The following is a 55,974-nucleotide window of genomic DNA, read 5'->3' on the forward strand; positions in this document are numbered from 1 at the left end:
GCCCGCAGCCGAGCGCGAACAGCGTATCGGCGGTGAACGCCACCTGCGATGCCGGCAGATGATAGGAGACGTGCCCGGCTGTATGGCCGGGGGTGGCGATCACCTCGATGCGCTCATCGCCGAGATGAAGGACGGAGCCTTCTTCAACGGTTTCGTCAATGCCGGGGATCTTGGCCTTTTCCGCCTCCGGGCCGACGATGCGCAGCTTGAAGCGCTCCTTCAGCGCCAGATTCGCCTCGACGTGATCCATATGATGATGCGTGGTCAGGATCATCGTCGGCGTCCAGCCGGTGCGCTTGATCGCGGCCAGGATCGGCGCCTCCTCGGGCGCGTCGATGATCGCGGTCTGCCCGCTCCTGGGGTCATGCACCAGCACGCCGAAATTGTCCGCGCGGCACATGAACTGCTCGATTTCGACCGCCATTCGCATCTCTCCTTTTGTCGCCGCAGACATAGGGCGCCAGAGGACGGATGTCATCCACGGGATGACGAATGTCATTCCCGGGGATGATGAATCTCATCCGAGTATGTCGGGCGCCTCAGGGCCCTTTGTTGAATCCGGCCGATATCACGGCTACATCCCTGACATGCATTCCGACATCGTCGACCTTCGCTCGTTCTACTCGACAACGCTCGGCCGGTTCGCCGAACGCTCGATCACCATGGCGCTGTCCTCGATATGGGCCGCCGTGCCAAACGAACGCCTGGTCGGTCTCGGCTATACATTGCCCTGGCTGGAGCGTTTCGGCTCCGACGCCGAGCGGGTCTTCGCCTTCATGCCGGCGACGCAGGGCGCCGTGGTCTGGCCGGCAACAGGGCCGACGGCGACCGCCCTGGTCTTCGACGAGGAACTGCCGCTGGTCGATTCCTGCATCGACCGCATGTTGCTCGTCCATTCGCTCGAACATGTCGAAAACCCGCGCGAGACGCTGAACGAGATCTGGCGGGTGCTTTCGCCCGCCGGGCGCGTCGTCATCGTCGTGCCGAACCGGCGCGGGGTCTGGGCGCGCTTCGAGCACACGCCGTTCGGCAATGGCCGGCCTTTCTCGCGCGGGCAATTGACGGAACTGTTGCGCGAGGCGAATTTCACGCCGGCGGCGTGGTCGGATGCGCTGTTCTTCCCGCCATCACGGCGACGCTTCATGATGCGCTTCCACAATGTGCTGGAGCGCTTCGGCCGGCGGCTGTGGCCGATCTTTTCCGGTGTCATCGTCGTCGAGGCGCAGAAGCGGCTCTACCAGGGTGTCCCGGTGGTCCAGCGCGCGTCTCGCCGCGTCTTCGTGCCGGTGCTGTCGCCGCATGGCGCGACACGGCTCGGCCGCCGGGCAGAGGCCGGAGGCGCGGCAACGTCGGCTCGCCAGGTGAAACCTTCGTGATCAGCGCGGAAACTTTCCTCGCGCGGCATTTTTCCGACCTATCTGTCGTGCACGGGCGGCGGCCGTCGGCTCTCTTCATCCGGTTTCAGCATCGCACCTGAGCGCAAGGACTTCTGATATGGCTGATCAACTGGACAATCAGGCCACCGTTCAGCCGGTCGCCGTGGCCAGCAGCCTGCGTGATCAGGTCACGACGATAAAGCAAGCGCTGGTGGTATCGCCGGTTCGCAAGTGGTTGCTGTGGACGTCGGTCGGCATCATGGCCGTCATCGTCGCGACATCGATCGGCCAGGTCCTGCTCAATCGCTGGAACCAGCCCTTCTACGATGCGCTGGCGCGCCGCGACATGGCGGCCTTCCTGCACCAGCTCCTTGTCTTTGCCATGATCGCCGGCGGGCTGCTGGTGCTCAATATCGGCCAGACCTGGCTCAACCAGATGATCCGGCTGAAGCTGCGCGAGGCGCTGACGCTGGATCTGATCGACCAGTGGATGCGGCCGGCGCGCGCCTTCCGGCTGGCCAATGCCGGCGCCATCGGCGTCAATCCGGATCAGCGCATGCAGCAGGATGCGGCGCATCTGTCGGACCTGTCGACGGACCTCGGCGTCGGGCTCCTGCAGTCGCTCATCCTGCTTGTGTCCTTCGTCGGCGTGCTGTGGGAACTGTCTTCGGGCTTCGTCTTCCACGTCAACGGCTGGTCGCTGGCCATACCGGGCTACATGGTCTGGGCCGCGTTCCTCTACGCCGGCACCGCCTCCTGGCTGAGCTGGCTGGTCGGGCGCCCGCTCATCAGCCTGAACAGCGACCGCTACACGCGCGAAGCGGAACTGCGCTCCTCGATGGTGCGCGTCAACGAGAACGTCGATGCCATCGCGCTCTACCATGGCGAGGACGATGCCAGGCGGCGGCTCGAACTCGACCTCGGCACGGTGCTGGGCGCCATGCGGCGCATCTATACCGCCCAGATCAACCTGTCCTGGGTGACCGATACCTATGGCTGGATCACCGTCGTGGCGCCGATCCTGGTCGCCTCGCCTGTCTATTTCTCGGGCGATATCAGCTTTGGCGGGCTGATGATGGCGGTCGGCGCCTTCAACCAGGTCCATTCTTCGTTGCGCTGGTTCATCAACAATATCGGCAGCATCGCCGACTGGCGCGCCACGCTCATGCGCGTCGCCGATTTCCGCATCGCGCTCAATGAAACCGATGTGCTGCACGACACCGAAAAGCGCATCACCTTCGACCAAAATGCCAATGGCAGCCTGACCTTCGAGAAGCTCGAAGTGGCCTCGCCGGAGGGCTGCACAAAACTCTCCGACGAACATGTCGAAATCCGCGCCGGCGAGCGCGTCATGATCACCGGCGAGCCGGGCGCCGGCAAGACGCTGTTCTTCCGCGCCATCGCCGGGCTTTGGCCCTGGGGCGGCGGAAAGATCGGCCTGCCGGCGGGAGAAACCCTCATCTTCGTGCCACGTGTCCCGTATTTGCCCGCAGGCACCCTGCGCGAGGTGCTCAATCACGCGAACGGTCATGCGCCCGCGAGCGATGCCGACATTTCGGCGGTGCTGGCCGAGGTTGGCCTTGAACGGCTGTCGTCGTCGCTCGACCGTGTCGGGCGGTGGGACCATGAATTGGGTGATGACGAACAGCGCTTGCTGGGCGTGGCCAGGCTCGCCCTGCGGCGGCCGAAATGGGTGATCATCGACGAAGCGATGGATGCGTTCGATGGACCCGCGCTGCGCCGCGTGCTGGCGATGCTGGAAAAGCACCTGACGGGAGCCACGATCATCAATATCGGGCGCGGCCAGCACAACAATCAGTTCTTTCCGCGTGGTTTGACGATCGTGAAGGATTCCGGTGCGCCGGCGCTGAAGCCCGCCCGTGTCAGGGCCGGGGCCATCGATCCGCCCCCCGCCGTCCGCCGCAAGAAGTAGGCTGTGTCTCCGGCTGCCTGCGCAAAACCTCATTTTGCCGTGATCGCGATGGAAGATTTGCCGGGGAAACGACCCTGGCGCCGCCATGTTTGATGCCTTTCTGATTGCCTGTCTCACCTGCGCGCAGGCTACTCCCATTGCCTCGCCACCGGCGCTGGCCGTCGATGTCGAGCTGGTCCTGGCGGTCGACATCTCGTTGTCGATGGATGAGAAGGAGTTCGCGTTGCAACGCGCCGGCTATGTCGAAGCGCTACGGCATCCCGACTTCATCCGGGCCGTCCGTTCCGGCAATACGGGTCGCATCGCGCTCGCCTATTTCGAATGGGCGGGCACCGTGCGCGATGACGCGATCATCGGCTGGCAGATCATCGACAGCGCGCAAAGCGCCAACAGCTTTGCCGACAAGGTGGCGGCGCGCCCGTTCCGGAGTTTTCGCGGCACCTCGATTTCCACCGCGCTTGCCTTCGGTGCGGGGCTTTTCGACAGGACGAACTTCGCCGGCGAACGCAGCGTCATCGACATATCGGGCGATGGTCCCAACAATATCGGGCCGCCGGTCACCGCGACGCGCGATGCGGCCATCGCCAAAGGCATCGTCATCAACGGCCTGCCGATCCTGATCAACCCGTCGCCGACCTTCAGCCATCTCGACCAGTATTATGCGCAGTGCGTGACCGGCGGGCCTGGCTCCTTCGTGCTGCCGATCCATGCGGCCGCCGAATTTTCCACCGCCATCCGGCGCAAGCTGATCCTTGAAGTGAGCGGCGTTCAGGATAAGGCCAGCATCATCCCCGTCGACGCGGACGCGCCGATCGACTGCCTGAAGGGCGAACGGGACAGGCGGTTCCTGTCGGATCCCTATTTCCCGGAACTCGACCGGTAGGCCTGGCGCCAACTAGGCCGGCCGGGCATCGAACCGGTTGCGAAATTCATTGTAGAGATTGCGGCGCCAACGCCGGCCATAGACGTAACCGTTGACCAACTCCGGCAACGAGTAACCAAGTTCCTTGGAAGACCGGTTGGCCATGTATCCGGCAAACGCCTCGGGCAAACGGCCCCTGAGAATATCGGCTATAAGCTGGCGTGAGATCATGTAAGGAGGAATGTGCGGATAGGCGTGGGCAATATACGGATGCTTGCCCATCAAATTCGCATAGGCTTCGACATAGCCATCGCGCCGTCCCGAAATCGAATTCTCCGAATTGTGTTTCGTCCAGTCGAGATCGCCGGACAGTTGTGCGCCGAAGCGCCGGGCAAGGCGCAGCAGCAATTCCCGATCCTGCATCCGGGTTATATCGCTGTCATAGCCGCCAATGGCCAGCAAGGCCTCGCGACGCGCGGTGATCGCCGAGCCGGCGATAAAGATCGTCTGGGCGACGAGTGTCCGCTCCAGCATCGCCGGATTGATGAAGGCCTCGGGGTTGGTGCAGTTGGTGCTGCGGCCGTTCTTCAAGGACACAAAAGAACTAAGCAGCACCTGAAGGCCAGGGTTGTCTTCGAACCAGGCCAAAGTCCGTTCAAGCCGATGCGGCATGTAGACATCGTCCGAATCGAGAAACGTCACCAGGGGCGTTCGCGCCCGCTCGATGCCGGCATTCCTCGCGGCGTTGGCCCCGCGCCATTTCGCACCGACATAGATCAGACGCGGGTCGTGAACGCGGTCGAGCGCGGCTTCGGTTCCGTCCGTCGAGCCATCGTCGACCACAATGTGCTCAAGCCTCGACATGCTTTGGGACAGCACGCTTTCGACAGCGCGCAACACCTTGTCGCGCCTGTTGTGGGTCGGTGTGATCACCGTGATGAGGGGAGCCGCATCCAAGGCTTTGGCCACTCAGCTATGCCCGACGTAAAAAGGGATGTATTCCGGCTCGTCCCGGACCAGACCAAGCGCCATGGCCATCTGGGCGACGAACACCAGCGTGCAAAAGGCCATGCCGACGATCAGGGCAAACGGAATCTGCCAGATTGGCATGCCGAGTCGTGCCGCATGCGCAAGGATGCGGCCGCCCACCCGGCGCGATGTCGAAAACCAGCGCCTTGCCGCCTTGACCACCCGTGCGGTTCGCGACGGCGATTCCAGCGCCACATATTTGCGGTCCGCATCGCGACCGGTGACGAGCGCGCGCCAGAAGAAAAAACGCCAGCCGCGCGGAGGATAATGGCTGGCCCGGGCATCGACCCTGACGAAGTCATGTCCGCTTTCCTGCAACTGGCTGGTAAGCAACGTGCAGGAAACCTTGAAACCATTGCTGGCCGGATAGGGATGGCTGGCCAACCAACTTCTGCGAAAGGCACAATTGTTGGCGTTCATTGCACGTCTGGAGGCGAAACGCTGATCCCCGTCGCGCAGCGGGAAGAACCACAGCAGTGCAAAGGTGCGCGAGGCGAAATCGTCATGGCCGAGATAGGTGTAGCCGCTCACGGCCATCGTCTTCGGGTCCTGTAGCGGTTCAAGGAGCGCCGACAGCCAGCCGCTCTCCATAACCGTGTCGGAATCGCAGAAAACCACGATGTCGCCCGTGGCCAATCCAACGCCCGCGTTCTTGATCTCATAGTATCGGCTGCCGGTGCTGGCGCTGAAGACCAGATTGGCGACAGCGCCAAGCCGCGGGACAAGCTTGGCGACACGCTGCTGGAGGAGCGGCGTCTCGGTATTCTCTCCGCTGTGAACGACAATAACCTCCGGCTTGGGGTGCTGATCGTCAGTCGTTGCGGCCTCTATTTCCCGCGCCAAGGCGCGGAATGAAGCGCCGATCTCATCTTCATTGATGGATTGGGCATTTTCCATTTCGACTACGATTGAATAGGTCTGGGATTTGCGTTCCATGCCCCGCCCAAGCATTACGTTCGGCGCGACGCTACAAAGACCATCTTCACATGTCATCCAAAGACGCGAAATCCGGCTGGTCTGAGACGCCGATTTTGGGCCTCCGCGCCCCAATAGCAACACCCTGGCAAGTCTGAGGGGATGCGGTTCCGCTCGCGCTCAAGCGCTGATTCGTGCACAGCATCGATGTTGGCCTATTACCTCAGGCGTAATCGAGTCTCGTCACCTCCCTTGGCAATTTGCAGCCATGAGACCGGCAAATCGGCCGCTCGACAAGGGAGTTACGTCATGACCGCTTACGCCGTTGCCCATATGCGCCAAGTCAGGATGGGCCCGCAGATCGTCGAATATCTGCACAGGATCGATGCCACGCTGGAACCTTTCGGCGGCCGCTTCCTGGTCCATGGTGGTGATGTCGAGGTGATCGAGAACGATTGGCCGGGCAACCTCATCATCATCGAATTTCCCGACCGGCGGCAGATGCACCGGTGGTATGATTCGCCCGCCTATCAGGCAATATTGGCCCTGCGCACGGACAATTCCCAATCCGATGTGGTGTTCGCCGACGGTGTCGAGCACCCGCACAAGGCCACGGATGTCCTGGGCTAGACGTTCCGTGCCTTACCGCTTCAGCAAGAACACCGCTTGCTGGCCGAAGAAATTCCAGAACCACCAGGGCATCGACAGGCCGATCTTCTGGCCGGCTGCGTCGAGCGCGGTCGCCTTTTCCACCGTCGCGCCAAGCTCATCGCACAGGTTGACGAAGTCGCGGATGGTGCAGAAATGGATGTTGGGCGTGTCGTACCAGGAATAGGGCAGGTCCTGGGTCACCGGCATGCGGCCCTTGACGAACAACGACAGGCGCACGCGCCAATGGCCGAAATTGGGGAAAGAGACGATCGCCCTGTTGCCGATCCTGAGCAGTTCGTCGAGCACCAGTTTCGGGTTGCGGGTCGCCTGCAAGGTCTGCGACAGGACGACGAAGTCAAAACCCTTGTCGGGATAGAATTCGAGATCCTTGTCGGCATCGCCCTGGATGACAGAGAGGCCGCGCGCCACGCATTCGTTGACGCCGCGCTGCGACAGTTCAAGCCCGCGCCCGTCGACCTGTTTGGTTTCCTGCAGCAATTCAAGCAAGGAGCCGTCGCCCGAACCGACGTCGAGGACGCGCGACTGTGGTGGAATGAGGTTGGCGACGACCTCGAGGTCGACGCGCTGGCTGCCGTTGACGCTCATGACGCCACCTCCTGTGTGGCGCATGATCCCGATCCTGAAAGTCTGCAACTTTGCGGGGTCATGCGCTTAGCCCTCTGGCGCGGGCCGCGGAGCCGATGAAGCCGTTGATGGCGGCGAACAGTTCCGGCTCGTCGAGCAGGAAGGCGTCGTGGCCGCGATCGGTCTCGATCTCGACGAAGGATACCGAGGCGCCGGCGGCGTTGAGCGCGTGCACGATGGAGCGGCTCTCCTCGGTCGGAAACAGCCAGTCCGACGTGAACGACACAAGGCAGAAACGGGTCTTGGTGCCGGCAAAGGCATCCGCCAGCCTGCCGCCATGATCGGCGGCGAGGTCGAAATAGTCCATCGACCGCGTCATGTAGAGATAGGAGTTGGCGTCGAATCGGTCGACGAAGGTCATGCCCTGGTGGCGCAGATAGCTTTCGATCTGGAAGTCGGCGTCGAAGCCGAAAGTCAGGTGGTCGCGATCCTGCAGATTGCGGCCGAATTTACGGTGCAGGGCGGCTTCCGAGAGATAGGTGATGTGGGCCGCCATGCGCGCCACCGCCAGGCCCTTTTCCGGGCGCTTGCCATGCTCGAAATATTTGCCACCATGCCAGTCTGGATCGGCCATGACGGCTTGCCGGCCGACCTCGTGGAAGGCGATGTTCTGCGAGGAATGGCGGGCACCCGTGGCGATCGGCAGCGCCGAAAAGACGCGCTCGGGATAGCTCGACGCCCATTCCAGCACCTGCATGCCGCCCATCGAGCCGCCGAGCACGCAGAACAGTTTATCGATGCCGAAATGGTCGATCAGCATCTTCTGCGCGCGCACCATGTCGCGAATGGTGATGACAGGCAGGTCGAGCCCATAGGGCTTGCCGGTGACGGGATTGGTCGAGGCCGGACCGGTGGAGCCCAGGCAACCGCCGATGACGTTGGAGCAGATGACGAAGAAACGGTTGGTGTCGATGATCCTGCCGGGGCCGATCAGCACTTCCCACCAGCCCGGCTTGCCGGTCACCGGGTTGGTGTTGGCGACATGCTGGTCGCCGGTCAGCGCATGGCAGACGAGAATGGCATTGGAGCGGGCATCGTTCAACGTGCCATAGGTCTGGTAGGCGATCTGGAACGGCGACAAAAGCGTGCCGGCGTCGAGCTTGAGTGGCTGGTCGGGCCCGAAGCGCAACACCGGGCTCGACGGTTGGTCGGCCTCGTTGTTGGTCTTTCCTGCACGCAGAGCGGCCATTCACGTACTCACTTGCTGCATCGTGCCCAACGAAAAATCGCTGCCGATGCGTTTTGTCCGGCCGGCCGCGGACAATAAAAAACCGGCATTGCCATTCGCAAAGCCGGTTACGTCACGCAAACGGCCCTTTAGCGAATTGTTTAACGTGGCTGCAAGCCGACCGGCCAAATCACCACGGAACTGTCACCGTCCTTCTAGAACTCGCCCGCCTCGCCGTCAATGCCGGAAGGCTGGGCCGGAGGCTGGGCCGGCTGCTGGCCCCACCGCCGCCTCTCGACATTGCCGGCCATGGCTTGTATTTCCGCTGCAGCCTCCGGATGGAGGCATTTTCGACGGATTTTGCAAAAAATGAACCAGACACCGGATCAGGCACGTCCAACCCCGCGCGCGGGCATCATGGACATAGACGCCTATGTGCCCGGCAAGAGCACGGCGCCGGCCGGTGTCGCCAAGGTCTACAAGCTGTCGTCGAACGAGAACCCGCTCGGTCCGTCACCGAAGGCCATCGAAGCCGCCCGCGACGTCGCCGCCAAACTCGACATCTATCCCGACGGCACCGCCAGGCGGCTACGCGAGGCGATCGCCGAGGTGCATGGCCTCAACGCGCAGAACATCATCTGTTCCAACGGCTCCGACGAAATCCTCGGCCTGTTGGCGCAGACCTATCTGGCGCCAGGCGATGAGGCCATATTCACCGAACACGCCTTCATGGTCTACAAGATCTACATCCAGTCGGCGGGTGCCGCGCCGATCGCGGTCAAGGAGACCGACGAGCGCGCCGACATCGATGCGATGCTGGCCGCCGTCACGCCGAGAACCAAGATCGTGTTCCTCGCCAATCCCAACAATCCAACCGGCACCTATGTGTCGTTCCAGGAGGTGCGTCGCCTGCATGCCGGCCTGCCCAAACATGTGCTGCTGGTGCTCGACGCGGCCTATGCCGAATATGTCCGCCGCAACGATTACGAAGCCGGCATCGAGCTGGTCGGCAGCGCGGAGAACGTGGTGATGACGCGCACCTTCTCCAAGATCGGCCTTGGCGGAGCGCGGATCGGCTGGATGTACGGGCCGATGCACATCGTCGACGCCATCAATCGCGTGCGTGGTCCCTTCAACGTCAATGCGACGGCGATCGAGGCCGGCATCGCCGCGATCCGCGACCGCGCCCATGTCGAGCGCAGCGTGTCGCATAACGAGACCTGGCTCACCTGGCTGAGCGCGGAGATGACCGGGCTTGGGCTGCGGGTGACGCCCAGCGTCGGCAATTTCCTCCTCATTCATTTTCCAGACGACCAGAAGCATTCGGCGGCGGCGGCGGACGATTACCTGACAGCGCGCGGCTACATATTGCGGCGCGTTTCCGGCTACGGCTTTCCCAACGCGCTGCGCATGACCGTTGGCACCGAAGAGGCCAATCGCGGCGTCGTCGCCGCGCTCACGACATTCCTGAAAAGCTAGAACGCCCGAAAGCTCTAACGCCATGACATCACCGATGTTTGAGAAGATCGCGCTGGTCGGCATCGGCCTGATCGGCTCGTCGCTGGCCCGCGTCATCCGCCGCGAGGGCCTTGCCGGCCACGTTGCCATCTCGACCCGCAGCGCGGCGACGCTGGCGCGGGCGCAGGAGCTTGGGCTGGGTGATTCCTATACGACCGACGCCAAGGAAGCGGTCCGCGACGCCGATCTGATCATCGTCTCGGTGCCGGTCGGTTCGTCCGGCGCGGTGGCGCAGGAGATCGCGCCGGCGCTGAAGAAGGGCGCGATCCTCACCGATGTCGGCTCGACCAAGGCCTCGGTCATCGCGCAGATGCAGCCGCATGTGCCTGACGGCGTGTATTTCATTCCCGGCCATCCGCTGGCGGGTACCGAGAAATCCGGACCGGATGCCGGTTTCGCCGACCTGTTCGACAATCGCTGGTGTATCTTCACGCCGCTGCCAGGCACCGATCCGGGCGCTCTGGAAAGGCTGTCGGAATTCTGGCGCCGCTGCGGCGCCAACATCGACACGATGGACCCGCAGCATCACGACATGACGCTCGCCATCGTTTCGCATTTGCCGCACATCATTGCCTACAACATCGTCGGCACCGCCGACGATCTGGAATCGGTGACCAAGACGGAAGTGATCAAATATTCCGCCTCCGGCTTTCGCGACTTCACGCGCCTGGCCGCCTCCGACCCGACCATGTGGCGGGACGTGTGCCTGCACAACAAGGACGCCATCCTCGAAATGCTGGCGCGGTTCTCGGAAGACCTGGCATTCCTGCAGCGGGCGATCCGCTGGGGCGACGGCGACAAGCTGTTCGACCTATTCACCCGCACCCGCGCGGTGCGCCGCTCGATCATCGAGGCGGGCCAGGACATTGATGTGCCCGATTTCGGCCGTCAGGCGATCGAGCACCCGTCGAAGAATTAGGCTGTTTCAGGCCATGTCGCCGCGACCATGGCCAGTGTCTCGGCCCGGTCCGGCGCACCGAGCCTGCCGCCGAAGCGCAGGCACTTGAGCGCGGCGGCGGCACTCGCAAAACGCATGGCCTGTTCGACCGGCATGGCTTCCGCCAGCCCGACGGCAAAGGCGCCGTGAAAGACATCGCCGGCGGCGAGCGTGTCGACCGCCTTGAACCTAGGCGCCGCGACATGGCGGGATGATCCCGCCGCGCGATCGAACCACCACGTGCCCGCCGCGCCGCCGGTGACCGCGACGAGGGCATCGGTGCGGGAGGCGAGGTCAGTGCAGGCGCGCCCCAGGTCCAGCGCCTGGCCGCATATGATGCGGACTGCCGGCTCCGAGGCAACGATGTGAGAAGCCAGCGGCAACAGCCGCTCCAGCACCGCCAGCGGCGCGGTATCGGCGTCGAGAATCGCAGGCCGGCCGGCGGCGCGTGCCGTCTTCAGGGCAAGGGCCGCCGCACCCGGCCAGCGCACGTCGGCCAGCACGGCATCGAATGCCGCGATGTCGGCGAAAGGCAAAGAATCGGGATCGGTCTGCGCCAAGCTGTCATAGAAAGGCACGATGATGCGTTCGCCATGGGCGTCGACCAGGATCGATGCCAGCGCCGAGCGGGCGCCGCTGACGCGGCGCACGTAGCTGCAGTCGACGCCTTCGGCCTCGATCCCGGCAATCAGTTGATCGCCGACCGGATCATCGCCGGCACTTGCCCACAGCGACACGTCGGCGCCCAGGCGATGCGCGGCGCAGGCAGCGCTGGTGGCCATGCCAGAAGCGATCTGGACGCCGTCGGAGGCGATGAATTTTCCCTGATGCGCGGGCAGTGTCTCGACACGCAGGATCGTATCCAGCGTCAGCGCGCCGACACTCAGGAGCCTGGCTGGTCTTGCCATGGCAGCGCTATTGAACCGGCTTGATCTTGCCGAGCGGGATGAAGCCGAGCGAGGCCTTGCCCTTGACCACCTTCAGCGGCATCGATGGTTCGCTGCCAAGCAGCTCCAAAGCGGCAAAACCCTGTTCGACCGCGTTCTTCTGCTCGGGTATGGCGCCGGCAAGGATAGATGCGACAGCCTTCGGATCCTTGATCCTGATCATCAGGTCGGCGTCGACAAGGCCTTCGGCATCGACCGACAACAGCCCGGAAACGGTAACCCTCGCCGTGCCCGACGACAAATTGAGGTTGCGAATATCGACCCTCTGGCCGCGCAGGCTCTTCACCTGCGTTCCGATCAATGCGACGCCGTTCTTCAGCGTGGCATCGCCGCTGGCATCGAGCGCCGGCAGCACGCGCCCGCCGATCGCATCCGGGTCGATCTCCAGATCGGTGAAGCTGCCGACATAGTCGAGATCCACGCCGTTCGGCTGCAACTGGCCGGCTGCCCTGCCGGCGCTGAACAATTCCACCGGATCGGTGTCGTCGGCCGGATCGGTCTGGCCGGACAGGCCCTCCGCCTGCAGCGCAATGCGCCGCGGCAGCGGCCATGACAGTTTCACGTTGGCCTGCAGATTGTCCCAGTCGATCCACAGCGGCACCATGCCGGGGACTGAGGTCCTGAGCGGGCCGCGCAGATCGGCGACCGGCGACAAAGGCTGGATGATCTGGGCGACGGCATTGAAGGAGCCGGCCGAGGCCGCGATGTTCTTGGCATCGTCCTCATACGCCAGATTGTCGCAAGAAACGGCAAAGCTCAGGGGATAGCCGCTGACCTGGAGATTGGCGCAGCCGGCTTGGATGCCGCTCTTGTTGAGCGTGGCAACCGCCTTGTCGGCTTCAGCCCTGACCCTGCTGGCCAGGTAGAACCAGCCGCCGCTGTAGATGGCAAACAGCACAATGACGAACGTCACAAGCCAGAAGAGGCCGCGACGGGACTTTGGTTGGCGTTCGTCACTTGACGTCATGCTTTGGCTCTCATTAACGCATGGGTATTGGCGGACGGACCTTCGATTCCGACAACAGTGGGCAGACAGAGACGAATAGGTAGCCGGGGACGGTTGGAAAAAACACCGGTTTCCGGTGCGGTGTTGCCATTCTTTTTGCAATCAGGCGCGGCGATATGGGCGATTTTTGGGTGTTTGGCTACGGTTCGCTGATCTGGCGGCCGGGTTTCGCGCATATCGAGACACGCCGCGCCCAGCTGCACGGCTACCGCCGCTCGCTCTGCGTCTATTCCTTCGTGCACCGCGGCACGCGCCAGCGGCCCGGATTGGTGCTCGGCCTCGACCATGGCGGCTCCTGCGTCGGCCTGGCTTTCCGTGTGCCCGGGGAATTGCGCGACGAGGTCATCGCCTATCTGCGCGAGCGTGAACTCGTCACATCAGTCTATCTCGAACGCACCCTCAAGGTCCGGCTCGACGGCGGCGGTACGGTCGAAGCCGTGGCCTACATCGTCGACCGCAAACATGAGCAATATGCCGGCGCGCTGGACACGGCGGACGCGGCGGCGGTGGTGCGCGGCGCGGTCGGCCAATCCGGTAACAATGAGGATTATGTTCTCAGCACACTGAAGCATCTTGAAGCACTTGGCATCCGCGACCATTGGCTGGAGGAGGTGGCGCGGGGGATAGCGCCTTTGTGAAGCGCTGGCTCTGCGGAAAAAGCGACCAGGCCTTTGATCTCGGCGAGGCAAGACCTAGGTTAGGTTCCGAACCCAGCCAGCGGGCGGCGTCCGCCCGGTCTTAATCATCACGGAGATTCGTCTTGCAGAAACGCCGTCTCGGTCGCACCGACCTGTCCATCGCGCCGCTGGTTCTGGGCGGCAACGTCTTCGGCTGGACCGCCGACGAGAAGACCTCGTTCGACCTGCTTGATCGCTTCGTCGGCGGCGGACTCAACGCGATCGATACCGCGGACGCCTATTCGCGCTGGGTGCCGGGCAACCAGGGCGGTGAATCGGAAACCATCATCGGCAAATGGATGAAGGATCGTGGCAACCGCGACAAGGTCGTGGTGATCACCAAGGTCGGCTCGGATATGGGGCAGGGCCACAAGGATCTGTCCGCCGCCTATATCGAGAAGGCTGTCGAAGCCTCGCTGAAGCGGCTGCAAACCGATGTCATCGACCTCTATCTGTCACATTGGCCGGATCCGGCCACGCCCTACGAGGAAACCCTTGGCGCCTACGAGAAGCTGCTTGCCAAGGGCAAGGTCCGCCATGTCGGCTGCTCGAACCTCGACGCCGGCCAGTTGCGCGCCGCACTCGATGTGGCGAGCCTGCGCAGCCTGCCGCGCTACGAAGTGCTGCAGCCGGAATACAATCTCTACGATCGGTCCTCCTTCGACGGGCCGTTGCGCGATCTGTGCGTGGCCGAGGATATCGGCGTCATCACCTATTTCAGCCTGGCCAAGGGATTCCTAAGCGGCAAATACCGCAGCGAAGCCGATCTTGGCCAAAGCGAGCGCGGCGAAGATGTCGGCAGTTATCTAAACCCGAGGGGCATGCGCATTCTTGCCGCCCTGGACGCGGTATCGGCCAGGCATTCCGCGAAGCAGGCGGAAGTCGCCCTTGCCTGGGTTATCGCGCGGCCAGGCGTTACCGCACCGATCGCCAGCGCCACCAAGCCGAGCCAGATGGACAGTTTGATCAAGGCTGCGTCGCTGAAATTGACCGCCGGTGACATGGCCGAGCTCGACAAGGCGAGTGGCTGAAGCTTCCAGCCGCTCTCCACGCACGAACGTCCAAGACCACGCTCCTGTCCTGCCATAGCGTCCTGTGCTCGTGGCAAGACAGAGAGCGCAATGACGGAGCCGCTTCTTTCGCAACCGGAGTTTTGGCGACCGCTGCTCGCTCTGGTGCTTGCAGCGACCGTCGTCATGGGCAGCCCGGGGCCGGCAACGATAAGCGTTACCGCTGTTGGCGCGGCCTTCGGCCTGCGCGATTCGCTGCGCTATGCCTGCGGGATCGTGCTGGGCACGGTCGCCGTGCTGCTGGTCGTGGCGACAGGGGTCACGGCGGCGCTATCCTCGATGCCGAGGCTGGCGCCGGTGCTGGTTGTCGCGTCCGCCGCCTACATCCTCTATCTCGCCTTCAAGATTGCCACCGCACCGCCGCTGGCGGCACGCGCGGCCGAGGCTTCACGCCCGACATGGCTGGCCGGTTTTCTGCTGGCTGTCGCCAACCCCAAAGCCTACGTGGCGATCGCCGCTGTCTTTGCCGGCGCCTCGTCGAAGCAGGGTGCGGCAGAGCTTGGTCCATGGCTGAAGCTGGCGGTTCTGGCAGGGATGATCGTTGTCATCCACGCAGTGTGGCTTCTCGCCGGTGCGGCGTTCGCGCGCTTCCTGCGCAAGCCCGTTACTTCCCGGATCATCAACCTGGTTTTTGCCGCCACGCTGGTGCTGACCACGGTGCTGGCTGTTTACGGCTGATTGCCCGGCCGGACGGCCTTCACGGCTTCGCGCCGAGCTCCCGCAGCCGCTTCACCGCCGTTGGCGGCAGGGCCGGCGGGTTGGGTGCGCGCGATGCCTCGACGAGAAGCTGATCGCAGGCGGCTTCCGTCTCGCCGATCAGCCGCGCCATGAACTCGTCCTTGCCGAGGCCCGGCGGAATCGGCGGCAGGAAACGCGCCTTGATGGTGCCGGGATAGCGCAGGAACTTGCGGCGCGGCCAATAGAGGCCGGCGACATGGGCGACCGGCACCACCGGAACGCCAAGCTGCGCGTAGATTTCGACGATGCCGTATTTGTAGGCCGGCTCGTCGCCCGGCGCCCGGCGCGTGCCCTCGGGATAGATGATCAGCTGGCGCGGATTACGTGCCATCTCTTCCTTGGTCGCCGCGACCACCGCCTTCAGGGCCTTGGAGCGGCTGCCGCGATCGACCGGGATCATGCGCATCTTCATGATGTACCAGCCGAAGAACGGGATCCAGGTCAACTCGCGCTTGAGGATGTAGAGCGGGTCCCGGAGGAAAGGAAAGAAGGCGATGGCGTCCCAGAACGACTGGTGCTTGGGCGCCAGGATGAAGGAGCCCTCGGGCAGGTGTTCCTGCCCGGTGATGTCGTTCTTCGTTCCGGCGATCTTGTCATAGAGCCACATGCAGCTGCGCGACCAGAATTTCGGCACGAACCAGGCGCGGTGGCGGGGCGACAGGAAATAGTATGGGGTCCAGAGGATCATCTGGACGATCAGATTGACGTAGAAGACGAAGTTGAACGCCAGCGATCTGACATAGAGCATGGGGGAGGTCCGGTGAGGAGGTGTGCGTTGGTTACACCAAGCAGCGGCAAAAAGGAAACAGGGCGATGCGGCTCATTACTACCAGGTCGCCTGCGCCAGACGTTCCCTGAGGCGTGGGGCGGCAAAGTCGAGGAAGGCGCGCAGTTTCACCGGCAGCCGGCCCTGGCCGGCATGCACCAGGTTTACCGGCCATGGCTCTGGCTCGAAATCCCTGAGCACAGGCCGCAACGTTCCTGAGCGTACAGCGGCAACGATCTGGTAGGAAAGCACGCGCGTCATCCCGACACCGGCAATAGCGGCATCGATCGCCGCCTCCGCGGTGTTGACCCGGAGCCTTGAGCCGACCGGGACAGGAACGTCAGCTTTTTCCACCGCGAAGGTCCAAGTGGCGAGTGAGCCGAGGCCCTCGAAGGTGATGCAGCTGTGCGTCTCGAGATCGCCTGGGGTCTTCGGCGTGCCATGCTCGGCCAGATAGGCGGGGCTCGCGCAGACAACATGACGGATAGAACCGAGACCGATGGCGACCATGCGCGAGTCCGGCAGCCGGCCTATGCGGATGGCGAGGTCGATATGGTCCTCGGCCAACTGGGCTATCCTGTCGCCAAGCGTCAGGCGGATGTCCACTTGCGGGTAGGCGGCGAGGAACGCGGTGACGATCGGCAGCACGTGATGTCGGCCGAAGACGATCGGCGCGGTGATGATCAGTTCGCCGGTCGGGGCGCTGTATTCGCCGCCGGCGACGCGTTCGGCCTCGCCGACGTCGTCGAGAATGCGGCGGCAGGCGGCAAGGTAGGCGTCGCCCGCGTCGGTCAGTGTCAGCCGGCGTGTCGAGCGGTTCAGCAGACGTGTCTGGAGATGCCGTTCCAGATCCGAGACCTTGCGGCTGACGGTCGCAAGCGGAACGCCCGAACGGCGTGCGGCGGCGGAAAGGCTACCGGCCTCCACCGTCGCGACGAAAAGGGACATGGCCTCGAGGCGATCCATCATTTCTTCCAGAAATTGGAAGGATTGATTGCAAATATGCCATCTACATCCGGCAAGTGGAAGAGTGCAAATAAGCGGTGTGACCAATAGGGAAATCGCAATGCCGCGCATCACCACGCCATCGTCCATCGCCGCTGCGCCCGCAACAACGCAACCCGTGCTGCAGGCCGTCGAGAAGCAGCTCGGCGTCGTGCCGAACCTGTTTCGCATGATCGCCAACAGTCCAGCCGCGCTCGAAGGCTATCTCGGCATGTCGGGGGCGTTGGCCAAGGGCCGGTTGTCCGCGCCGACACGTGAGCGCATTGCGCTGGCGGTCGCCGAGATCAATGGCTGCAGCTACTGCCTGTCCGCACACACCTACCTTGGCAAGAACCTCGCCCGGCTCGACGATGCCGAGATGCTCGCCAACCGCCACGGTGGCTCCACGGACCCCAAGGCGGCCGCGGCGGTGCGTTTTGCCGCCAGGGTTGCGCTTAGTCGCGGCCATGTCGGCGACGAGGATCTCTCCGCCGTCAGGCTGGCAGGCTACGACGATGGAGAGATCATCGAGATCGTCCAGCATGTCGCCCTGAACGTCTGGACCAACTATATCAATGAAGTTGCCCAGACCGAGATCGATTTTCCGGTTGTTTCTGTCCGCGATGCTGCCTGAATCCGGAAAGGGCTGGCGGTGTCCGCCGGTCCCCACCCTTCATGCCGCAGAGGATTCCCATGTCTGAAAGCCGCCCGCCGCTTCCGCCCTTCACCGCCGAAACAGCCGCGCAGAAGGCACGCATGGCCGAGGATGCGTGGAACTCGCGCGATCCGGCAAGGGTCGCGCTTGCCTATACGACCGACAGCCGCTGGCGCAACCGCTCTGAGTTCCTGCAAGGCCGCGATGCCATCCAGGCTTTCCTGACGCGCAAATGGAGCCGCGAGCTCGACTATCGACTGATCAAGGAAGTCTGGGCTTTCCACGGCAACCGCATCGCCGTGCGCTTCGCCTATGAATGGCACGACGACAGCGGTTCATGGTTCCGCAGCTACGGCAACGAGAACTGGGAGTTCGACGAGCACGGGCTGATGCGCCTGCGCATCGCGAGCATCAACGATCTGCCGATCGCGGAAGCCGACCGTAAATATCACTGGCCGCTCGGGCGCCGCCCGGATGACCACCCAACATTGTCGGAGCTCGGGCTTTAGAGCAATTCCGGGAAAAGTGCGAAACGGTTTCCCACCAGGAATTGCGCCAATTGCCGCAAGCCCCGCCATACGCAAGGAGGCTTTCGATGAACGCACATGCTTTTGCCAGCGACGTCGCCTTCACGCCGACCGTCAAGGCGATCCAGACGCGCAAGGGCTCGCGCCAGTCCTATTCCCGCGTCGAGGAGCGCGGTGGCTGGAAATCGGTGATCACGCCGGACCTGGCCGCCTTCATCGAGATGCAGACGAGCGTCTTCCTGTCGACGGCCAATGGCGATGGCCAGCCCTATATCCAGCATCGCGGCGGGCCGGCCGGCTTTCTCAAGGTGCTCGACGAAAAGACAATCGGCTTCGCGGATTTTTCCGGCAACAGGCAGTTCATCACGCAGGGCAACCTGGCCGACAACCCGCGCGCCTTCCTGTTCCTGATCGACTATATGCTGCGCCAGCGCATCAAGATCTGGGGTACGGCGCGCGTCATGGAAGACGACGCCGAGTTGATGGCCAAGCTGATGCCGCAGGATTACAAGGCGCGTCCCGAGCAGGTCATCCTGTTCACCGTCTCGGCCTGGGATGCCAACTGCCCGCAACATATTCCGCAGCGTTTCGAGGCCGCCGATGTCGCGGCGGCGCTTGGTGAACGCGACAGGCGTATCCAGCACCTCGAGCAGGAGATCGCGCGCCTGAAGCAGGCTTCGACGGGGATAGACAAGGAATGATGGTACGGCCGAAGGGTCAGCCGCCGGCGGCGGTCTCGGCCAGTGCGATGCCGTCCGGGGTCGGTTTCACCGGTACGATGCCACGCGCCAGCGCCAGCAGATATTTGTTGTACTCGGTGAACAGCACGCGCAAGGCCTGCGGCTTGGTCAGCCAGCCACCATTGTCGAGGTTGGAATTGACCACCGGATAGGGTTCCAGCTTGGCGCCATGCAGAAGCCGGCTCATTTCAAGCAGGCTGCGCGGCATGTGGTAGTTGTTGGTGACGAGGATCACCGTGTTGTAGGCGTGGCTTTCCACCCATTTTGCGCTTTCCTCGGCATTGCCGATCGTGTCGAGCGCGGCGCGGTCGATGTCGACGCAGCAGGAAAACAGCTTCTTGTCGCCGCCGGTCGCTACCTGGAGTTGGCGCCGGCTGGCCGAAGGATGCACGCCACTGATCAACAGGCGCTCGCCTTTGCCGGAGGCCAGCAGCTCCATCGCGGCATCGAGACGGGACTGGCCGCCGGTGAGCACGATGATGGCGTCGGCCTTGGCCGGATTGGCTGGCGTGGTCAGATGGCTGACCTTGTTGGCGAACCAGCCGAAGCCGCCGGCAAACAACAATGCGAGGACGAGAAGAGAGAGCGCGGATATCCGAAACGCGGTCTTTAAACGGCTAATCCGGCCGTGGTCTCGCAAACGAGCAACCACCACTGGCATCTGTCCAGCCGTCCCGGTCGAATCCCGCACGTCCATGGCCATATGGTTAATCCTGAAATGCGGCCTTTGGTAGGTAAAAGACGCACTTTGCGTTACGCCGTTTCTCCATCCGTGATCACCTTGCTTTCGACCTCGCCAAAGCATGCTTGCTTCTCACGCGTCGGGTTGGCGAACGTCGATATCGCTGAGATAGGCGACGACGGTGGCATGCGAGGTTGCCGCCGTCAGCGCGCCGATCACCAGCACCATGAGGACGACGCCGAGATAACCCGCGGAGCCGATGGCGAAATTGCCGAACAAGGCGGTTGCCTGGTCGGCCTGCGGCGTAGCCATGTTGCGCGACGACCACCAGGAAAAGACGATGAAGACAAGCACCGCCGCCGCGCCGCCGGCGGCCGCGCCCTTCATGCCGGTGACCAGGAAATGCCGGCGGAATTCGCGCGCGATGAAGCGCGCCTCTGCGCCGACGAAATGCAGCACCTCGATGATGTGGCCGTTGCCGGCCATGGCGCCGCGCGTGGCAAACACCACCGTCAGCACGGTCGCCGACAGCATCAGCGCCAGCACGGCGATGCCGATGGTCACCGTGGTGCGCGCCATCGCCACCAGCCGGTCGACCCAGGTTCGGTGATCGTCGAGCGAAGCGCTTGGCAGCTTCGGCGTGATCGCGGCGCGCATGGCGGCGAAGTCGGGTGGGCTGTTCTCGTCGATTGTGACGATGATCAGGCGCGGCACTGGCAGGTCGTCGATGTTGAGGCCCGAACCCAGCCACGGCTCCAGCAGCCTGGCGGTCGCCTCGCGATCGATGATTCTTGTCGACTTCACGCCGGGGAATTCGCTGGCGATCTGCGAAGCCTGGGTGAGGGCGGCCTCCATGTCGAGGCCGTCGACCGGCTTGATCTGGATCGTCGCCTCGCGAGAGATCTGGTTTTCCCAGACCGAGGCGGTGTCGCGCACCAGCGTCACCGCGCCGAAGGTCAGGCAGGACAGGAAGGTCATGATGGCGATGACCAGGACCAGTGCCCGGCCGGCTATGTTCTGCGCCGGCACGATCGGCGCCATCCGGCGCTGGGCACGCGGCCGCACCGCGGTTGCCTCGGCGTCCTGCTCCTGCTCTTCGAAATGTTCAGCGGACAGGTCAGTCATAGATATCCAGCCTTCCGCCGGCCAGGATCATGCGGCGCGCGTCGACCTGCTCCATCAGGCCAAGGTCATGGGTGGCGATCACCACGGCGGTGCCGAGACGATTGAGCTCGATGAACAGCCGCAGCAGCCGCCGCGCCAGCGGGGGATCGACATTGCCGGTCGGCTCGTCGGCCAGCAGGATCTCGGGCTGCTCGATCAGTGCCCGCGCGATCGCGGCGCGCTGCTTCTCGCCGCCCGACAGGACCGGTGGCAGCACATGCATGCGCTCGCCCAGCCCCACCCATTTCAACAGCTCGGTGACATCGGTGCGGTAGCTCGCCTCCTCGCGCCCGCGCACGCGCAACGGCAGTGCGACGTTCTCATAAGTGGTCATGTGGTCGAGCAGGCGAAAATCCTGGAACACCACGCCGATGCGGCGTCGCAGGTGCGGCAGTTCGGTGCGCGAGATGCGCGAGCGGTCCTTGCCGAAGATGGTGATCAGGCCGCGTGTCGGCTTCAGCGACATGAACAGAAGGCGCAGCAAGGTCGTCTTGCCGGCGCCCGAAGGCCCGCTCAGGAACTGGAAGGAGCGCTCCGGTATATGCAAGGAAATGTCACGGAGGATTTCCGGACCCATGCCATAGCGGAGGCCGACATTTTCGAAGCGAATCAATTTCGACGACCTGAAGTTCCGGGTTGCGGCGAGCCATCCCGTTCTGGGAAAAGACCATCGGCCGGCATGGTTAACCGGCGGTTAATTCCTGTGCTGTTTCGGCGCTTCACGAGGGCTCCGGTGGGGAAGCGTTAACCATTTATGTTTACGCAAAAGAAACGAAAAGCGAACACGCGCAATAACGGGGCCATGATGGCTGACGAACGAACCGCGCGCCCGGTTTCCGGCGAAATCATGACCGATGCCCCGGCAATTGCCGTGGCGGACCGGATCGTGCGCGATCCGGCGGCTGATATCGTCGATGCGGACTATGAGGTGATGCCGCGCTTTGTCCCCACCGTGGAAAGCGTTTCAGCGCCGCCGCGCCTGATCGTCACGCCGTCCATCGAGGGCATGGACATGCTGCGCAAGCCGGAAGCGCCGGCGGAACGGCCGCCGGCCGCCCGCGGCGGGCCGGTCTTCTGGATCGCCGGCATCGGTGCCGCCCTTGCCGCCTTCTGGGTCTCCGGCGGACACGCGCTGGTACGCCAGGCACCATTCCCGTCTGGCGCGCCGGCGTCGGCGCTGACCATTTCAGGCGTCACCTCACGCGTCGATGCCTCGGGAGCCAATCCGGTGCTGTTCGTCGATGGCGAGGCCGCCAATGACGGAGAGGGGCCGGCGACAATGCCGCCGCTTGAAATCCGCGTGACGGGCAATGATGGGCGCACAACCCGCTATACGTTGGGGACATCCGGCCATTCGCTGGCATCGGGCGAAAGATTCGGCTTTGCCAGCCGGCTCGACGTGCCTAAGAACGGCGTAAGAACCGTTTTGGTTACTTTCGCAGAATAGGCGATCACCGGGGAAGACCACCAATGCCCATCGTACGCGACAAGGACATCGAAGTCCTGTTTTCGGCGTCGGCGATCGCGCGGCGCAATCTGGAACTCGCCAAGGAGATCGCCGGGCACGACTATCACGATCTGCTGGTGATTTCGGTGCTGAAGGGGTCGTTCATCTTCGCCGCCGACCTGATCCGCGCCATGCATGATGTCGGCCTGTCGCCAGAGGTCGAGTTCATCTTCATTTCCAGCTATGGCGCCGGCACCACCAGCGGCGAGGTGAGGGTGCTGCGCGACATCGACAATGAAGTCGCCGGCCGCGACGTGCTGCTGATCGACGATATTCTCGAATCGGGCAAGACGCTGACCTTCACCCGCGACCTGATGCTGTCGCGTGGGGCCAAGAGCTGTGCCATCGCCGTGCTGCTCGACAAGCGCATGCGCCGCCAGACCGCGCTCACCGCCGACTATGTCGGCTTCGACTGCCCCGACTACTTCGTCGTCGGCTACGGCATGGATGTCGCGCACGCCTTCCGTGAATTGCCGTTTGTCGGTGTTGTGAAAGGCGATGCGTGAGGCGAGCGCCTCGCGGCGGAGAATTCTGAAAAAGACCTTAACGGCGTCAGGAAAATTAGCCCCTGTCGAGCGCCGGGGCTTTCAGGAAAAGTCAACTTTTGCCCGCCAAATATGCCGGCCATGGCAAAGCTTCTGATCGTCGAGGACGATGAATCCGTCCGCACCCTCGCAGCCCGCGCACTCGAACGCGCCGGCCACGCAATCGATATCGCGGCGGACGGCGCTCAAGGCCTGGCGCTGATACGCGCCGCGCATGGTGGCTACGATCTCGTCGTCTCCGACATCCGCATGCCGGAGATGGACGGCATCGAGATGGCGATCGCGGCGGCTGCCCTCTTCCCGGCGATGAAGATCATGCTGATGACCGGCTACGCCGACCAGCGCGAGCGCGCCGAGGAGTTGAACGGCATCATCCTCGACGTCGTGCAAAAGCCCTTCACTCTGGCCGAAATCCGCTCGCGCGTCGAACGGGCGCTGATCTGCTTCGCCTGATCAGACCGGATCGGCGGTTGCCAGCCCGGGTGCTTGGCTCTTGCGCCGCTCTGTCTTGAGCGCCAGCAGGCCGGCGCCGATGATGAGGGCCGCACCGATCACGGTCGTCGACCTGGGCACCTCGGCGAAGAACAGAAAGCCCCAGAGCGGCGACCATAGAATGCCGGTGTATTCGAAGGTGGCGACCCGATTGGCCGGTGCCAGCCTGTAGCCTTGCGATAGAAGGATCATGCCGGCGGAGGCGACGAAGCCGCAGGCGGCCATCTTGAGGAAATCCGGTAGCGTCGGCCATATCCACGGCCGCACCAGGAACTCAAGGCTCGGGTGGACGGCGTGGGTTATGCCGGCCAGGTGGAATGTGCCGGCAACCACGGCCGCACCGACGAGATAGGCGCCATTCTGGTAGAAGGCCATGACCGTGGACGATTCGGTATCGCCGATCTTGCGCGCCATCAACTGCGAGAACCCATAGAGCGCCGCCGAACCCAGCGACAGCAGCGCCGCCCAGTCGAACAGTCCCGCGCCTGGGCGCACCATCACGATGACGCCAAGCAGTCCGATCAGCACCGTCGCCAGCGTCCGCCAGGACACGCGTTCGCCAAGGTAAGGTCCGGCCAGCGCCATGATGAACAGCGGCGCCATGAAATAAAGCGCCACGGCGTCAGCCAGCGGCAGCGCGGCGATAGCCAGATAATACACCGTGTAGGAGGTGAACTGGATGAAGGCGCGGATCGTCAGCAGGCCGAACCGCTTCGACAGGATTGCCGGCAGCCCGACATCGGCGTGGACGAGGATGATCAGGATGGGCAAGGCGACGATCGAGCGGATCGCCATCACTTCGGTCACCGGATAGGAGCTCGACACGGCTTTGACGAGCGGGTCCTGCAGCGAAAAAACCAGCACGCCCAGGCACAGGCTCAGGATGCCGCGCACCATCCTATTCTGCATCTGGTTTCCGGCTCCTGCGCGTATGGTCCGAAGCTGTCGCCTGCGGAGTAAAAAGAACCCGCCACCGTTTCGGGTAGCGGGCACGAGTGAGGACTCTTTGATTGGTCCGCGGCCGATTTCGCGACCGCTTATCCAATGGGTATGGCGACTATCATCCGGCGTTTGACATGTTGCAAACGAATTGGAATGATATCAGCAATCAAATTTTCTTATGATGGAAATCATGCGCCCGACCCTCGACAGCGATCTCCTGCGCACCTTTGTCGCCATCGCCGAGGCCGGCAATTTCACCAGGGCGGCCGAGCAGGCCGGCCGCACCCAGTCGGCCGTGTCGATGCAGATGAAGAAGCTCGAAGAACTGATCGGCGACAGCCTGTTCGAGCGCGGCTCGCGCGGCGTCGCGCTGACGCGGCGCGGCGGCGAACTCATCGTCAACGCCCGCCGCATCGTCTCGCTGCTCGACGAAACGGCGGCGTCGATGGCGGCCGCGCCGCTCGGCGGACCGGTGCGCATCGGCATTCCGGAGGAATATGGCCACGCCATCCTGTCGCGCGCGCTCGGCGCATTTTCGAAACGCCACACCAAGGTCGAGGTCACCGTGCGCTACGCGCATTCGGAGGCGCAGCTGGCGGCGCTCGCCGCCGGCGAACTCGATCTGTGCGTGGTGTTCGAATGGCAGGACCCGGCCGGCGGTGAAGTGCTGATGCACGACCCGACCGTCTGGGTGACGTCGGCCGTGCATCACATGCACGAGGAAAGGCCGGTGCCGATCGCGCTCTACAACCGGGTCAGCTGGTGCAAGGACTTCGCCATCAAGTCGCTGGAGCAGCGCGGGCTTGCCTATCGTGTCGCCTATACCAGCGACACAACAGGCGGCCTGAAGCTTGCCGTCACCTCGGGACTGGCGATCGCGCCGATATCGCGCAGCAACATTCCCGACGGCTGCCGCGAACTGACGTCAGCCGATGGATTCGGCGACATCGATTCCTCCAATGTGGTGATGCATCGCAACTCGAATGCATCGGGCGAGGCCATCGACGGCATGCAGGAGGCGATCCGCGAAGCGTTCGTCAACCGGCAAGGTCAGTCTCTTACATCCTCATAGAAGGTCAGGCGGTTGCCGAACGGATCGTTGACGGTGACCTCCTTCGTCTTCCAAGGGGTCTCCTCCAACCCCGGCCTGGCAAAGCGGTATTTTCTTTCGGTCAACTCGCGGTGGAGCCCGGCGATGTCGGCTGTCTCGATCCGGATGTGAGAGCCCGGCGCGCCGTCGCCATGATGTTCGCTCAGATGCAAGACACAGCCGTCGCGGTAAACGCCTGTGTAAAGCGGCGTGTTGTCTTCGAAGCGGTTTTCGAACTGCACTTCGAAACCAAGAAAACCGACGTAGAATTCATGCGCCTTGGCCACATCGAAGATGCGCAGGATGGGCGTGACAGTACCGAGCTTCGGCATGGTGTTGCGACCGTTCGGGCGGGATTTGGGGGCGGCGGTTCCTATTTCAGCTCGAGCAGCCGTTCCAGATAGCTGCGCTCGATATCGGGGCTGAGCGCGTTGCCGAGCCGCTTGCGGATCGCTTCCAGGATCTGGCGGGCGCGCTGGACGTCGATCTCGTCGGGCACCTTCACCGAATCGCCGAAATCGGGACCCTGGCTGGCGCGCGGCCGGCCGAGCGGGTCGCGGTCGGCGTTCTGCTGGCGGCCGCCTTCCTGGCTGCCGCCCTGGTCGCCCTGCATGGCTTGCATCTGCTTCATCATGTCCTTGGCGCCCTTGCGCAGCGCCTCGAGTGCCCGGCCCTGGTGACCGACCGCTTCGTCGCCCTGGCCCTCGCCAAGCGCCTGCTCGGCGCTGCCCATGGACTTGCCTGCCTCGCCAAATCCTTCATTGGGCTCCATGCCCATGCCTTCGAGCCCCTTCTTCAACTTGTCGAGATCGCTTTTCAGCTGGCCCTGGCCTTCCTGCAACTGCTTGAGCGCATCGGCGAATTCCTGCGGGGTCATCGGTTTTTGCTGGCCATTCTCGCCGGGCTTGTCGTTTTGACCTTGCTCACTGTTCTGACCAAGCTGTTCGTCGCGGTTCTGCCCGCGCTGGCGTTCACCGCGCTGCATCTGGTCCATGCGGAAGGTGTCGTTCATCATCTCCTGCTGGCGCCGCAGGATATCGCCGAGCTTGTCCATCTGCTGGCGCATCTGGCTGTCCTGCTCGCCGCCCTGCTGCTGACGGCCGGCCTGGAGATTGTTCATCATGTCCTGCAGTTGCGACAGCAATTGCTGTGCCTTGTCGCGGTCGCCCGACTTCGCCAGGTTCTCGATCTGGTCCATCATGCGGTCGATGTCGCTCTGGCGCAGTTCCTGGCCGTTCTGCTGCATCTGCGGCGCGTTCGGGTTCTGCTTGGCGCGTTCGGCGAATTCCTGCAGGAACTGGTTCATCGCCTCGCGCAGTTCCTTCATCGCCTTTTCGATTTCCTGGTCGCTGGCACCGTTCTTGATGGCGTCCTGCAGCGCCTGCTGCGCCTGGCGCAGCCGCTTCTCGGCCGCCGAGAGATTGCCCTCCTCGATGCCAAGCGCGATTTCCCAGAGATAGCCGACCTCGCCGCGCAGCTGGTCGTCGTTCCCGGCCAGCTTCAGCCGGCTGCGCGCGCTCATGATGGCGAGGTAGTGGGACATGTTGTCGAACGTGTCTTCCGGCCGCAGCGTGATGGCGTCGATCAGGTCGAGCACGCGCGGCTTGGCATTGGCGTCGAGCGCCAGCAGGCGCCGCTGTTCGATCACCGCACGCGCCAGCGGGTTGGCGAACGGGCGCTCGGGCATAACAAGCGTCTTGGTCTCGCTGGACGCGGTGTGTCCGGCATCGTCGGTGGCGACCAGCGTCAGCTTGATGCTGCTGCCGGCCCAGACATGTTCGGTCAGGTCTTTCGTTGTCTTGGCGGCATTCGACTTGCCGCCGCGGCGCGGCAGCGTCAGCGGCATTTCCGGCGGGCCGTAGAGGGCATGCGCATCCGGCGCCTGCGGGTCGGCCAGCGCGAACACCGCCTTGGCGGTGGCGGCGCCATAGTCGTCGTCGATCTGATAGTTGAGTTCGAAGGCGCCATTGGCGGCGCGCTTTGGCTCGCCGACGAAGCGGATCTGCGGCGGCTTGTCCGGGATCACCGCGAAGGCCCAGCGGCCAAGCTGATCCTCGCCCGATTTCAGCGTCAGCGTGCCGTCGCCGGTCAGCTTGTTGGTGAACTGGCGCACTCTTGAAGTTGAGCTGGGCGACGGCGCCGCCGGGGTTGCGGCAGGCTTGGCCGTCGCGGCGGCCGGGTCGATGGCGCGCGAATTGCCGTCCTTGTCGGCATAGGCAAGTGTTTCTTCGCCCGAGCCGCCGGTGACGCGCAAGGAGACGTCGCTACCTTCGGGCACATGAAACGTCGGTGTCGCCTGGTTGGCGTCGGCGGTCAGGAAGACCGGCGGCTTGCCAGTGTAGGCCGGCGGCGTCACCCATGCATCGATGCGCGGCGGCACGGCATCATGCGCACCATGGGCGCTGAAGCCGTCGGCTATCCTGCCGCCGGTCGGCCCGAAGGAGAAGGCAAAGGCGGTGACGAGCAGCAGTGCCGCCACGGCGCGCAGCCCCCAGGGGTCGCGCTCCGGCACGCGCGTGCGGGGCAGGTCGGCGCCGAGGCTGTCGAGCCTTGCTGCCATGCGCTTCTGATGTTCGCGCCACAGCGCCTGCGAGAAGCTGCTCTCCCGGCCGCTCGGCCGGTCGGTCTGCACCAGCACGGGGCTGTGCAGCAGCCTGTTTGCAGCCTCGATGCGGCGATCGACCTCGGCGGCCGAGGGCATGCGGAAGAAGCGCAGCGGATAGAGCGCAGCCAGCCCTGCCAGGCCGAATGCCGCGACGAGGCCGATGCGCGCGATATCCGGCAGCCGGGAGAAGATGCCGAACCAGGACATGCTCAGGAACAGGCTGGCGACAACAAGCAGCGGAAGCAGCAGCGGCCAGCCGCGCTCGACCATCATCGAGACCCGTGTCGCCAGCCGGCTCAAGGCCAGGCGCCCGGCCAGGCCGCGGTCGTTGCTGAAGGTGGGTCGTTCGGTCATCGGCCCTTCCTGGAGCCTGTTCCATCCCGAAAGAAACGGGGCGGGGCTCATCTCTTTGAGCATGATCCGTTTTCGGGATCATGTCGTGGGGCGGGGCAGGATAGCCCAAGCCCCACGACTCGAAGAATACCAGCAAACACGGCAAAGGCGAGGCAGTTCGAAAAAACGTGAACCCGGCCGAAACGGCTGCAATCAGAAATTGGCGGGGTTTGCGTTGGCGCCGCAGACCAGCACGGCGACCCGTTCGCCCGGCGCCGGCGCATAGCGGCCGGACAACACCGCGGCGAAGGCTGCCGCCCCGCCCGGCTCGGAAATGATGCGCACGCTGTTCCACAGTGCCTTTTGGGCAGCAATGATATCGTCGTCGCTGACCAGGATGGAACGTTCGACGAAGGCTTCGGCGATCGGGAACATCATTTCGCCGACGCGCTTCGGCGCCAGCGAATCGGCGGCGATGCCTTCGGCCGGCGCATCGACTGGATGGCCGGCCTCGAAGGCGCGATGAAGCGTCGGCGCACCCTCGGGCTCGACGGCGACGATGCGGATGCGGCCTGCATACCAGGCGGCGATGCCTCCGATCAGGCCGCCGCCGCCGACGGCGACCAGCAACGTGTCGATCTCAGGCAGGTCCGCCTCGATTTCGAGACCGAGCGTGCCCTGGCCGACGAGCGTTTCCTCCTGGTTGAAGGCATGGATCTGCAAGGCGCCGGTTTCCTCGGCGAAACGTTCGCTGGCGGCCAGCGCTTCCGCATAGCGTGCGCCGCCGACGACAAGGTCGGCGCCATAGGCGCGAATGCGGTCGAGCTTGGCTTGCGGACTCACTTCGGGAACGAAGATTGTCGCCTTGTGGCCGAGCCGCATGGCGGCATAGGCGACGGCGGCACCATGATTGCCGCCCGATGCCGCGACGACACCGGCCGCCGGCACCCGCCGCTCAAGCAGATTGGTGAAAGCGCCGCGCGCCTTGAACGAGCCGGAATGCTGCAGGCATTCGAGCTTGAGGTCGATGGCCTGCGGCGGCCGGTCGAAGTCGGCCATGTCGACGCGCAGCACCGGCGTGTGGCGCACATAGGGGCGGATGCGCGGTTCCATCGCGGCAATGCGTTCGCGGGTGACGGTATTGCCTTGCGCCATGACTTGCTCCTCGTTGTGAGATTCCGCCTTATGCGAGCCAATCGGGGACCGAATCCAGCCCGATCAGGTCGTCATAGGTCAGGCGCGGACGCACGACGTGGAAGCGGTCGCCATCGACCAGCACCTCGGGCACCAGCAGGCGGGTGTTGTAGGTGCCGGCCTGCACGGCGCCATAGGCGCCGGCCGTGGAAACAGCGATGAGATCGCCGGCCTTCAGCCTGGGCAGGTCGCGATCGAGCCCGAGATAGTCACCGGTCTCGCAGACCTGGCCGACAACATCGACCATCATGCGCGGCGTATCGGCCGGCGGCTGCACGACCGGCCTGATGTCGTGGAAGGCATCGTAGAGCGTCGGCCGTATCAAATCGTTCATGGCGGCGTCGACGACGAGGAAATTCTTCGCGTCCCCTTCCTTCACGAAGATCACTTCCGAGACGAGGATGCCGGCATTGCCAACGATCAACCGGCCCGGCTCGAACATCACCTTCAAACCGAGCTTTGTGACATGCTTCCTGACGATCTGGGCATAGGCGTCGGGAAGGGGCGGCGGGTTGTTGTCGACGCGGTAGGGGATGCCCAGCCCACCGCCGAGATCGACGTGCTCGATCGAATGGCCATCGGCGCGCAGCGCGCCGACCAGGTCGACAAGCAGGGCGAAGGCGTCATCGAAAGGCTTCAGTTCGGTGATCTGGCTGCCGATATGGGTGTCGATGCCGGTGATCTTGATGCCCGGAAGCGTTGCGGCGCGGGCATAGACCTGCCGTGCGCGCTGCCACGGAATGCCGAACTTGTTCTCGGCCTTGCCGGTGGAGATCTTCTTGTGGGTCCTGGCATCGACATCGGGATTGATGCGCAGCGAGATCGGCGCCACCTTGCCGAGTGCCGTGGCGCGGGCCGAGAGGAGGTCAAGCTCCGGTTCGGATTCGACGTTGAAGCAAAGGATGCCGGCTTCGAGCGCGAAGTCCATTTCGCGCGCGGTCTTGCCGACGCCGGAGAACAGGATCTTGCTCGCCGGAATGCCGGCGGCCAGCGCCCGGCGCAATTCGCCTTGCGAGACCACATCGGCGCCGGCGCCGAGCTTGGCCAGGGTCCGCAGCACGGCCTGGTTGGAGTTGGCCTTCATGGCGTAACAGACCAGCGCGTCGAGGCCGGCAAAGGCCTGGGCGAACACCCGGTAGTGCCTGGTCAAGGTGGCGGTAGAATAGCAGTAGAACGGCGTGCCGACCTGAGCGGCGATATCGGGGATTGCCACGTCCTCGGCATGCAGCACGCCGTCGCGGTAGTCGAAATGGTTCACGAGAGTGGTTCCGGAAAGTTGGAGCACGATGAGATCGGGCTCAGAAGACCAAACCCGGTCCGATCGGTTCTAGATCAGCGGGTCGAGGATGAATTTCTTGTCCTTGACCGGTTTTTCCGGCTCCGGCGGCAGGGGCTGCTTGGCCCTCTCGGCATCCTTGCGCGCCTGGACGGCCGCCTCGTAGGGCGTGTCGAGACCGGCCCTGCGGCCGCAGGCGGTCACGACGGCCATCGCCGCCAGCAGCGTCAGCGTCACCAAAATCCTGCTTCCGGTCATCGATCCATCCGTCCGAAACGTTCTGTCAGCCGCCGCTTTTAGCCGAGTTCTCGGCGCATTGCACCCCGGATATTGCGATCGCAATATTGGGCATCACGCCTTCGCCAGCCGCTTTTTCCAATAGCGGATCTGCTTCCTCACTTCAGACGGCGCCGTGCCGCCGAAGCTGGTGCGGCTCTTGACCGAATTCTGCACCGCCAGCACCGAGAAAATATCGGATGTGATGCCTGGATTGATCGACTGCAGGTCCTCCAGCGAAAGCTTCTCCAGCCCCACCTTCTTGTCCTCGGCAAGCGCCACCGCACGGCCGGTGACATGATGCGCCTCGCGGAACGGCAGGCCCAACGTGCGCACCAGCCAGTCGGCGAGGTCGGTCGCGGTCGCGTGGCCGGAGCCGGCGGCCTTCTTCATCGCGGCGGCGTTGACCGTCATGTCCGAGACCATGCCGGTCATCGCCGCCAGCATCAGGTCGAGCGTCTCGGCGGCATCGAAGACCGATTCTTTGTCTTCCTGCATGTCCTTGCCATAGGTCAAAGGCATGCCCTTCATCACCGTCAGCAGGCCGACCAGATGGCCATTGACGCGGCCGGTCTTGCCACGCACCAGTTCGGCGGCGTCGGGGTTTTTCTTCTGCGGCATGATCGAGGAGCCGGTGGAGAAACTGTCCGACAACCTGATGAAGCCGAATTGCGGCGTCGACCAGATGATGATCTCTTCAGCCAGCCGCGACAGATGCGTGGCGCAGATCGCCGCCATGGCGAGGAATTCCAGCGCGAAATCGCGATCGGAAACGCTGTCCAGCGAATTGCGCATCGGCTCGCGGAAGCCGAGCGCCTTGGCCGTTCTGTTGCGGTCGATGGGGAAGCTGGTGCCGGCCAGGGCGGCGGCGCCAAGCGGGCTCTCGTCCATGCGCTCGATAGCATCGCGCACGCGCGACAGGTCGCGCGAAAACATCTCGACATAGGCCATGCAGTGATGGCCGAAGGTCACGGGCTGCGCTGCCTGCATGTGGGTGAAGCCCGGCATGACGGTCGCCGCGTGCTCCTCGGCCCGCTCCAGCAGCGCGGTGATCAGCCCTTTCAGCGCCTCGGCGACGCGAAAGCACTCGTCCTTGACCCACAGTCTCAGATCCACCGCCACCTGGTCGTTGCGCGAGCGGGCGGTGTGCAGGCGTCCGGCGGCGGGGCCGATCAGGTCGGCGAGGCGAGCCTCGACATTCATGTGGATGTCTTCAAGCTTGGTCGAAAACTCGAAGCTGCCGGCCTCGATCTCTTTCAGGATCGTGTTCAGGCCGTGAGCGATTCTTTCTTGATCGGCCGCCGAAATAATGCCCGTTTGCGCCAGCATCTCGCTATGGGCGATCGAGCCGCGTATGTCTTGCGCGTAGAGTTTGCGGTCGAACGAGATCGACGCGTTGATCGCTTCCATGATCGCGGCCGGACCCGAGGCAAATCGTCCGCCCCACATCTGGTTGCTGGTCTTCTTGTCGCTCATCGCTATAAAATCCGTGCTTCGGAGCAGTTTTGAGAAAATGGCAGACGGAAACAGATTTTTCCCGGCCCCGCGCCTGATCCTCGCCGCCCTGGTGGCGGGAGCGCTGGCCGGCGCGGTCGCGGTATATGTCAGCGAGAGCCGGTCTGGCAACAACGCCGCGCCCCAAGTGGCGGTCGGCGAGAGCAAGGACGAAATCGCCTGCGCCGCCAAGAGCGACCGCGCCAAGAAGGTAGCGGCCTCGGCCACCGGCGAGGTCGCCGCGCTTTTGCCCGCCGATCCGCCGCAATCCATGAAGAGCCTCGCCTTCAATGGCCCGGACGGCAAGCCGATGACGATCGCCGACCATGCGGGCAAGACGGTGCTGCTCAACCTCTGGGCCACATGGTGCGCACCGTGCCGCGCCGAAATGCCGGCGCTCGATGCGCTTCAGAAAGAGAAAGGCAGCGCCGCCTTCCAGGTCGTCGCCGTCAATGTCGACGCCGGCGACGATGTGAAGCCGAAGAAGTTCCTCAGGGATACCGGCGTCGAGGCGCTCGGCTACTACCGGGATTCGACGGTGGCGCTGTTCAACGACCTCAAGGCACGCGGCCTGGCACTCGGCCTTCCCGTCACCCTGCTGATCGATGGCGAAGGCTGCCTGATCGCCCACATGAACGGTCCGGCCGAATGGTCGGGGCCTGACGCCAAGCGGCTGGTCGAGACCGCGCTCGGATCATGAACACCAGAGTGTCTTGACGCAATTCCCCGGGGAAAGCCGTTTTACCCTTTTCCTGGAATTGCTCAGGCCGAGCGCACGTTTGGTTTGAGCAAGACGAGATTGCCGTCCTGGCGGTCGACGCGCACCGGAGCGCGCTTGCCATGGCCGGTCAGATCGTCAAACGCCTCGATCGGCGCCGGCTTGCCGAGATAGTAGCCCTGGCCGATCTCGCAGGCTTCCGCGTCGAGGAACTTGAGCTCGCCAAGCGTCTCGACGCCTTCGGCAAGGACCGGCAGGCCGAGGCCACGCCCCAGCCCCAGCACGGCGCGCACGATCGCGGCGACCTGTCCGTTCGTGTCGACCGCCTTGATGAAGGAGGCGTCGATCTTGATCTTGTCGAATGGGAAGGCGCGCAGGTTGGAGAGAGAGGAATAGCCGGTTCCGAAATCGTCCATGGCCACGCGCACGCCAAGCGCCTTGACCTGCCGCAGGGTTGCCAGCGCGCGCGGCATGTCCTTCACCAGCGCGGTTTCGGTGATCTCGAGTTCCAGTCGTGCCGGGGCCAGGCCTGTCTTTAGCAGGGTCTCGTGGACCTTGCGGCTGAAATTGGGATTGTGAAGCTGTACCGCGGAGACGTTGACGGCGACCGTCAGCGGATTTTCCCAGCGGGCGGCTTCCTCGCAGGCCGCGTCGAGCACCCAGTCGCCGATCTGCCCGATGGCGCCGCTGTCCTCGGCGACCGGGATGAATATGGCCGGGGAAACGTCGCCGCGTTCAGGATGGCGCCAGCGGATCAGAGCTTCGAAACCGACCATCCTGCCGCTGCTGATCTCCTTCTGCGGCTGGTAGACGAGATAGAATTCGCCACGCGCGACGGCCTGGCGCAATTCGTGCTCCATCACGCGCCTGTCGCGGGCCTCGGTGCCCATCGACGCCTCGAAATAGCGATAAGTGTCCCTGCCTTCGGTCTTGGCCCGGTAGAGTGCCGTATCGGCATGGCTGATCAGGCTGGTCTGGTCCTCGGCATCGAGCGGATAGATCGCGATGCCGATGCTGGCCGAGACCAGCCCGCCACCGGCCGCTGACCGGTTTTCCTCACGCATGGCGGCCAGAACCGAGCCTGCGATGCGGCCCGCCGCCTGCGGGTCGGGCAGGTTGGGGGCGATGATGGCGAATTCGTCGCCGCCAAGGCGTGCAAGCAGTTGCCCATGGCGCAGAACGCCCGCCGCGCAGCTCGCCACCTTCTGCAGCATCGCATCGCCGGCGCCGTGTCCGTAGAGGTCGTTCACTTCCTTGAAACGGTCGAGGTCGAACAGCAGAAGCGCGAGATGGCGGCCTTTGACAGCCGTCCCGGCATTGGTTGTCCGGTTCATGGATGCGATTTCCGCGTCGAGGCGGCTCGAGAAACTGCGGCGATTGGCAAGCCCGGTCAGCGGGTCGAAATGGGCGAGGCGAAGGATTTCCTCCTCAGCCTTCTTGCGTTCGCGGATATCGCGGACGGCGATGACATTGTGGGGTTTGCCGCAATAGTCGATGCTTCGGGCGATCAGCTCGACGGGAATTTGCGTGCCGTCGCGGTTCCTCAACTCGGCCTCTCGCGGCTGGCCTTCCAGGCTGGCCGCGTCGGTTGCGGTGCGTTCGTCGAAGAGCTCGCCCAGTTCCTTGCCGTTCAGCGCCGCGGCTGGCGTGCCGGTCAGCTTGCCCATGCTGTCATTGGCGCTGACGATGCGGTTGCCGTCGCAGACGATCAGTCCTTCAACGGCGGCGTTGGCCAGGCCGTGCATGCGGTCGACCTCGAGCTTCTGGCGACGGAAGCGCAGATCGATCCACAGCGCCGATGCCGACAGCACCAGGATGACCAGCGTGGCGGCGGCGGCCGCGAAGGCCTGCGAGGTCGGCGCGATCGTATATTCGGAGATGGTGATCGAGGAATCGGGAAAGATCGAGACGGCACCCATGCCGATGAAGTGCAAGGTGCAGATCGCCAGCGTCAGCAGCGCCGCGCCGACGGACGTCGCCGGCAAGGAGGGGCGGCGTAGCACGACCCGCAGCGCCAACGCCGCAAGCGTTACGCCCGCCAGCAGGGAAACGGCGACAAGCAACAGGTTCCATTCGATCCGGCTCTGAACCTCGAATGCCGCCATGCCGATGTAGTGCATGGCCGCGATGCCACCACCCAGAACGGCGCCGCCGACGAGATGATAGTCAAGTTCGTCCCGCAAGGTGGCGATCCACATACCTGCCGCCGTCAGTGTGACCGAGGCGGCGAGAGAGAGCACGGAAAGTCCCGGATCGTAGGCGCTGGGTATGCCCGGCGTGAACGCAAGCATGGCGATGAAATGCGTTGCCCAGATGCCAAAGCCGGTTGAGGTGGCCGCGATCATCAGCCAGGCAAGCCGGTTCCTGTCCGTCGAGCGACTGATATGGTGAAGCAGATTGACAGCAGAGAAACAGGAAATTCCGCAGATCAGCGCAGCGAGTGCGACCAGTCTCAGATCGTGCTGGTTCACGATACAATTATAGACCGTCAACATCTTATTTCCCCAAGCCCATCGGAAATAAAAAACGAAATATGACTGATTAGGGCTTGGCTGTTGAAGGATCGATGAAGTCGCCTGCAACCGTAGCGTGCCTTTGCGGCGTGGAAAGGCCGCGGCATGACAGGATCTCTTCCGGCGAAAACCAGTGAGCGGCCACCGCCAGGGCTTCATGGTTCAAATTCCGGCGACGCCGTGCCGTTGATTTCGATCGGAATGATGGCGGCATCCCGCAATGGATAGCGCTGTCGCCAAAGCCATTGGGCATAGCGTGCCCGTGGGCGTTGTGTGGGTTGCCGCACGGCATTTCATCATCCCTTTAGCCGGGTAACCATGGTGGCCTTCGCAGTCTTTACGTCCTCCGCGGTCGCCCTAGCTATCCAAGGCGCCGGTGTGACGTTTTGATGCCGGCCAAGCCGCCGAGGGAGAGGAGCGAGCAGCTGTGCAAAGGCCTGAGCGCCACAGCAGAACTGTCACATACCTTCTCTAAGAGAGCGGGCAAGGACTTGCGCAAGACCCTTGTCACCCAGCCACTCAAGAGGGAAAAACCATGACCATGATCAAGCGGGGCCTTGCTGCCCTTGCCGCAGGTGCGCTCGGCACCGCGCTGGCGATGCCTGCCTTTGCGGAGCCGGTAAAATTTGATTTCTGGTTCGGCCTTTCGGGCGACCTCGCCCGCGTCGTCGACACGCTGTGCAAGAACTTCAACGAGTCGCAGAAGGATTATGAAGTCGTCTGCACCAGTCAGGGCAACTATGACGCCACGCTGCAGAACACCATTGCCGCCTTCCGCGCCGGCAAGCAGCCGGCCGTCGTCCAGGTCTATGACGTCGGCACCGCCACCATGATGCTGTCGGGCGCCTACAAGCCCGCCGACAAGCTGATGGAAGAAAACGGCTACAAGATCGACTACGCGGACTATTTCCCCGGCATCGCGCGCTATTACGCGACGTCGAAGGGCGAGATGCTGTCCTTCCCGTTCAATTCCTCGACCGCGCTGATGTACTGGAACAAGGACGCCTTCGCCAAGATCGGCAAGACCGAGGCGCCGAAGACCTGGGAAGATGTCGGCGCCGACCTCAAGGCGATGAAGGACGCGGGCTACGAGTGCCCGATGGCGATCAACATCTCGGCCAACGAAAGCTGGCAGCTGATGGAGCAGTTCTCGGCCATCCACAACCAGCCGATCGCCACCAAGAACAATGGCTATGACGGTCTCGACGCCCGTCTCGAAGTCAACAAGACGAAGTTCGTCCAGTACGTCACCGACCTGAAGAAGTGGTATGACGCCGGCCTGATCAAGATCAAGTCCAAGGATCTCGGCCAGGACATGGTTCAGGCCTTCGCCACCGGCACCTGCCAGGTCATCCTGACCTCGGTCGGCGACCATGGCACGGTCACCCGTACGCAGAAGGAAGGCATGAACTGGGATGTCGCCGAATTGCCGGTCTATGCGGGTACGGAGCGCAAGAACTCGCTCGTGGGCGGCGCTTCGCTGTGGGTCCTCTCGGGCAAGTCGGATGCGGAATACAAGGGCGCTGCCGCGTTCCTCAACTTCATCCACGATCCGAAGACGGCTTTGTTCTGGTCGACCAACACCGGCTACATACCTGTGACAAAGTCGGGCTTCGACTACATGAAGGGCGAAGGCTTCTACGACAAGGCGCCCTACAAGGGCCGTGAAACCGCGATCGCCAGCCTGACCGCTTCCGAGCCGACAGAAATCACCCGCGGTGTGCGCCTGGGCAATTTCACCCAGATCCGCGCCGAGTTCGGTACGCAGATGCAGGCGATCTTCGCCAACAAGGTCAGCGTCCAGGAAGGCCTCGATACGTTGGTCAAGAATGGCGATGCCATCCTCGACCGCTTCCAGCAGACCTATCCGGGCAAGACCCTGCCCTGAGCCCGGGTAGCGGAACGGCCGTCCGTCGAGACCCGGCGGGCGGCCATTTCGTACAGGTTTTGATTTACGCATGTCCTTGTCCTGAAACGGGGTGCCCACTTTCGGGAGACATGCTGTAGTCTTCCGCCGAGAAAGCGGACTGGCGGTTCAACGGCATCGGCGGATCGATGGAAAAACGCGTCACTTTCGGCAAATGGACGATCGGCATCCTTTTCGCGGTGCCGCAGCTCCTCCTGATCTTCACGTTCTTTTATTGGCCCGCCGGCCAGGCCGTTTACTGGTCGCTGACGCTGCAGCAACCCTGGGGCGGCGGCAACATCTGGGTCGGGCTCGACAATTTCCGTTCGATCCTGTCCAACGCCGATTACTGGAACTCCATCACCGCCAGCCTGGTTTTTGCCGGGATCAGCACCGGGCTTGCGATGTTCATCGCGCTGGTGCTCGCGGCCCTGACCGATCGGCAACTCGCCGGCTCGCGTCTCTATCGCGTGGTGCTGATCTGGCCCTATGGCATCGCCGCGCCGGCGCTGGCGATGGCGTTCCGCTTCATCCTGGCGCCGGAAGCCGGCTTCATGGCCGTGGTCAACCGGGTCTGGCCCGGCTTCTGGGATCCCGGCCTCGACGGCGCCGACGCCATGGCTTCGATCATCGTCGCCTTCTCGTGGAAATATGTCGGCTACAATTTCATCTTCTTCCTGGCCGCGTTCCAGGCCATCCCACGCTCGCTGATCGAGGCCGCCGCGATGGACGGTTCCGGTGTCATCAGGCGTTTCCGGGACATCCAGTTCCCGCTGATCACGCCAACGATCTTCTTCCTGCTGGTCATCAACATCACCGAGAGCTTCCAGGATTCGTTCGGCATCGTCGACATCATGACAGCAGGCGGCCCGGCGAACGCCACCAATCTGATGGTCTACAAGATCTATTCAGACGGCTTCAAAGGCCTCGATTATTCGGGCGCCGCCGCGCAGAGCATCATCCTGATGCTGCTCATCATCGTGCTCACCATCTTCCAGTTCCGCTTCATCGAGCGGCGCGTGCATTACAGGTGAGATCGCCATGGTCGAGCGCACTCCGTTCCTCAATTTCTTCACGCACCTGATCCTGTTCATCGGCTTCGTCTTCTGCATCGCGCCGTTCGTGGTCGTTGCGATCGCCGCGTCGCACAATCTCAGGGATGTCAACGATGTGCCGATGTCGCTGCTGCCGGGCAGCGACTTCTGGGTCAATATCAAGACCGCCTGGACGACGGCGGACCTCGGCCCCAAGCTGCTCAACAGCTTCATCATGGCGGCGGGTGTCGCCGCCGGCAAAGTGATCATCTCGGCGCTCACCGCCTTCTCGATCGTCTACTTCCGCTATCCCGGGCGCACCTTCATCTTCTGGCTGATCTTCGTGACGTTGATGCTGCCGCTGGAGGTGCGCATCGTGCCGACCTATGCGGTTGTTGCCAATGTGCTGTCGCCCTATCAGGCCATTCTGGACGTGACCGGTCTAAGCTGGCTGATCGAGAAGGTGTCGGGCGTGCAGGTCTCGCTCAGCCTCGGGCTGCTCAATTCCTATACCGGGCTGATCATGCCGCTGATCGCCACGGCCACCGGCACGTTTCTCTACCGGCAGTTCTTCCTGACGGTGCCGGATGAGCTGACAGAGGCGGCGCGCATGGACGGCGCCGGGGCGCTGCGGTTCTTCATCGACATCCTGCTGCCGCTGTCGCGCAACAACATGGCGGCACTTGGCACCATCATGTTCCTGTGGGCCTGGAACCAGTATCTGTGGCCGCTGCTGATCACCACCGACCAGTCGCACGCGACGGCGGTCACCGAGCTCAAGCAACTGATCCCCAATGTCGGCGGCATTCCGGAATGGAACATCGCCATGGCAGGGACGCTGATCGTCATGCTGCCGCCGCTGATCGTCGTGGTGCTGATGCAGCGCTGGTTCGTGCGCGGTCTGATCGCCACCGAGAAATAAGAGGAGACAAGAATGGCCTCCATCGCAATACGCGGCGTCAAGAAGAACTACGCCAAGACGCAGGTCGTGCACGGTGTCGACCTCGACTTCGCCTCGGGCGAATTCGTCGTCATTCTCGGACCGTCCGGCTGCGGCAAGTCCACGCTGCTGCGCATGATCGCCGGCCTGGAAGAGATTTCCGATGGCGAGATCGCGATCGACGGCACTGTCGTCAACAAGCTGGAGCCACGCGAGCGCGGCTGCGCCATGGTGTTCCAGAACTACGCGCTCTATCCGCATATGAGTGTCGCCCAGAACATCGGCTATTCGCTCAAGGTCGCCGGCGTGCCCTCGGCCGAGCGCACGCAGCGGATCCAGGCGGTCGCCCGCACTTTGGAGCTTGAACATCTGCTCGACCGCAAGCCGATGGCGCTTTCCGGCGGCCAGCGTCAGCGCGTCGCCATGGGCCGCGCGATGATCCGCGAACCGAAGGTGTTCCTGTTCGACGAACCGCTGTCCAATCTCGACGCCAAGCTGCGCGTGCAGATGCGTTCGGAAATCCGCAAGCTGCATCGCCGCCTGAATGCCACTTCCGTCTTCGTCACCCACGACCAGGTCGAGGCGATGACGCTCGCCGACCGGCTGGTGGTGATGAATGGCGGACGCGTCGAACAGGTCGGCACACCCGGTGAAATCTACACCCGCCCGGCCAGCCGCTTCGTCGCCACCTTTGTCGGCGCGCCGGCGATGAACATTCTGGAAGGCACGGTCGAACTCGACGGGCTGTCACTGCTCGGCGGCCGGCGCCTGGCCATCGCCCGCGCCGGCCTGCCGGTCGGCACGAAGGTGGCGATGGGCATCCGGCCGGAAGCCGTCCGGCTGGTTGCACCGGGCACGGCCGGCGCGCTCAACGCCACCGTCGACCTGGTCGAGGAACTGGGCGCGGGGCGGGTGATCTATGTCGATCTCGACGGCGCGCCGTTTTCGGTGATGACGTCGGAGGCGGTCCACCCCGAGCCCGGCAGTGCCGTCGGCTTGAAGATCTTGCCCGTGGACATGCATTTCTTCTCGTCGGAGACGGGAAGCCGCCTCGATGTCTTCAAGGCGTCCGTGCCCGAGCCGGCGCTCTGATTTTCAGGCTTCCTTGAGCAGTGGCCGATCTGGTCAGCCGATACCGGCGGCCGCATCGCCGCCTGAACTGTCCATTGCGCGCCGGCGGTGCCGTCGTCGTTCAAGCGAACACATGCGCCTTTCCCGACACGGTGAGCCGCACGATCTCACCGACCGCCGGCGCGTCCATGCCGGATTTGCGCAGGATCAGCGGCGTGTTGCCTATCGCGGCGGCGTCCGGCGGATCGGCGTTGTTCAGGAGGCGCACCGCGATCGTGCATGTCGCGCCGGCGAATTCCGAGTCCGTCACCTCGCCGAACAACATGTCCGGCGTGCCTGACATGCCTTCGCGCGATGTCCGTTTCAGCCCGATCTGCTCCGGCCGCAGCATGATGCGGGCGACATCGCGGCTGTCCGACGTGTCGACGGCGATGCGGCCCAGCGGCGAGTTGGCGAAGCCGCCCGAGATGCTCGCCGGCAGGATGATGGCATCGCCGAGGAATTCCGCGATCATCCGGTCCTTCGGCTTGAGGTAGAGATCGCGCGGCGTGCCGACCTGCGAGAATATGCCGTCGCGCATCACCGCCACCTGGCTGGCGAAGGACAGCGCCTCGGCCTGGTCGTGCGTCACCAGGATGGTGGTGATGCCGGCCGCCTCCAGAAGCTCGGCCACCGCCTTGCGCATCGAGGCGCGCAGGCCGGTGTCGAGTGCCGAGAACGGCTCGTCGAGCAGCATCAGCCGCGGCTTCATCGCCATGGCGCGGGCCAACGCCACGCGCTGCTGCTGGCCACCTGAGAGTTCGTGCGGGCGGCGCTTGAGGATCGCCTTGTCCAGCCCCACGATATAAGCGAGCTCGACGATGCGTTCGGCGCGCTTGTCCTCGCCCCGGTCCATGCCGAAACCGATATTGTCCGATATGGTCAGGTGCGGGAACAGGGCGCCGTCCTGCGCCACCACGCCGATGCCGCGGCGATGTGCCGGGACCGCGGCGCCGCCATTGGCCAGCATCTTGCCGTCGAGCATGATACGGCCCTGATCCGGTGCCTCGAAGCCCGCGATCAGCCGCAGCAAGGTCGTCTTGCCGCAGCCGGACGGGCCGACGATCGCGGTCCGGCTGCCGCTGACGACATTGAGGTCTATGCCGGCAAGGGCCGCGACCGGGCCGTAATGTTTTTTCAGGCCGCTGATTTCGAGAAAGCTCATCGTCCCGCCATCCGTTTCGACTGGACATAGAGCAGCCATGTCAGCGGCAGAGACATCGCCACCATGATGAAGGCGTAAGGTGCCGCCGAGGCGTAATCGATCTCGCCGCTGTAGGACCAGAACGCCATTGCCAGCGTGCGGGTGCCGTTTGGCGCGAGCATCTGGGTCGCGGTCAGTTCGTTCATGATGCCAAGCGCCACCAGCGCCATGCCGGCCGCGGCACCGGGCGCCGACAGGCGGATGGTCGTCGACCACAGCGCGTTGAGCGGCGGCCTGCCGAGGCTGGACGCGGCGCGCTCGAGCTCGACCGGGGCCTGGGCGATCGAGGCGCGCAGACTGACCAGGGCACGCGGCAGGAACATGAGGGCATAGGCGACCAGGATGGTGAACAGCGTCTGATAGAGCGGCAGGGCGATACGCACGGTGATGGTGACCAGCGCCAGCGCGATGACGACACCCGGTAGCGAGCCGACGATGTAGTTGCAACCCTCCAGCAGGCGCTGCAACGGTCCCGGCGCGCGGATCGAGATCCAGGCCATCGGCATGGCGGCGACGGTGGCAAGCAAGGCCCCGGCAATCGACAGGAACAGCGTCTGGCCGAGCGCCAGGCCGATCTCATCGAGACGCCAGACCTCGGCGCCGCCGGCGATGAGCCAGCGGCCGATGGTCACGAAGGGCACGCCAAGCGCCAGCAGCGTGGTGACGGCAAGCAAGGCCAGGCTCGGGATGGTGGCGCGGCCGAGGCTCGTGCGTTGCTGGTAGCGCGCCGCGCCGGAGCCGACGCGGGCGTAGCGCTCTTCTCCGCGCACCAGCACTTCGAGGCCCAGAAGCACGAAGCAGCAGGTCACCAGGACGCCGGCCAGCATGTTGGCGGCCGGTCCGTTGAAGGTCGACTGGAACTGGTCGACGATCGCCGTGGTGAAGGTATCGAAGCGGATGAAGACGTAGAGGCCATATTCGGCCAGCAGATGCAGTCCGACCAGCAGCGAGCCGCCGCAGATGGCCAGCCTGAGTTGCGGCACCACGACACGCCAGAACACGCGCCAGGGCCCAAGGCCAAGGGCCGAGGCCGCGTCCTCCAGGGCAGGGTCGAGGCGGCGCAGCGCCGCCGATACGGGCAGATACAGGAAGGGGAAATAGGCGATCACGGACACCAGCACGCCCGCCCACAGGCCGTGCAGACCGGGCACCATGGTGATCCAGGCATAGGAGTGCACGAAAGCCGGAATGGCGAGCGGCGCCACGCACAGCCAGGCCCAAAGCCTGGCGCCAGGCAGGTCGCTGCGCTCGGTCAGCCAGGCCAGCGCGACGGACAGCACGATGGCGATCGGCACGGCCAGCAGGACCAGCAGGGTGGTGTTGACCAACAGTTCGCCGACGCGCGGCCGGAAGACCAGCGCCGAAACGGTTTCCCAGCCCGTCTGCACCGCGGTCCAGATGATGAAGGCGAGCGGCAGAAGGGAGAGCAGCGAGACGAAAACAGCGGCGGTGACAAGCCAGGGTGCCACCCGCCTTCGCGCCTTTCGGCGCATCGTCGGCGGCAAGCCAGCGCGCGCGAGATCGACCGCGGGCTGCATCAGCTCAGACACCCCACGGTTGCGGCGCGGTGGCGGCAATAAAGGGGCTATGATCGCGGTCAGGAACGCAGCGTGTCGTCATCGACGAATGCCATCTCGAAAACAAAACGCTCCCGCGGAAGGCGAAGTCCCGCGGGAGCTCGGTCGGTTTGTCCTTATTAGGACGAACAGCAACTAAAGCAAGCCGGCTGCCGTCATCAGGTCGGTGACCTTCTTGGAGTTCAGCGTCGCGGCGTCGACCTTCGGCGCCTGCAGATCGGCCAGCGGCACCAGCTTCGGATTGGATTCGGCGCCCTTGCCGACCGCGTATTCGAAGGAGGTTCCGTTCTTCAGCACATCCTGGCCGCCCTTGGCCGTCACCCACTTCAGGAAAGCCTGGGCTTCCTTCGGATGCTTGCTCGAGGCGAGCACGCCGCCACCGGAGACCGAGACGAAAGCGCCCGGATCCTGGTTCTTGAAATAGTGCAGCGCGACGTTCTTGCTGTTCTCGCCGGTCTTGGCCTGATCGCCAAAGTAGTAATAGTGGTAGATCACGCCGCCTTCGATCTCGCCGGCGTTGACCGCCTTCATCACGGTGCTGTTACCCTTGTAGGCAGTGAAGTTCTCCTTCATCGCCTTCAGCCAGTCCGCCGTGGCGGCCTCACCCTTGAGCTGCAGCAGCGCACTGACGATGGCCTGGAAATCGGCGCCCGAGGGCGAGGCCGCCCAGCGGCCCTTCCAGCTCGGGTCGGCAAGATCGAGCAGCGACTTGGGCAACTGGTCGGCCTTGAGCTTGGTGGTGTTGTAGGCAAAGACGGTGCTGCGCGCGGCCACGCCCACCCATTTGCCGCTGCTCGCCTGATAGTCCTGCGGCACCTGAGCCAGCGTGTCGGCGTCGACCGGCGCGAACAGGCCGGCGCTCTCCACCAGCGCCATGGCTGGCGAGTTTTCGGTGAGGAACACGTCGGCGGGCGAGGCGGCACCCTCGGCGACGATCTGGTTGGAGAAGTCGCTGTCGCCGCCATTGCGCAGCGTGACCTTGATGCCGGTTTCCTTGGTGAAACCTTCGGCCCATTCCTTGGCCAGGCTTTCATGCTGGGCGTTATAGACGATGATGCCTGTATCCTCGGCCATCGCCGGACCGGCAGCCAGGCTGATTGCAAATGCGGCGACACCGGCAAGGGCAAGAAGGGGGGATTTCATAAGGTACTCCTCGGGTTGTCCGCGCTGCGGATGCGACCGAGTATCAATTCATGAATGCACTAGTCAAGATTGAATTCCGTTCATCACCGTTTTGCGCTTCGCGGCATCGATGACGACATCTCACCCGATATGTGGCCCGGGTGGCCGTGGCTCCGGGATACAGCCGTCGATCATGGGATGAATCGTCCAGCGCTGGTCCAGTCCCTGCTGTGTCCGCCTGGTCTCGGGATCGAACGCGTCATTCAGCATGGCGCACCAGGTTCTGCGCAAATTCTCACAGCGTGTCTTGAACGCCGCGCTGCCGAGTCCGTCGCGCATATCCTGAGCGGTGAGGTCCGTGGCCTCGCCCGGAGGCTTGGGCGGGATCGCGCCCGTGTCGGGAAAGTCCGGATTCCATTGAAGATAGTGCGTTGCGTCGACACCGGCCGCGGCATCGAACTTGACTACCGCCATCAGGGGATGGAATTCATGCCACCCCTTGTGATAGCCGTCATAGACATGCTCGCCAAGGACGGCGACATGATCGCCCATCCTGATGGGCCCGAGCGCCTTGTCGCCGACATTGGCGTCCTCGACATTGCCGGGGTTCCAGTTGAACAGCCCTTCCAGGACCGGTTTGACTGCACCGAAGTAGGATGCCGCTCCGCCGATGGCGCCACCAATGGCCCCTCCGAGCAATCCTCCGAGGAACGAGCCGATGGCGCATCCCAGCGCACCCAGGAAGAACGATCCTATGGCGCAACCGACAGCCGCGCCGACACTTGCGCCGGCGGCGGCCGCGGCCGCGGTCACGACCAGGGCCGCCGTCAGCAGGATAACGATGGCCGGCGCCCATTGGCGCATCTTGATCCAGAAGTCGCCCTCGGCCTCGCAGTGCAGGCCCCAGCGTGCATGGTCGTCGGCGGGCGCATAGCCCAGATCCGTCTTCAGGTCATCGCGTGGGAACAGCAATTCATGGCCCTGGAAGCCGTCATTGAGAATGTCGTTCGCTGGATGGGCCGTGACCTTGGCGGCAAATTCCGGCACGACATTGCCATTGGCATCGTAGCGATTGGCGGCGGCAAGAGCCGCCTGGTTGGTTTCGGCGTTGAGGATCTCGGCCGTCGGATGCGGCATGAGGATGACGTCGAAATACTGGTCATTGTCGAAGGCGCCGAGATCGCTGCGGAACGGATTGTAGGACACGATGCCGACGGCGCATTTCGGATTGTCCTTGTCGAGGCAGACCAGGCGATGGTTGAGCCATTCCCCGGCGGCCTTGTCGATCGTTGCCGTGGCCGAAGAGAGGAACGCGATGGCTGCGGCAAGGACCGCGCCGACCGGCCCGAGCAGCAAGCCGAAGGCGGCCGCCAGCCCGGTGATGACGATGATCTGCAGCGCCTGGCCGGCGAGGAAGGCCAGCCGGTCGTCCTCATTGTAGGGCTTGCCGCCGGCGGGATAGAGAAAGCAGCTCGTATAGTGCTTGTAGGCCATCGGAGCACCTCAGCCTTTCGTCGCCGTCAGCGTGACGCCGCCGGTCATGGTGCGCGACCCGCTCTCGCCGATCGTGAAGACGTGGACGTTGAAGGTCTTCGTGCCGCGGAAGGCGGCGTCCTTTGGTTCGATCTCGACAGCAACCTCGACCTCCTGGCGCGGCTGCAGAGAAAGCGAGTCCGGAACGATCCTGACCGACCAGTCATCCGGGACTGGAAACCGGCCATAGGCCTGTTCTTCCAAGGCTCTCGCCCAGCGCGCCTTGCTCTCGGCCAGGCGTGGCAACGGCGTGTCGCCCCGGCCTTGGCCGTGTGGCGCTTCCGGGACACATGGCCGCAGTTTCGGCAGTCCGTAGCAGTCCGCCTCGATCTGGAAGCGGCGGGCGACCGAAGCTTCGTTGCGGACGGTGAAGGCGAACTTTGCCGGAGACTGCATCTGGGCGATGTTGACGTTCTTCTGGCCAAGATTGTTGTTGGGGTTGGCGTCATCGCCCCAGGAGAGCTGTGCCTGGAGGCAGTAATGGCCGCCAATGGCCGGCGTGGTCCAACTGAACTCCGCATAGGCAGGGCAGTCGATCGTGCCCTTGGCGCCGAGATTGACGGCAGTGCTGGCGATCGGATGAGAAACCGTTTGTGCGCCGAAGGAGAGATAGGACAGCGCCACCCCCACTCCGACCGCCGGGGCATCATAGGACCCGTTCCAGACACGAACGCGGACGCGATATCGATGGGCGGGCTGAAGCGGCCCGGTGACCAGTGCGGCGCCGTCGAAAATGTCGATATCGGGATTGTCCCAGGTAACGGCGAGCCCCTGCGCCATAAGGTAGTATTGGGCGTAGAGAAGCGGATCGGCGCGTTTGTAAATATCGGGCGGCAGCTGGATACAGCAATCGTTCTGTGCCGGCTTCGGCAGCGGCTGACCCTTGACCAGGCGGCAAAGCAGCATGCGTATCGTAGCAAACAGCACCTTAAGTCCGGCCGCGAGACGCTTCCAGAAATCGGCGGCGAACAACAAAAGGACTGCAATTCGAACGTGGTTGACCAGAGATCCTGCCATATCGTGCTTCCCGCGCTGAGAGGACGCAAAGGCGATGCTCTTCTGGCGGAGGCATCTCCGTCAGCTGTCTAAAATGCTACTTTTTCGGTGATCTCTGTCTTCTATAGAAGTAGATCGCGGCGATAAGGACTATGACCGCAATGACAATGCTGCCTTCGAAAGTTCCCGAGCCATTGTCGGGAGAAAATCCAAAAATGCGTTCTATGAAATCCATCTTGGCCTCCCTCCGATCTTTTCACGCTATAGTAGAGCTTACGTTGCGTCAACGAAGGGTTTGACCGCACTGTTTCTCACCCAAGGCGGCCGGGAGCCTGGGAATGCCGCATGGAATTTCGTGGGCTGCCGAGCAAACTTTCGTGACTTGCCCGTAGTTTGGCTTGGACATTATTTCGCCGGCCACGTAACAAATCTGCGCCGAGGCGCGAAAATCGGGGAGTGAACTCTTGTGAGCGGCAAGGACGAGGCCGAGCTTTCCCGGCTGTTGCGGGCCGCGATCGCGGGAGATGAAAAGGCCTATGCCGACTTTCTCCACCGGATTGCCGCGCTGGTCCGCGGTTTTGTGAGGCGCAAGATCGTGCAGGGCGGGGTCGATCCCGAGGATGTCGTGCAGGAAACCTTGCTGGCCATTCATGTGAAACGGCATACCTGGCGACAGGACGCACCGGTCCTGCCCTGGGTCTATGCGATCGCCCGCTTCAAGCTGATCGACGCGTTCCGGCGGCGCGGTCGGCGCATCGAGATCGATGTCGACGATATCGCCGAGACCTTCGCCGAGCCGGAAACCGAAACCGTCAGTGAGCGCGACATCAACCGGGCCCTGGATGGGTTGCCCCCGGCACAGCGTTCCGTGGTCTCGGCCGTATCGGTGGAGGGCCGCTCGATCGGCGAGACGGCTACGAAATTCGGCATCAGCGAGACAGCGGTGCGTGTGTCGCTGCATCGCGGGCTTGCCGCCATAGCCAAGCGATTTGGGCAAGGGCGATTTGGGCGGGAATGACATGAGGACCGAGGATCTCATCAAGGCGCTCGACGCCGACGCAAGCAGCAAGGCGATGCCATTGCGCTCGGCCTGGTGGCTGGCTGCCGGTGCGGCCATTGTCATCGCGGCCGTCGTTTTCCTGCTGACGATCGGCCCGCGCCCCGACTTCATGGTGGCCGCACATACGATGCGCTTCCTGTCGAAATTCGTTTTCACCATCGTGCTGGCCGTCAGCGCTTTCGCCCTGATCCGCGCTTTGTCGACGCCGGGTGCCTCGACAGGTCGGGCGATGGCAGGGATGTTGGCCGCGCCGCTGCTGGTGGTCGTGGCGGTGGTTCTGGAGCTCTTCATGGTGCCGGAGGCGTTGTGGGGCACGCGCATGGTCGGTTCCAACATGATGATCTGCATGAGCTTCATTCCGCTGATCGGCATTGGCCCGCTGGCGATCTTCCTATGGATGCTGCGCTACGGCGCGCCGACGCGGCCGGTGCTTGCCGGCGCTGTCGCGGGGCTGCTTGCCGGCGGACTGGCGGCGACCTTCTACGCAGCGCACTGTTTCGACGATTCGCCGCTTTTCGTCGCCACCTGGTACACGATCGCGATCGCTGTGCTCGCCTTGCTTGGCGCGCTTGGCGGGCGGTTCTTCGTGCGCTGGTAGCAGGATACCTGCGACCTCCCTCGCGCATACCGATCCTTAATCATGCCGGCAATTGTTTGCCGGTTGTCCATGTCGCCAGTGCCCCGGGGCAACCTTTCCTTAAAATCGATCCTTCAGGGTTTTAACGGAAAAAAGCGATTGCCCACGGGGGTGGTACGGATCGTGACTTTGCGAGGAATGATCGGGCCGGGACCCTGCAAGTATCCAGCGCTGGCGCTGCTTGTGGCCGGTTTTGGCGTGGTGTCGGTCTCGCTTGTGCTGTCCAGGCTGGACCTTGGCGCGGAAGCGCTCAGACTTTGTCTTCAAGTATCGGTAGCTGTGACAGTCTGCGCGCTTTTCTTCGCCTACCTTTTCATCGGTCGCATCTCGGAAGATCGACGACAGATGGCGGAGGGAGAGCAGCGCTTTCGCCGGGCCATGCAGGATTCGGTGATCGGCATCGCCATTGTCGGGCTTGACGGGCGCATTCTCGAAACCAATCCGGCCTTCGCCACCATGCTTGGCTACAGCCGCGACGAGATCGAGGCGCTGACCTTTTTCCAGATCACGCATCCCGACGATCTGCAGATCGGACGCGAAACGATGGACCGTCTGAAAGCAGGGACCGCCCATGCGTTTCACTTCGAGAAGCGCTATCTGCGCAAGGACGGCACGCCGGTCTGGGCGCATCTTGCCGGCTCCGTCATTCGTGACGAGAAAAGCGGTCGCCCGCTCTATCTCGTCTCGCAGATCGAGGACATCGATGCGCGCAAGCAGGCCGAGGCGCGCATCGCCGAGGCTGAGACGCGCTGGAATTTCGCGCTCGCCGGCGCCGGTCAGGGCGTGTGGGACCTCGACATGCGCAAGGGCGGCGCAACCTATTCCTCGACCTGGGTCAAGATGCTGGGGTTCGATGAGGGCGAGCTTGATGGCGATCCCGACCGCTGGCTGACCATGATCCATCCCGACGACCGCGAGACCGTCGCCGAAGCGGATCGTGCCCACCTTGACGGCAAGACGCCATTCTTCGAAGCCGAGTTCAGGATGCGCCACAAGGACGGCCGCTGGATCTGGATACTCGACCGCGGCAAGGCCATCGAGCGCGACGAGGAAGGGCGTCTGATCAGGGCCATCGGCAGCTTGACCGACATCACCCGGCGCAAGGAGATCGAGGAGCGCCTGACCGTGTCGGCGGCAATGCTGGCCGATGAGAAGGAGCGGCTGCGGGTGACGCTGCAGTCGATCGGCGATGCCGTCATCTGCACCGATGCGGCGAACCGCGTCACCTTCATGAACCCGGTTGCCGAGAAGCTGACCGGCGTTTCCGGCGAGGCGGCTCTCGGCAAGACGCTCGGCCATGTCTATTGGGCGGTCGACGAGGAGACGGGTCACAGGATCGGCGTGACGCGGCCGGCGATCGGCGGGGAGGCTCCCTCCGACCAGAACAGCCGCGCCGTGTTGGTCCGCCGCGACAACACACGCTGCAGCATCCGCCAGGTCGTGTCGCCAATCATGAACGAGCGCAACGAATTCTGCGGGCTGGTCATCGTCTTCCAGGACTTCACCGATGCGCGCGCGCTGCAGCGTCAGCTTGCCCACGCCGCGGCACATGACGCATTGACCGGCCTTGCCAATCGCTCGAGCTTCATCCGGACGATGGAGGAACTGGTCGAGCAGTCACGCAAGGACGGCACGACGGCTGGGGGCGGCCATCAGTTCATGTTCATCGACCTCGACCATTTCAAGCTGGTCAACGACACGGGCGGTCACGCCGCCGGAGACGCCTTGCTGAAGCGGGTCGCCGAGGCCGTGCGCGGCGTGCTTGGTCCCGAGGACATCGTCGCGCGCCTGGGCGGCGACGAATTCGCCGTCATCCTGAAATCGGGTTCGACCGCCGGTGCCAGGATCGCGGCGCGCTCCATCATCGATGCGATAGCCGACCTGAACTTCACCTGGGATGGCCGGTCGCACGCGATCGGCGCCAGTATCGGGCTGGCGGCGATCAATCCCGATTGCGGCGAAGCCGATGAGATCATCGCAAGGGCCGACGCCGCCTGCTATGCGGCCAAGGCCGCCGGCCGCGGATGCGTCTGCGTGGCGCCGGATGGCAGTATCACCGACCACGGGTCAGAAGAGCCCAAGCCTCTCGCCGCGGCGTCGTGAGCGGTGGCGGCGGAAACGTTAGAACGCTTCACCGTTTCAAGGAAACGGCGAACCACTCCAACTCCTTGTTTTGACACAATTCCCTAGGGAAAGCGCTACGCGCCTTTCCCGGGAAAACCGCTCACACTTTTCCTGGAATTGCTCTAGCGCGTCGGAACGGGATGCTCGCCGCGATAGTCGTAGAAGCCACGCCCGGTCTTGCGGCCGAGCCAGCCCGCCTCGACATATTTGACCAGCAGCGGGCAGGGGCGGTACTTCGAATCCGACAGGCCGTCATGCAGCACCTGCATGATCGACAGGCAGGTGTCGAGGCCGATGAAATCGGCCAGCTGCAGCGGTCCCATCGGATGGTTGGCGCCGAGCCGCATTGCGGTGTCGATGGCGTCGACCGAGCCGACACCCTCATAGAGCGTGTAGATCGCCTCGTTGATCATCGGCAGCAGGATGCGGTTGACGATGAAGGCCGGGAAGTCCTCCGAGACCGTGATCGTCTTGTCGAGCTGCTTCACATAGGTCTTAGCCGCCTCGAAGGTCTGGTCCTCGGTGGCGATGCCGCGCACCAGCTCGACCAGCTTCATCAGCGGCACCGGGTTCATGAAATGTATGCCGATGAAACGCTCCGGCCGGTCGGTCTGCGCGGCAAGCCGGGTGATCGAGATCGACGAGGTGTTGGTCGCCAGTATGGCTTCGGGATTGAGCTGCGGACAGAGCTGCGCGTAGATCTTGCGCTTGACAGTCTCGTCCTCGGTTGCCGCCTCGATCACCAGATCGGCGCCGGCGAGATCCGCCATCGCCGGTGCCGAGGCAATGCGCGCCATTGCCTGGTTGCGCAGCTTCTCGTCGAGCTTGCCGGAGCCCACCTGGCGGGCCATGTTGCCGCTGATGGTGGCGATGCCCTTCTCGATGCGGTCGGGCGATATATCGTAGATCAGCACCTTGTAGCCCGAAAGCGCGGAGACATGGGCGATACCCCCACCCATCTGGCCCGCGCCGATGATGCCGATCGTCTCGATCTTGCTCATTACACCGATCCCGTCAAAAGGCCTTTGCAGCCTGCTTTTTGTGCGGTGCAAACTAAAAGGGCGGGGCGACTTCGTCTACCCCACCCCAAGCATTTAATACGCTTTGCCAGAGAGCGTCAAAGCGCCTTCTGCAACTCCGGCAGAATGACGAAGAGGTCGCCGACGAGGCCATAGTCGGCAACCTGGAAGATCGGGGCCTCCTCGTCCTTGTTGATGGCGACGATGACCTTGGAATCCTTCATGCCGGCGAGGTGCTGGATGGCGCCGGAGATGCCGACCGCGATGTAGAGATCGGGAGCGACGACCTTGCCGGTCTGGCCGACCTGCCAGTCGTTCGGCGCATAGCCGGCATCGACGGCGGCGCGGGACGCGCCGACCGCGGCCCCGAGCTTGTCGGCGACCGGCAGGATGACCTCCTGGAACTTCTCCGACGAGCCGAGAGCACGGCCGCCCGAAATGATGATCTTGGCAGAGGTCAGTTCCGGACGATCGGTCTCCGACAGCTTGTTCTCGACGAAGGAGGATAGGCCTGGATTGGCGGCCGCCTTGACGGTCTCGACAGCGGCGGAGCCGCCCTCGGGCGCCGCCTGGAAGGAGGCGGTGCGCACGGTGATGACCTTCTTGGCGTCGGTCGACTGCACCGTCTGGATGGCGTTGCCGGCGTAGATCGGACGCTTGAAGGTGTCGGGCGAGACCACTTCGATGATCTCGGACACCTGCGCGACGTCGAGCAGCGCCGCGACGCGCGGCGCGACGTTCTTGCCCGACGAGGTCGCCGGCGCGATGATGGTGTCGTAGCCGCCAGCCAGCGACACGACGAGGGCCGCCGTCGGTTCGGCGAGGCGCTCGGCGAGTTCGTCGGCTTCGGCGAGCAGCACCTTGCTCACGCCCTTCAATTTGGCGGCAGCGTCGGCAGCGCCCTTGGCGCCCTTGCCGGCCACCAGCACATGCACGTCCGAACCGATCTGCAGGGCCGCCGACAGCGCCTTGGCGGTCTGGTCGGAAAGGGTGGCGTTGTCGTGTTCCGCGATGAGGAGAATTGCCATTTTATCTGTTCCTTCCGATCTCAGAGCACGCCGGCTTCGTTCTTCAGCTTGTCGACCAGTTCGGCGACGCTCTTGACCTTGACGCCTGCCTTGCGGCCGCCCGGCTCCTCGGTCTTGATGACCTTGAGGCGCGGCTTGACGTCGGCGCCGTAGTCGGCCGGCGATTTCTCGTCGAGCTGCTTCTTCTTGGCCTTCATGATGTTGGGCAGCGAGGCGTAGCGCGGCTGGTTGAGGCGAAGGTCGGCGGTGACGATCGCCGGCATCTTCAGTTCCACCGTCTGCAGGCCGCCATCGACTTCGCGCGTCACCTTGGCCTTGTCGCCGTCGAGCACGAGCTTGGAGGCGAAGGTGCCTTGCGCCCAGCCGAGCAGTGCCGCCAGCATCTGGCCGGTCTGGTTGGAATCGTCGTCGATCGCCTGCTTGCCGAGGATGACGAGGCCGGGCTGTTCGGCCTCGACGACGCCCTTCAGCACCTTGGCGACGCCGAGCGGCTCGGTCTGCTCGTCGGTCTTGACCAGGATGGCGCGGTCGGCGCCCATGGCGAGCGCGGTGCGGAGCGTTTCCTGCGCCTGCTGCGGGCCGATCGAGACGACGATGATCTCCTCGGCCTTGCCGGCTTCCTTCAGCCGGATCGCCTCTTCCACCGCGATCTCGTCGAACGGGTTCATCGCCATCTTGACGTTGGCGAGTTCAACCGCCGAACCATCAGCCTTCACGCGAACCTTGACGTTCGCATCCACAACCCGCTTCACGGGCACAAGGATCTTCATTTGCCTGTCACCTCTTCACGCTAGTTGGGCGCGCTATAACAGCCTGCGCCCTTTCTGAGTTGTCGAAAGCCGACATTCCTGACTGAATTCCGGCCAGACGGAATTCCGGCCGGATGGAAATTCTGGTCTTTGCCCGTCTTTGACTGCTCCTTAACAGCCTTGGGCTCGGACGGAGACGTTTCCGTAGTTGGGGCAACCCTTGACGTCAATACGCTGAAAGCGGCTCAAATCGGTTCAGTTCGGGCCAGAAGGGTTTCCCCGGCCCCAGCGCGCCGTGGTGGCGGGCGGTTCGGGCGCCGCTGGCTGAGCCGCGACCGGCGGCTGGTCGGGAGTGGGAGCCACGGTGTCCTCGTCCGCGCCGGCAAAAAGCGGCACGCCGCGGCTGCGCAGGACAAGCACCAGCACCGCGCCTGCAATGATGCCGCCGATGTGGCAGGCCCAGGAAATCTGATCCTCGCCACCAGCGGCAAACATGAAGACCTGGAACAGCACCCACAGGATCAGCGGGATGAAGGCCGGAATGCGCAGCGGTATGCGGGCAAAGGCAAGCACCCAGACCTTCACCCGGGGATAGAGGATCAGGTAGGCGACGACCACGCCGGCAATGGCGCCGGAGGCGCCGATCAGCGGCACCTGCGAGTCCCAGGCGACGAAGCTCTGGAAGGCGGCGCCGGCGACGGCGCACAGGAGATAGAAGATGAGGTAGCGGATGTGGCCGAGGGCATCCTCGACATTGTCGCCGAACACCCACAGGAACAGCATGTTGCCGCCAAGGTGGAAGATGTCGGCATGCAGGAAGGAATAGGTGAGGTAACTCAGGCTTTCGGGGATGATCACAAAGCGAGGGTCGAGCTCGGCCGTGTCATGGACGACGGACGGGATGAAGCCGAGGCCAAGCACGGCGGCGTTGGTGAAGTTCTCCCCGCCGAGCGCGGTGGCGCAATAGACCAGCGCGTTGACCACGATCAGGCCGATCGTCACATATTGCAGGCGGATGTGGCGCAGCCTGTTGGTGTCGTAAAGCGGGATGAACATGCGTGTCTGGCCCCTCCCGCTTTCGGTCCGTTCAGCGGTTCTTGCCGGGAACCCATAGCACGTCGGCATTTCCATTGTCATTGACCGCCCGGGCGGCGACAAACAGGAAGTCCGAGACGCGGTTGATGTATTTCAGCCCGTCGCGGTTGACATGCTCGACCGGATCCTGAGCCAGCGCCACCATCAGCCGTTCGGCCCGCCGTGCCACGGTGCGGGCAAGATGCAGGGCAGCGGCGGCCGGCGTGCCGCCGTTGAGCACGAAGGATTTGAGCGGCTGCAGATCCTTGTTGAGGAGGTCGATGTCCTTCTCGACCCGGTCGGTCTGCACGGGCGTGATCCGCAAAGGCTCATAGCCCAGCGGCTTGCCGTCGTCGGGTACGGCAAGGTCGGCACCGAGGTCGAACAGATCGTTCTGGATGCGCGAAAGCATGGCATCGATCGCCGGGTGGCTGGCTGCCGTGTGGACACGGGCAATGCCGATGCAGGCATTGGCCTCGTCAACCGTGCCGTAGGCATCCACCCGCAGGTCGGATTTCAGCCGCCGCTCGCCAGTACCGAGTCCTGTCGTGCCGTCATCACCGGTGCGGGTGTAGATCTTGTTGAGCTTGACCACATCGCCTCCCGAACGGTCCTCATTTGCGGGTGAAATACACCGCCAGCAGGATCAGCACCAGCGCCACGGCCTGCAGCATCACGCGTGCCTGCATCAGCTTGTTCGAGGTAACGCCGGAACCGCCGCGCATCATGTTGATGAGGCCCCGGATCAGCACGATCACCACGGCGGCCATGACCAGAATGGCGAGGATATTGAAGACGGTTGCCATTGTTGCGTTTCCAGTTGTTTTCGCGTTCAGGCGCGCTTGGCCATCAGGCGGTAGAGCATCGATGCCGGCAGGATGCGCTT

Annotated in this window: 56 protein-coding genes and 1 riboswitch (2 of these 57 cut by a window edge); of the genes, 24 read left to right on the plus strand and 32 right to left on the minus strand. The window is 63.8% G+C overall.

The genetic code is table 11. The annotated features are described in order from the left end of the window. A protein-coding gene (gloB, locus tag MesoLj_RS08995) for a hydroxyacylglutathione hydrolase (protein WP_202325781.1) crosses the window boundary here: on the minus strand, positions 1-424 show its 5' portion. Its footprint begins 344 nt before the window's first position; the window shows 424 of its 768 coding nt (coding positions 1-424); its start codon is at positions 422-424; its stop codon lies off the left edge, out of view. Between the two features lie 163 nt (positions 425-587). On the opposite strand from gloB, the gene MesoLj_RS09000 reads away from it, so the two are divergent. From MesoLj_RS09000 to MesoLj_RS09010, 3 genes are all read left to right on the plus strand, one after another. Beyond that, a complete protein-coding gene (locus MesoLj_RS09000) occupies positions 588-1,376 on the plus strand; it encodes a class I SAM-dependent methyltransferase (RefSeq protein ID WP_056576031.1) in 789 nt (262 codons plus the stop codon). 118 nt (positions 1,377-1,494) lie between these two features. Beyond that, a complete protein-coding gene (locus MesoLj_RS09005) occupies positions 1,495-3,309 on the plus strand; it encodes an ABC transporter ATP-binding protein/permease (protein WP_202325782.1) in 1,815 nt (604 codons plus the stop codon). 85 nt (positions 3,310-3,394) lie between these two features. Continuing rightward, the gene (locus MesoLj_RS09010) at positions 3,395-4,192 is read left to right on the plus strand and encodes a DUF1194 domain-containing protein (RefSeq protein ID WP_202325783.1); all 798 of its coding nucleotides are present in this window, start codon (positions 3,395-3,397) and stop codon (positions 4,190-4,192) included. A 12-nt stretch (positions 4,193-4,204) separates the two neighbouring features. Here the strand turns inward: MesoLj_RS09010 and MesoLj_RS09015 are convergent, their stop codons facing one another. Together MesoLj_RS09015 and MesoLj_RS09020 are read right to left on the minus strand one after the other, a co-directional pair. Next, positions 4,205-5,140: a glycosyltransferase family 2 protein gene (locus MesoLj_RS09015; RefSeq protein WP_202325784.1), complete on the minus strand. Its 936-nt coding sequence runs from the start codon at positions 5,138-5,140 to the stop codon at positions 4,205-4,207. After that, positions 5,141-6,259 (minus strand): glycosyltransferase family 2 protein, encoded by a 1,119-nt coding sequence (locus tag MesoLj_RS09020; RefSeq protein ID WP_244735332.1) that lies wholly within the window; start codon positions 6,257-6,259, stop codon positions 5,141-5,143. 165 nt (positions 6,260-6,424) lie between these two features. Here MesoLj_RS09020 and MesoLj_RS09025 point away from each other — a divergent pair, with 165 nt between their 5' ends. Beyond that, positions 6,425-6,745 carry a DUF1330 domain-containing protein gene (locus tag MesoLj_RS09025; RefSeq protein ID WP_202325785.1) on the plus strand — a complete coding sequence of 107 codons (321 nt, stop codon included), beginning with the start codon at positions 6,425-6,427 and terminating at the stop codon, positions 6,743-6,745. A 12-nt stretch (positions 6,746-6,757) separates the two neighbouring features. On the opposite strand, the gene metW is transcribed toward MesoLj_RS09025, so the two are convergent. Both metW and metX read right to left on the minus strand, forming a co-directional pair. Beyond that, positions 6,758-7,372 (minus strand): methionine biosynthesis protein MetW, encoded by a 615-nt coding sequence (gene metW, locus MesoLj_RS09030; protein ID WP_140772803.1) that lies wholly within the window; start codon positions 7,370-7,372, stop codon positions 6,758-6,760. 58 nt (positions 7,373-7,430) lie between these two features. Then, positions 7,431-8,600, minus strand: a complete 1,170-nt coding sequence (gene metX / locus MesoLj_RS09035) for a homoserine O-acetyltransferase MetX (protein ID WP_202325786.1) — start codon at positions 8,598-8,600, stop codon at positions 7,431-7,433. A gap of 108 nt (positions 8,601-8,708) precedes the next feature. Further along, a riboswitch (SAM riboswitch) is annotated at positions 8,709-8,786 on the minus strand. A gap of 162 nt (positions 8,787-8,948) precedes the next feature. On the opposite strand from metX, the gene hisC reads away from it, so the two are divergent. Then, positions 8,949-10,058: a histidinol-phosphate transaminase gene (hisC, locus tag MesoLj_RS09040; protein WP_202325787.1), complete on the plus strand. Its 1,110-nt coding sequence runs from the start codon at positions 8,949-8,951 to the stop codon at positions 10,056-10,058. A 22-nt stretch (positions 10,059-10,080) separates the two neighbouring features. After that, the gene (locus MesoLj_RS09045) at positions 10,081-11,016 is read left to right on the plus strand and encodes a prephenate/arogenate dehydrogenase family protein (RefSeq protein WP_181179823.1); all 936 of its coding nucleotides are present in this window, start codon (positions 10,081-10,083) and stop codon (positions 11,014-11,016) included. Here MesoLj_RS09045 and MesoLj_RS09050 read toward each other — a convergent pair. After that, on the minus strand, positions 11,013-11,942 hold the full coding sequence (locus MesoLj_RS09050; RefSeq protein WP_202325788.1) for a sugar kinase: 930 nt from the start codon (positions 11,940-11,942) through the stop codon (positions 11,013-11,015). The two genes, MesoLj_RS09045 and MesoLj_RS09050, sit on opposite strands and share 4 nt — an antisense overlap. Before the next feature lie 7 nt (positions 11,943-11,949). Then, complete coding sequence (locus MesoLj_RS09055; RefSeq protein WP_202325789.1) at positions 11,950-12,948, minus strand: DUF2125 domain-containing protein; 999 nt, start codon at positions 12,946-12,948, stop codon at positions 11,950-11,952. Positions 12,949-13,103: 155 nt separating this feature from the next. Here MesoLj_RS09055 and MesoLj_RS09060 point away from each other — a divergent pair, with 155 nt between their 5' ends. The 3 genes from MesoLj_RS09060 (at position 13,104) to MesoLj_RS09070 (ending at position 15,412) form a co-directional block, all read left to right on the plus strand. Continuing rightward, positions 13,104-13,625 (plus strand): gamma-glutamylcyclotransferase, encoded by a 522-nt coding sequence (locus MesoLj_RS09060; RefSeq protein WP_202325790.1) that lies wholly within the window; start codon positions 13,104-13,106, stop codon positions 13,623-13,625. A 122-nt stretch (positions 13,626-13,747) separates the two neighbouring features. Then, positions 13,748-14,695, plus strand: a complete 948-nt coding sequence (locus tag MesoLj_RS09065; RefSeq protein ID WP_140772364.1) for an aldo/keto reductase — start codon at positions 13,748-13,750, stop codon at positions 14,693-14,695. 90 nt (positions 14,696-14,785) lie between these two features. Further along, positions 14,786-15,412 carry a LysE family translocator gene (locus MesoLj_RS09070; protein ID WP_140772362.1) on the plus strand — a complete coding sequence of 209 codons (627 nt, stop codon included), beginning with the start codon at positions 14,786-14,788 and terminating at the stop codon, positions 15,410-15,412. Positions 15,413-15,431: 19 nt separating this feature from the next. Here the strand turns inward: MesoLj_RS09070 and MesoLj_RS09075 are convergent, their stop codons facing one another. Together MesoLj_RS09075 and MesoLj_RS09080 are read right to left on the minus strand one after the other, a co-directional pair. Then, a complete protein-coding gene (locus MesoLj_RS09075; protein ID WP_202325791.1) occupies positions 15,432-16,220 on the minus strand; it encodes a lysophospholipid acyltransferase family protein in 789 nt (262 codons plus the stop codon). 78 nt (positions 16,221-16,298) lie between these two features. After that, the gene (locus tag MesoLj_RS09080) at positions 16,299-17,204 is read right to left on the minus strand and encodes a LysR family transcriptional regulator (RefSeq protein WP_202325792.1); all 906 of its coding nucleotides are present in this window, start codon (positions 17,202-17,204) and stop codon (positions 16,299-16,301) included. Between the two features lie 100 nt (positions 17,205-17,304). On the opposite strand from MesoLj_RS09080, the gene MesoLj_RS09085 reads away from it, so the two are divergent. From MesoLj_RS09085 to MesoLj_RS09095, 3 genes are all read left to right on the plus strand, one after another. After that, positions 17,305-17,856: a carboxymuconolactone decarboxylase family protein gene (locus MesoLj_RS09085; RefSeq protein WP_202325793.1), complete on the plus strand. Its 552-nt coding sequence runs from the start codon at positions 17,305-17,307 to the stop codon at positions 17,854-17,856. 59 nt (positions 17,857-17,915) lie between these two features. Next, complete coding sequence (locus MesoLj_RS09090; protein ID WP_202325794.1) at positions 17,916-18,386, plus strand: nuclear transport factor 2 family protein; 471 nt, start codon at positions 17,916-17,918, stop codon at positions 18,384-18,386. 86 nt (positions 18,387-18,472) lie between these two features. Beyond that, the gene (locus MesoLj_RS09095; RefSeq protein WP_202325795.1) at positions 18,473-19,105 is read left to right on the plus strand and encodes a pyridoxamine 5'-phosphate oxidase family protein; all 633 of its coding nucleotides are present in this window, start codon (positions 18,473-18,475) and stop codon (positions 19,103-19,105) included. Between the two features lie 16 nt (positions 19,106-19,121). On the opposite strand, the gene MesoLj_RS09100 is transcribed toward MesoLj_RS09095, so the two are convergent. From MesoLj_RS09100 to ftsE, 3 genes are all read right to left on the minus strand, one after another. Continuing rightward, positions 19,122-19,847, minus strand: a complete 726-nt coding sequence (locus tag MesoLj_RS09100; RefSeq protein ID WP_202325796.1) for a YdcF family protein — start codon at positions 19,845-19,847, stop codon at positions 19,122-19,124. A gap of 111 nt (positions 19,848-19,958) precedes the next feature. Then, positions 19,959-20,951, minus strand: coding sequence for a cell division protein FtsX (locus MesoLj_RS09105; RefSeq protein WP_202325797.1), 993 nt, complete (start codon positions 20,949-20,951; stop codon positions 19,959-19,961). After that, complete coding sequence (gene ftsE / locus MesoLj_RS09110) at positions 20,944-21,603, minus strand: cell division ATP-binding protein FtsE (protein ID WP_010911739.1); 660 nt, start codon at positions 21,601-21,603, stop codon at positions 20,944-20,946. Before ftsE ends, MesoLj_RS09105 begins: the two co-directional genes overlap by 8 nt. Before the next feature lie 189 nt (positions 21,604-21,792). On the opposite strand from ftsE, the gene MesoLj_RS09115 reads away from it, so the two are divergent. The 3 genes from MesoLj_RS09115 to MesoLj_RS09125 all read left to right on the plus strand — a co-directional run bounded on the left by MesoLj_RS09115 (position 21,793) and on the right by MesoLj_RS09125 (position 23,495). Beyond that, complete coding sequence (locus MesoLj_RS09115; protein WP_202325798.1) at positions 21,793-22,437, plus strand: hypothetical protein; 645 nt, start codon at positions 21,793-21,795, stop codon at positions 22,435-22,437. Between the two features lie 23 nt (positions 22,438-22,460). Continuing rightward, complete coding sequence (hpt, locus tag MesoLj_RS09120) at positions 22,461-23,003, plus strand: hypoxanthine phosphoribosyltransferase (protein ID WP_096450719.1); 543 nt, start codon at positions 22,461-22,463, stop codon at positions 23,001-23,003. Positions 23,004-23,123: 120 nt separating this feature from the next. Further along, positions 23,124-23,495 carry a response regulator gene (locus MesoLj_RS09125; protein ID WP_010911735.1) on the plus strand — a complete coding sequence of 124 codons (372 nt, stop codon included), beginning with the start codon at positions 23,124-23,126 and terminating at the stop codon, positions 23,493-23,495. Here MesoLj_RS09125 and MesoLj_RS09130 read toward each other — a convergent pair whose 3' ends face one another. Then, a complete protein-coding gene (locus MesoLj_RS09130) occupies positions 23,496-24,443 on the minus strand; it encodes a DMT family transporter (protein WP_140772344.1) in 948 nt (315 codons plus the stop codon). It lies immediately after the preceding gene. A gap of 223 nt (positions 24,444-24,666) precedes the next feature. On the opposite strand from MesoLj_RS09130, the gene MesoLj_RS09135 reads away from it, so the two are divergent. Continuing rightward, positions 24,667-25,548, plus strand: coding sequence for a LysR family transcriptional regulator (locus MesoLj_RS09135; protein WP_140772342.1), 882 nt, complete (start codon positions 24,667-24,669; stop codon positions 25,546-25,548). Here the strand turns inward: MesoLj_RS09135 and MesoLj_RS09140 are convergent. The 6 genes from MesoLj_RS09140 to argH all read right to left on the minus strand — a co-directional run bounded on the left by MesoLj_RS09140 (position 25,527) and on the right by argH (position 32,726). Next, positions 25,527-25,898: a glyoxalase superfamily protein gene (locus MesoLj_RS09140; protein WP_202325799.1), complete on the minus strand. Its 372-nt coding sequence runs from the start codon at positions 25,896-25,898 to the stop codon at positions 25,527-25,529. The genes MesoLj_RS09135 and MesoLj_RS09140 overlap by 22 nt on opposite strands. Positions 25,899-25,939: 41 nt before the next feature. Next, entirely contained in the window at positions 25,940-28,525 is a 2,586-nt protein-coding gene (locus MesoLj_RS09145) for a TIGR02302 family protein (protein ID WP_202325800.1), read from the minus strand. Between the two features lie 192 nt (positions 28,526-28,717). After that, on the minus strand, positions 28,718-29,659 hold the full coding sequence (locus MesoLj_RS09150; protein WP_202325801.1) for a threonine/serine dehydratase: 942 nt from the start codon (positions 29,657-29,659) through the stop codon (positions 28,718-28,720). 28 nt (positions 29,660-29,687) lie between these two features. Next, positions 29,688-30,956 (minus strand): diaminopimelate decarboxylase, encoded by a 1,269-nt coding sequence (gene lysA, locus MesoLj_RS09155; RefSeq protein ID WP_202325802.1) that lies wholly within the window; start codon positions 30,954-30,956, stop codon positions 29,688-29,690. A 69-nt stretch (positions 30,957-31,025) separates the two neighbouring features. Continuing rightward, on the minus strand, positions 31,026-31,232 hold the full coding sequence (locus MesoLj_RS09160; RefSeq protein WP_056576116.1) for a hypothetical protein: 207 nt from the start codon (positions 31,230-31,232) through the stop codon (positions 31,026-31,028). A 93-nt stretch (positions 31,233-31,325) separates the two neighbouring features. Beyond that, positions 31,326-32,726, minus strand: coding sequence for an argininosuccinate lyase (gene argH, locus MesoLj_RS09165; RefSeq protein ID WP_202325803.1), 1,401 nt, complete (start codon positions 32,724-32,726; stop codon positions 31,326-31,328). Between the two features lie 37 nt (positions 32,727-32,763). Here argH and tlpA point away from each other — a divergent pair, with 37 nt between their 5' ends. After that, positions 32,764-33,444: a thiol:disulfide interchange protein TlpA gene (gene tlpA / locus MesoLj_RS09170; protein WP_202325804.1), complete on the plus strand. Its 681-nt coding sequence runs from the start codon at positions 32,764-32,766 to the stop codon at positions 33,442-33,444. Positions 33,445-33,506: 62 nt separating this feature from the next. On the opposite strand, the gene MesoLj_RS09175 is transcribed toward tlpA, so the two are convergent. Then, on the minus strand, positions 33,507-35,957 hold the full coding sequence (locus MesoLj_RS09175; RefSeq protein ID WP_202325805.1) for a sensor domain-containing diguanylate cyclase: 2,451 nt from the start codon (positions 35,955-35,957) through the stop codon (positions 33,507-33,509). A 553-nt stretch (positions 35,958-36,510) separates the two neighbouring features. Between MesoLj_RS09175 and MesoLj_RS09180 the strand changes: the two genes are divergently transcribed. The 4 genes from MesoLj_RS09180 to MesoLj_RS09195 all read left to right on the plus strand — a co-directional run bounded on the left by MesoLj_RS09180 (position 36,511) and on the right by MesoLj_RS09195 (position 40,947). Beyond that, positions 36,511-37,863, plus strand: coding sequence for an extracellular solute-binding protein (locus MesoLj_RS09180; RefSeq protein ID WP_202325806.1), 1,353 nt, complete (start codon positions 36,511-36,513; stop codon positions 37,861-37,863). A 167-nt stretch (positions 37,864-38,030) separates the two neighbouring features. Continuing rightward, entirely contained in the window at positions 38,031-38,915 is an 885-nt protein-coding gene (locus tag MesoLj_RS09185) for a carbohydrate ABC transporter permease (protein ID WP_140772327.1), read from the plus strand. A 7-nt stretch (positions 38,916-38,922) separates the two neighbouring features. Continuing rightward, positions 38,923-39,837, plus strand: coding sequence for an ABC transporter permease subunit (locus MesoLj_RS09190; RefSeq protein ID WP_202325807.1), 915 nt, complete (start codon positions 38,923-38,925; stop codon positions 39,835-39,837). A 12-nt stretch (positions 39,838-39,849) separates the two neighbouring features. Continuing rightward, positions 39,850-40,947: a sn-glycerol-3-phosphate import ATP-binding protein UgpC gene (locus MesoLj_RS09195; RefSeq protein WP_202325808.1), complete on the plus strand. Its 1,098-nt coding sequence runs from the start codon at positions 39,850-39,852 to the stop codon at positions 40,945-40,947. 100 nt (positions 40,948-41,047) lie between these two features. Here the strand turns inward: MesoLj_RS09195 and MesoLj_RS09200 are convergent, their stop codons facing one another. The 5 genes from MesoLj_RS09200 to MesoLj_RS09220 all read right to left on the minus strand — a co-directional run bounded on the left by MesoLj_RS09200 (position 41,048) and on the right by MesoLj_RS09220 (position 47,418). Next, complete coding sequence (locus MesoLj_RS09200; protein WP_202325809.1) at positions 41,048-42,130, minus strand: ABC transporter ATP-binding protein; 1,083 nt, start codon at positions 42,128-42,130, stop codon at positions 41,048-41,050. Continuing rightward, entirely contained in the window at positions 42,127-43,707 is a 1,581-nt protein-coding gene (locus MesoLj_RS09205) for an ABC transporter permease (protein ID WP_202325810.1), read from the minus strand. Before MesoLj_RS09205 ends, MesoLj_RS09200 begins: the two co-directional genes overlap by 4 nt. A gap of 174 nt (positions 43,708-43,881) precedes the next feature. Beyond that, positions 43,882-44,889 (minus strand): iron ABC transporter substrate-binding protein, encoded by a 1,008-nt coding sequence (locus tag MesoLj_RS09210; RefSeq protein WP_140772317.1) that lies wholly within the window; start codon positions 44,887-44,889, stop codon positions 43,882-43,884. 120 nt (positions 44,890-45,009) lie between these two features. After that, a complete protein-coding gene (locus MesoLj_RS09215; RefSeq protein ID WP_202325811.1) occupies positions 45,010-46,362 on the minus strand; it encodes a hypothetical protein in 1,353 nt (450 codons plus the stop codon). A gap of 9 nt (positions 46,363-46,371) precedes the next feature. Beyond that, the gene (locus tag MesoLj_RS09220; protein ID WP_202325812.1) at positions 46,372-47,418 is read right to left on the minus strand and encodes a hypothetical protein; all 1,047 of its coding nucleotides are present in this window, start codon (positions 47,416-47,418) and stop codon (positions 46,372-46,374) included. 445 nt (positions 47,419-47,863) lie between these two features. On the opposite strand from MesoLj_RS09220, the gene MesoLj_RS09225 reads away from it, so the two are divergent. The 3 genes from MesoLj_RS09225 (at position 47,864) to MesoLj_RS09235 (ending at position 51,197) form a co-directional block, all read left to right on the plus strand. Next, a complete protein-coding gene (locus MesoLj_RS09225; protein WP_140772311.1) occupies positions 47,864-48,415 on the plus strand; it encodes a sigma-70 family RNA polymerase sigma factor in 552 nt (183 codons plus the stop codon). Position 48,416: 1 nt separating this feature from the next. Then, positions 48,417-49,055, plus strand: a complete 639-nt coding sequence (locus MesoLj_RS09230; protein WP_140772309.1) for an NrsF family protein — start codon at positions 48,417-48,419, stop codon at positions 49,053-49,055. Between the two features lie 162 nt (positions 49,056-49,217). Next, positions 49,218-51,197: a PAS domain S-box protein gene (locus MesoLj_RS09235; RefSeq protein ID WP_244735333.1), complete on the plus strand. Its 1,980-nt coding sequence runs from the start codon at positions 49,218-49,220 to the stop codon at positions 51,195-51,197. A gap of 143 nt (positions 51,198-51,340) precedes the next feature. On the opposite strand, the gene MesoLj_RS09240 is transcribed toward MesoLj_RS09235, so the two are convergent. The 7 genes from MesoLj_RS09240 to MesoLj_RS09270 all read right to left on the minus strand — a co-directional run. Next, positions 51,341-52,219 (minus strand): 3-hydroxybutyryl-CoA dehydrogenase, encoded by an 879-nt coding sequence (locus tag MesoLj_RS09240; protein WP_013892834.1) that lies wholly within the window; start codon positions 52,217-52,219, stop codon positions 51,341-51,343. Between the two features lie 116 nt (positions 52,220-52,335). Continuing rightward, positions 52,336-53,265: an electron transfer flavoprotein subunit alpha/FixB family protein gene (locus MesoLj_RS09245; protein ID WP_140772305.1), complete on the minus strand. Its 930-nt coding sequence runs from the start codon at positions 53,263-53,265 to the stop codon at positions 52,336-52,338. 20 nt (positions 53,266-53,285) lie between these two features. Beyond that, positions 53,286-54,035, minus strand: a complete 750-nt coding sequence (locus MesoLj_RS09250) for an electron transfer flavoprotein subunit beta/FixA family protein (protein WP_056576157.1) — start codon at positions 54,033-54,035, stop codon at positions 53,286-53,288. Positions 54,036-54,269: 234 nt separating this feature from the next. Beyond that, positions 54,270-55,070, minus strand: a complete 801-nt coding sequence (locus MesoLj_RS09255; protein WP_140772304.1) for a rhomboid family intramembrane serine protease — start codon at positions 55,068-55,070, stop codon at positions 54,270-54,272. A 31-nt stretch (positions 55,071-55,101) separates the two neighbouring features. Next, positions 55,102-55,683, minus strand: coding sequence for a cob(I)yrinic acid a,c-diamide adenosyltransferase (locus MesoLj_RS09260; RefSeq protein WP_202325813.1), 582 nt, complete (start codon positions 55,681-55,683; stop codon positions 55,102-55,104). Positions 55,684-55,702: 19 nt separating this feature from the next. Continuing rightward, positions 55,703-55,894 (minus strand): twin transmembrane helix small protein, encoded by a 192-nt coding sequence (locus MesoLj_RS09265; protein WP_027031242.1) that lies wholly within the window; start codon positions 55,892-55,894, stop codon positions 55,703-55,705. A gap of 26 nt (positions 55,895-55,920) precedes the next feature. Beyond that, a protein-coding gene (locus MesoLj_RS09270; RefSeq protein WP_202325814.1) for an SDR family oxidoreductase crosses the window boundary here: on the minus strand, positions 55,921-55,974 show its 3' end. The gene runs 813 nt beyond the window's last position; 54 of the gene's 867 nt are visible here — the last part of the coding sequence; its start codon lies off the right edge, out of view; it ends in the stop codon at positions 55,921-55,923.

It is taken from the genome of Mesorhizobium sp. 113-3-9 (assembly GCF_016756515.1).
In the GTDB taxonomy this organism is placed as follows: Bacteria; Pseudomonadota; Alphaproteobacteria; order Rhizobiales; family Rhizobiaceae; genus Mesorhizobium.

Coding starts and splice junctions, on each gene's coding strand:
- MesoLj_RS09010 (WP_202325783.1), top strand. CDS start 3,395: ATGTTTGATGCCTTTCTGATTGCCTGTCTCACCTGCGCGCAGGCTACT.
- MesoLj_RS09055 (WP_202325789.1), bottom strand. CDS start 12,948: ATGACGTCAAGTGACGAACGCCAACCAAAGTCCCGTCGCGGCCTCTTC.
- MesoLj_RS09180 (WP_202325806.1), top strand. CDS start 36,511: ATGACCATGATCAAGCGGGGCCTTGCTGCCCTTGCCGCAGGTGCGCTC.
- MesoLj_RS09130 (WP_140772344.1), bottom strand. CDS start 24,443: ATGCAGAATAGGATGGTGCGCGGCATCCTGAGCCTGTGCCTGGGCGTG.
- MesoLj_RS09070 (WP_140772362.1), top strand. CDS start 14,786: ATGACGGAGCCGCTTCTTTCGCAACCGGAGTTTTGGCGACCGCTGCTC.
- MesoLj_RS09140 (WP_202325799.1), bottom strand. CDS start 25,898: ATGCCGAAGCTCGGTACTGTCACGCCCATCCTGCGCATCTTCGATGTG.
- metX (WP_202325786.1), bottom strand. CDS start 8,600: ATGGCCGCTCTGCGTGCAGGAAAGACCAACAACGAGGCCGACCAACCG.
- MesoLj_RS09220 (WP_202325812.1), bottom strand. CDS start 47,418: ATGGCAGGATCTCTGGTCAACCACGTTCGAATTGCAGTCCTTTTGTTG.
- MesoLj_RS09025 (WP_202325785.1), top strand. CDS start 6,425: ATGACCGCTTACGCCGTTGCCCATATGCGCCAAGTCAGGATGGGCCCG.
- MesoLj_RS09005 (WP_202325782.1), top strand. CDS start 1,495: ATGGCTGATCAACTGGACAATCAGGCCACCGTTCAGCCGGTCGCCGTG.
- hisC (WP_202325787.1), top strand. CDS start 8,949: ATGAACCAGACACCGGATCAGGCACGTCCAACCCCGCGCGCGGGCATC.
- MesoLj_RS09045 (WP_181179823.1), top strand. CDS start 10,081: ATGACATCACCGATGTTTGAGAAGATCGCGCTGGTCGGCATCGGCCTG.
- MesoLj_RS09115 (WP_202325798.1), top strand. CDS start 21,793: ATGATGGCTGACGAACGAACCGCGCGCCCGGTTTCCGGCGAAATCATG.
- MesoLj_RS09100 (WP_202325796.1), bottom strand. CDS start 19,847: ATGGCCATGGACGTGCGGGATTCGACCGGGACGGCTGGACAGATGCCA.
- MesoLj_RS09050 (WP_202325788.1), bottom strand. CDS start 11,942: ATGGCAAGACCAGCCAGGCTCCTGAGTGTCGGCGCGCTGACGCTGGAT.
- MesoLj_RS09240 (WP_013892834.1), bottom strand. CDS start 52,219: ATGAGCAAGATCGAGACGATCGGCATCATCGGCGCGGGCCAGATGGGT.
- MesoLj_RS09190 (WP_202325807.1), top strand. CDS start 38,923: ATGGTCGAGCGCACTCCGTTCCTCAATTTCTTCACGCACCTGATCCTG.
- MesoLj_RS09250 (WP_056576157.1), bottom strand. CDS start 54,035: ATGAAGATCCTTGTGCCCGTGAAGCGGGTTGTGGATGCGAACGTCAAG.
- MesoLj_RS09145 (WP_202325800.1), bottom strand. CDS start 28,525: ATGACCGAACGACCCACCTTCAGCAACGACCGCGGCCTGGCCGGGCGC.
- MesoLj_RS09060 (WP_202325790.1), top strand. CDS start 13,104: ATGGGCGATTTTTGGGTGTTTGGCTACGGTTCGCTGATCTGGCGGCCG.
- MesoLj_RS09185 (WP_140772327.1), top strand. CDS start 38,031: ATGGAAAAACGCGTCACTTTCGGCAAATGGACGATCGGCATCCTTTTC.
- MesoLj_RS09200 (WP_202325809.1), bottom strand. CDS start 42,130: ATGAGCTTTCTCGAAATCAGCGGCCTGAAAAAACATTACGGCCCGGTC.
- MesoLj_RS09160 (WP_056576116.1), bottom strand. CDS start 31,232: ATGACCGGAAGCAGGATTTTGGTGACGCTGACGCTGCTGGCGGCGATG.
- MesoLj_RS09095 (WP_202325795.1), top strand. CDS start 18,473: ATGAACGCACATGCTTTTGCCAGCGACGTCGCCTTCACGCCGACCGTC.
- MesoLj_RS09245 (WP_140772305.1), bottom strand. CDS start 53,265: ATGGCAATTCTCCTCATCGCGGAACACGACAACGCCACCCTTTCCGAC.
- argH (WP_202325803.1), bottom strand. CDS start 32,726: ATGAGCGACAAGAAGACCAGCAACCAGATGTGGGGCGGACGATTTGCC.
- hpt (WP_096450719.1), top strand. CDS start 22,461: ATGCCCATCGTACGCGACAAGGACATCGAAGTCCTGTTTTCGGCGTCG.
- MesoLj_RS09105 (WP_202325797.1), bottom strand. CDS start 20,951: ATGACTGACCTGTCCGCTGAACATTTCGAAGAGCAGGAGCAGGACGCC.
- MesoLj_RS09175 (WP_202325805.1), bottom strand. CDS start 35,957: ATGTTGACGGTCTATAATTGTATCGTGAACCAGCACGATCTGAGACTG.
- MesoLj_RS09125 (WP_010911735.1), top strand. CDS start 23,124: ATGGCAAAGCTTCTGATCGTCGAGGACGATGAATCCGTCCGCACCCTC.
- MesoLj_RS09210 (WP_140772317.1), bottom strand. CDS start 44,889: ATGAAATCCCCCCTTCTTGCCCTTGCCGGTGTCGCCGCATTTGCAATC.
- MesoLj_RS09150 (WP_202325801.1), bottom strand. CDS start 29,659: ATGGCGCAAGGCAATACCGTCACCCGCGAACGCATTGCCGCGATGGAA.
- MesoLj_RS09255 (WP_140772304.1), bottom strand. CDS start 55,070: ATGTTCATCCCGCTTTACGACACCAACAGGCTGCGCCACATCCGCCTG.
- MesoLj_RS09135 (WP_140772342.1), top strand. CDS start 24,667: ATGCGCCCGACCCTCGACAGCGATCTCCTGCGCACCTTTGTCGCCATC.
- MesoLj_RS09230 (WP_140772309.1), top strand. CDS start 48,417: ATGAGGACCGAGGATCTCATCAAGGCGCTCGACGCCGACGCAAGCAGC.
- MesoLj_RS09000 (WP_056576031.1), top strand. CDS start 588: ATGCATTCCGACATCGTCGACCTTCGCTCGTTCTACTCGACAACGCTC.
- MesoLj_RS09090 (WP_202325794.1), top strand. CDS start 17,916: ATGTCTGAAAGCCGCCCGCCGCTTCCGCCCTTCACCGCCGAAACAGCC.
- MesoLj_RS09195 (WP_202325808.1), top strand. CDS start 39,850: ATGGCCTCCATCGCAATACGCGGCGTCAAGAAGAACTACGCCAAGACG.
- MesoLj_RS09085 (WP_202325793.1), top strand. CDS start 17,305: ATGCCGCGCATCACCACGCCATCGTCCATCGCCGCTGCGCCCGCAACA.
- MesoLj_RS09215 (WP_202325811.1), bottom strand. CDS start 46,362: ATGGCCTACAAGCACTATACGAGCTGCTTTCTCTATCCCGCCGGCGGC.
- MesoLj_RS09075 (WP_202325791.1), bottom strand. CDS start 16,220: ATGCTCTATGTCAGATCGCTGGCGTTCAACTTCGTCTTCTACGTCAAT.
- MesoLj_RS09080 (WP_202325792.1), bottom strand. CDS start 17,204: ATGGATCGCCTCGAGGCCATGTCCCTTTTCGTCGCGACGGTGGAGGCC.
- metW (WP_140772803.1), bottom strand. CDS start 7,372: ATGAGCGTCAACGGCAGCCAGCGCGTCGACCTCGAGGTCGTCGCCAAC.
- tlpA (WP_202325804.1), top strand. CDS start 32,764: ATGGCAGACGGAAACAGATTTTTCCCGGCCCCGCGCCTGATCCTCGCC.
- MesoLj_RS09205 (WP_202325810.1), bottom strand. CDS start 43,707: ATGCAGCCCGCGGTCGATCTCGCGCGCGCTGGCTTGCCGCCGACGATG.
- MesoLj_RS09265 (WP_027031242.1), bottom strand. CDS start 55,894: ATGGCAACCGTCTTCAATATCCTCGCCATTCTGGTCATGGCCGCCGTG.